Origin of the sequence: Flagellimonas aurea (assembly GCF_017313785.1) — a bacterium.
Lineage (GTDB): Bacteria > Bacteroidota > Bacteroidia > Flavobacteriales > Flavobacteriaceae > Flagellimonas > Flagellimonas aurea.
The window spans coordinates 1-57671 of record NZ_JAFLNL010000008.1 but is presented as its reverse complement, the minus strand read 5'-3'; the positions used below and the strand labels follow the sequence as shown (position 1 = coordinate 57671).

Here is a 57671-nt window from a genome sequence, read left to right as displayed (position 1 = left end):
AAGATAGCCCATTCCAGACTTTTGAAATGGTCAACGATAGTATGGCCCACGCCCCAGGCGGCAACGATATGAAAGGTGGTGATGTAATTGTACTGTATGCCTTAAAGGCACTTTCCGAAAACGGACTGTTGGAGAATGCACAGATCGTTGTGGCATTTACAGGGGATGAGGAAAGTACGGGCAAACCTTTGTCCATAAGTCGAAAAGATCTGATCGATGCAGCGAAACGCAGCGATATTGCTCTTGGTTTTGAAACCTCCACAGGTTTTAATTATGCTACAGTGGCCAGAAGAGGTGCTTCTGGTTGGGCGGTTGAGGTGGAGGGAAAACGAGCCCATTCCTCTGGTGTTTTTAGTGAAGGCACAGGTGCTGGCGCCATTTTTGAAATGTCTCGAATACTTCATCAATTTTATACTGATGTCAAGGGTGAAGACCTATTGACTTTTAACCCTGGTGTTTTGCTTGGAGGAACCTTTGTTAATTTTGATGAATTGACCAGCAAGGGAGATGCCTTTGGAAAAACCAATGTGGTCGCGCAAAAAGCCGTGGTAAAAGGAGGGCTTCGATTTATTTCCGAAGAGCAAAAGGAGCGTGCCAGGGAAAAAATGAGGGAAATCGTTGCCAATAACCTACCGAAAACCTCGGCCAGCATCAGTTTTACGGATAGTTATCCTGCCATGCAGCCCACGGAAGGCAATCTTGCCTTGCTCGAAACCCTGAACGAGGTGAGTTTAGATTTAAAACAAGGCGAAGTCTTGGCCTACGACCCAGGGAGAAGGGGAGCGGCCGATGTTTCGTTTGTTGCCGAATATGTGGATGGACTGGACGGACTGGGAACCATGGGCAACAATGCGCATACCCCTCAAGAAACCGTTAACCTGAACACTATTGAAGCCTTGACCAAACGTACAGCTATTCTCATCTACCGATTGATAAACACCAAATAATGGTTACACTTAGCACAAATAACACTTTCGTAAAGATTGATAAAGGAGAATTGGTGGGCTATGAAGTAAACGGACACCAATTTATCCACCAAAAGGGGAGCCCTGGATGGGGTAGTGCGGATACGGAAATGTTTCCCATCATCGGTCCCGTTAACGAGGCCGATTTTCGGGTAAAAACACCAAAAGGCGAAGCGATTCAAGATCAGCATGGGCTTTTACGCCAAATAGATTACGACTTGGAGCACCAAACAGGAACATCTGCTGTTTTTTTTAAGGAATATGCAGCGGGGACGGAGGTTTCCAATTCCAAATTTCCTGAAAAATCCACAGAGGAAGCCTTGTCTTGGCCGTATGATTTTAGGTTTGAGAAATCCTTTTTATTGATGGACGATGGCCTTGAAATTCATTTTAAAGTTTCGGGAGAAGAAGGGATGCCGTTTATGTTGGGGTACCATCCTGCATTTAAATTACATTCAAAATCGCCTGTAATTTTGGCAAAGGGCAAAGAGATTTCGTTGGATGAGGTATTGGCCGTTGGCAGCCGAGCGTTACAAGTAGCCAATTGTACTTCCATTACACTAAAAGATGAGAAGGAAATCACTATAGAAACCGAAGGTTTTGGCAATTTTATGTGCTGGACGGAGGTGCGGAACATGGTGTGTATTGAACCGATTACTTTTTATCCCTATGCCGTGGAACAGTCCAATTTGCATCAAGGCTTTCAAAAGTTGAAGGGTTCGTCTGAATTTAAGGTGGTTCTTAGACCTAAAGCATAGCTTTTACGAAGCAAGCACTTGACTCTTGCTGTGCTTCAAAAAATATTGGGTAAGAATACTTTCTGTTTCCAAAGTATGTTTCTGCGGGGTGATAAAGGCCTCAATATCGTCAATGGAGGATATTTGAATGTCCGTATCTATAAAACCAAAACCTTTGTAGATGCCGTCCGCAATTAAAACCACGGCACTTTCGTTTTCGGCCCTGCCTTTTTCCTTGATGATTTTGACTTCGGAGGACAACATTTTCATGTGGGCTATGGCCTCGTCCACTTTTTGGTTATAATCCTCGGGAGACTCATCGCCCCTGCAAATTCCTTCGCAGGTATTGATTTCATGATGGGAGCAGGCGGAGGTTGTTTGCTGTAGATGGCAATACTTGGGGCATAGCGAAAATTTTTTGCATACTTCTTCCAGATATGCTCGGCATTCGGTTTGATTATGGAACACTTTTAAAGGACTTGGAGCCCCTTTACTCGTGTTATAGGCCAAATGTGTAATGCCATTTCGGTCCTCGTAGGCAAAAATGGCGTATTGCTTGCCTGGTCTTTTTTGCGCACGGTTGTAGGGCGGGAACAACCTTTTTATTTCTGCGGATTCCATCAATAGAGCTACCAGTTCGCTGCCTGCCAGTTTAAAATCGATATTGGCTGTCTCGCTGCACATTTGAATCTCCTTGCGGCTCTTGTCATAAAAATGCCCCAACACCCGTTTTTTTAGGTTGATGGCCTTGCCCACATAAATAATTTCTCCTTTTTGGTTCATAAAATAATAGATGCCAGGTTTTTGCGGAATCTTATCGAAAACAGCTTTGGGCAAATGTGGAGGAAGGGTGGCTTCTTGACTTCGGGCATTCAAAAACTTTTTAAAGACCTCTTCCGATTCAGGATTTTCCAAAAGCTTTTCGAACAGAAGAACCGTGGCATGGGCATCTCCGCGGGCACGGTGCCTGTCCACCAAAGGAATGTTCACGGCAGAACACAGTTTGCCCAAACTATAGGAACGCAGTCCAGGTATCAACTTTCTCGATAAACGTACGGTACAAAGTTTTTTACGGATGAAATCCACCCCGATTTGTCGGAACTCTTCTTTAATGACCCCATAATCAAAATTAACGGAGTGGGCCACAAAAATGCATCCCTCGGTAATGCGTAAAACGTTTTGGGCAATCTCCTTAAACGTTGGTGCATTTTGCACCATGTGATCATCGATTCCCGTAAGCCCTGTAATAAAATAGGGAATGGGACTTTCAGGGTTGACCAAGGACGTAAACTCGTCCACGATCTGTCCGCTATCATATTTAAAAATGGAAATCTCGGTAATCTTGTTGCCTTTGATTCCGTTTCCCGTGGTCTCTATGTCGATGATGGTGTACAAGTCTAAAAAAATTGCACCTAAAGTTAGGGTTTTATGAGCACTTGATCAGTCTATACAAACAACATACCTAGAATTGGTTTGGATAAAGTTGGTACGATTTTGAACTAATGCCGCCCTAGTTTTATGTAACAGAAATTTACTTACATAAATAAGTGAAATTACTTTCGGTTTTAACGAATTGATAGAATTAAGTCACGTTAAATAAAAATAACAGGGCTGATTGGTCAACATAATATCAAAACCGGATAATATTTCCAGAAATCTTCTGAGCCATAAGTTTACATTTACAAGTGTAAAATTAACGCTTATTAATCTTTAAATCAATATTAACGATGCTGAGCAATGGTTTTTACAGGAAAAAATAACTCAACTAATTAACATGTATTATGAAATTGGCTAACTTTTTATTTAAAGAATGTCTAGGGACCAATTGTCTTAAAAAGCAGCTTGTACTTTCCTTGTTTTGCGTTTTTGTGGCGCAAGCTGGGTTTTCTCAACAGACGGTTACAGGTAACATTACAGATGAGCAAGGGATACCCATTGCAGGAGCTGCGGTGTTGGAAAAGAATACCGCCAACGGTACGGCTACCGATTTTGATGGAAATTATGAGATTACCACCTCGCAATCCGATGCGGTGTTGGTATTTTCTTATTTAGGTTTTGTAAGTCAGGAAATTCCCGTACAAGGAAAATCCACAATTAATGTGGTACTCAAGGAGGATCTTCAACAGCTCTCGGAAGTAGTTGTAATTGGTTACGGTACGCAAAAACGTGCCGATGTAACCAGTTCTGTGGCAACTGTAAAGTCTGAAGACTTTGTACAGGGAAATGTAAAGGATGCGGCGCAACTTATTCAAGGTAAGGTGGCCGGTCTGTCCGTTTCGGCACCTTCGGGCGACCCCACGGAAGGAACGCAAATCAACTTAAGGGGTTTCTCCTCTTTAACGGGTGGGTCTAACCCATTGGTTTTGGTTGATGGAGTTCCCGGAAGTTTAAATACCGTGGCACCAGAGGACATTGAATCCATAGATGTATTAAAAGATGGTTCGGCGACAGCTATTTATGGTACACGTGGTACCAATGGTGTAATCATCATTACCACAAAAAAAGGTAGCGCCGATATGAAACCGACCATTGAGTATAACGGCTATGCTTCCTTATCTACAATTGCGGATAGGTTGGACTTTTTGGACGCTGGAGAATTGAGGCAAAAATTCAATGAAGGCTACACCTTTAATGGAGCCAATATTCAGGATTTTGGGTCTGATACCGATTGGGTCGACCAAATTACCCGCGATGCCTACAGTCAAGTTCATAATCTTATTTTTAGGGCAGGTAATTCAACTTCCAATATGACAGCATCCCTAAACTATAGGGATCTTGAAGGGATTTTTCTAAAATCTGATAACAAGAGACATACGGCAAGAGTAAGTGTGAACCATGCCATGTTCGACAACCGATTGAAAGCAAATGTTGGTGTAATATTGAGCGAACAGACCTTTAATGCCTTGGGCGATGGAGCAAGCTTTAACCCGTACATATACAGACAGGCCCTGATAAGAAATCCGACAGAGCCTGTTTACAACGAAGATGGTACCTGGTACGAGAGAGATGTGTATTTCTACGACAACCCTGTTGCCTATATACAGGAAACCATTGGTCAGAACAGGTACAGGAATACAAGGTTCGATTTTTCCTTAAGCTACGACTTTGGGGACCATGTTACGATCAAAGGACTGTATACGCGTAAAGGAAATTCAAATATCAGAGGTTTTTACGAGACAAAGAACCATGTTTCCACTACTAAAAACGGCCAAGAAGGCTTTGCATCAAGGGGAACCGATGATTATGTAGGTAACTATGGCCAGTTTACTGTGGATTACGACAATAGCTTCGGAAAACACAAAGTAACAGGTTTGGTAGGTTACAATTATGAAGATAATACAAGTGAAGGCTTTTGGGCCACAAACCGCCGTTTTCCAACAGACGGTTTTACTTATAACAATATAGGTAGTGGTCAGGGACTGCAATTGGGTGAAGCCGGTATGTACAGCGAAAAGTATTCTGATAAGTTGATCGCCTTTTTCTCAAGGGTCACCTATAACTACGATGACCGTTACCTATTGATGGCAAGTATGCGCCGTGAAGGATCTTCCAGATTTGGAGAAGATAACAAATGGGGTAATTTTCCTGGTATTTCATTAGGTTGGCGCGTAGATCAGGAATCTTTCGCGGATAACTGGGATTGGTTGTCCAATCTTAAGTTAAGAACAGGTTTTGGTATCACAGGAATCAATGCAGGAGCTAATTACCAAGCTTTGAGTGGACTAAAGTATGGAGATTATTTCTTGAACAATGGCCAATGGGTAAGAGAACTGGTACCGTCACGTAACGCAAATCCAAACCTGCGTTGGGAGAAAAAGGAAGAGTTTAATCTTGGGTTGGATTTTGGAGTGTTAGATGGCCGTATCAATGGTTCCGTAGATTATTATAACAGAACCACAAAAGATGCACTGCTGAATTATAGCGTACCGACACCTCCCTATTTTTATGGAGAGATAGCTGCGAACGTAGCTCAGATTAAAAATACAGGTCTGGAATTTCTATTGAACGTTACCCCTTTTCAAACCGACAATTTTGAATGGACCGCTAATCTTACCTATTCCACGAATACAAACGAAGTAGTGTCATTGTCCAACGGCGAGTTCCAATTGACCAATGATTTCTTTGATGAGGGATATACGGGCGAGCCTATTCAAATCGAAACTCATAGAATTCAAGAGGGACAACCAATTGGTAATTTCTTTGGACTAAAAAGTGTGGATATTACCGAAGACGGTATTTGGGTCATAGAACGTCCTGATGGCACACTTGTTCCTGCAACCGAGGCCACGACCGACGATAGACAAGTACTGGGCAACGGTTTGCCAAAAACCTACTATAGCTGGAACAACACGGTTAAGTATAAAAACTGGGACTTGATGGTAAATTTAAGAGGAGCATTGGATTATCAAATATTGAACTTTTCCAGAATGTTCTACGAAAATCCAACCATCAGTTACAATACATTGGACTCCGCTTATGATATGGTATATGGAAAAGCTGTCCTGCAAGATGTACAACGATTTGTGAGCTACTATGTAGAAGACGGGGATTTCTTAAAGATAGACAACGTTACCTTGGGATACACACTGCCCAAGGATGCCATCAAGTTTGCCCAAAGCTTCCGTATTTATGCATCAGGACTGAACTTGGCGACTATTACGGGATATAAGGGGATAGACCCAGAAGTAAATAGAAACCGTACTCCTAACGATGGAATTGTTCCAGGAAATGATAACAGGGATAAATATCCCTCTATCAGAACATTTACATTGGGAATCAACTTCACATTCTAAAAAAAATATCATGAAAAATATATTGAACAAAGTGAATTCACTTAGACCAAAAATTTTGACGCTCCTGGCAAGTTTATTGCTCTTGCCAATAGCCTGTACTGACTTGGAGGAAGAAGTGTTCTCGGAAGTGACAGAATCCTCTTTTGTGCCTTCGGAATCCGATATCATTTCCGTTATGGCATCCGCTTACACGCCAATGCGATTTGTAATGGGTTGGCAAGGATATTTTGATTTGCAGGAAGAGCCCGGCGATATGTTCGTGACTCCAACACGACCCAATGGTTGGGATGATGGGGGTACATACAAAAGAATGCACTTTCATGAATGGACAGAGACCCAATGGCAACCAAGAAACACATGGATAACCTGTTTCAATGGAATCAATAGTGCCAATAGGGTAATTCTACAAGTGGAATCTGGAGAACTACCGGTGAGCGAAGAGCAGGCATCTGCCATTATTTCAGAAATGAGAGCCTTAAGGGCATTGTACTATTCTATGTTGGTGGATACCCATGGCAACGTTCCCATTATAGCAAGTTATAGTGATGAACTTCCGGTACAGAGTTCACGTTCAGAAGTGTACAACTTTATTGTTTCTGAGCTGACAGAGGTTATACCCAACCTTACCGAGGTCGTAGATCAATCGACCTATGGTCGTATGACAAAGTGGGCAGCTTATCATGTTCTGGCACGTGTGTATTTAAATGCCGAGGTATATACGGGAACCGCCCAGTGGGACAATGTTATCGATGCATGTGATGAAATTATATCCAGCGGGGCTTTTGAGCTGTCGTCAAATTATTCCGATATCTTTAGTACAGAGAACCAAGGAAACCCAGAAATGGTGTTCGCCATACCTTACGATCAAATATTTGCTGGCGACTGGAATGCTCACATGAAAATGCTGTTGCCAGACCATAGATTGGTTTTTGATATGCAGGCACAACCTTGGGGAGGGTCTAGCTGTAATCCCCAATTTATAGATAGTTATGATGCCAATGATAAACGTTTGGCGGATACCTGGTTGATGGGAGACCAATTGAACGCTTCCGACGGTAGTGTGGTAATGACCCTAAGAAAGGAAATGCCAAGTATTTATGATTGCGAATTTACAGACGGTTTTAGATGTGGTAAATACGAAATAGAATCCGGAGCCACAGCAGGACTCAGCGTTGACTTCCCTTTTCTGAGGTATACAGATGTACTTATGATGAAGGCCGAAGCTCTCCTAAGAACCAATCGTGCCGATGAAGCAGCTACCATAGTAACGCAGGTTCGTTTACGTTCTTTTGAAGACCCTGCCGAGGCCACCGTTACAGGAACTGAACTTGAAGGGGATACCACTGTGGAGTATGGAACGTTGGCCGAAGATGGTACCATAGATGAACCAGGAGACCAATCTGCTGTACCATACGGCCGCTTTTTGGACGAATTGGGATGGGAATTTGCTGCAGAAGCACGTAGAAGAACCGATATGATTCGATTTGGCGTGTACCAGACAAAAAATTGGTATAACCATACCCCTCAAGGAGACTACACAATCCTATTTCCCATAGGCTTGGAAGAACTTAACACCAACACAAACCTGCGCCAGAATCCTGGCTACTAAGGAAAAGGTGTAAACGATAAAACAAATTGTTGTAATTGTTTTGAGTTTGTTATTTAGTGCATAAGCGGATGGGATTTCCCATCCGTTTTTTTTTATATCGATATGGATTTTAAAATTGTGCCCGGAACTGGGTGGGAGAACATCCTTTCAATTCCTTGAATTTTCTGTTAAAGTTGGCAATGTTGTTAAATCCGCATTGATCGGAGATCAATGAAATAGCCAGTTCTGGACTTCCTAGAATAAGCTTACAGGCATTTTCTATTCGAATCTCAATAAGAAACTGAAAAAAAGTCTTGTTTGTCCGTTTTTTAAAATACCGGCAAAAAGCATTTTTGCTCATATTGGCCACATCGGCTATTTCATCTAAACTGATAGGCTCGTGGTAGCGGTCCATGGCATATTTAAAAACATCGTTCATACGCTTGCCCTCATCATCGGAAAAAGACTTGCGGTAAACAAATGAGGAGAGGGGTGTTGTTTGGGATTGTGTTATACGGTTTATAATGACCAACAGAGTGGCTATTTGCTCTATTTTATTTTGGGTCTTTAGTTTGTTGAACTCTCCAATAATGATGTCTTTATTGGATATGACCCGCATTCCAAGTTCCGATTTTTTGAAGAATTCCTTTGTGGATGCAAGGTCCGTAATGCGGAAAAACTCTTTTCCAAAAGAATTGATGTCAAAAAAAAGAGTGTACATAATCGATTTTGGAGAAAAGGAGACATCGCTCTTAAAAGCATGCGGAACATAACCTCCTATGACCAAGATGTCACCTTCCTTGTAATCACTAATGGAGTCGCCTACGATCAAGGATCCTGCACCTTTGGCAATATAACTTATCTGTATTTCTGCATGTTGGTGAAGTTGGTCATAAAAAACCCGCTCCCGGTCTACTTGATAGACCAAGGCCTCATCTTTGGGTTTCGGAATTTTAAACGGAAGAACTTTCACTACTTTTTTATGCGAATATCATCATAATATTGACCTGAACCAATATTTGGGTTAATATAGTATCAGTATTCGTTAATAATGAAGCTTATCCTTGAAATTCAGTCATCTATTTTTGTAATCAAAATATATAGCATTATGATACATTGGGAAGGGGTTATGCCCGCTGTAACCACAAAATTCACAAGCGAGGACGAATTGGACCTTGCCATGTTTGAGAAAAATATTAACGCACAACTGGATGCCGGTGTACAAGGAATAATACTTGGAGGTACTTTGGGTGAGGCAAGTACACTTACCAAAGAGGAAAAAGAGACCTTGATAAAAACCTCATTAAAGATAGTTCAGGGTAAAGTTCCAGTTATTATCAACATCGCGGAGCAAAGCACCAAAGAAGCCATGGAAGTGGCCCGGCACGCAGAAAAAGTAGGGGCACAAGGGCTAATGCTTTTGCCTCCAATGCGCTACAAGGCAACCGACCACGAAACCGTTGTGTACTTTAAAGCCATCGCAAACAGTACATCTTTACCCATAATGATTTACAATAATCCGGTAGATTATAAAATTGAGGTAACTTTGGATATGATGGAAGAGTTGTCAGAATGTGATAACATCCAAGCCGTCAAGGAATCAACACGGGACATCACCAATGTAATACGTTTAAAAAATCGTTTTGGCGATAGGTTCAAGGTATTCACAGGTGTTGATACTTTGGGACTTGAAAGTCTGGTAATAGGAGCCGATGGATGGGTGGCAGGTTTGGTTTGCGCCTACCCAGCGGAAACCGTGGCCATTTATGAATTGGTCAAGGCGGGTAGAATAAACGAGGCCCTGTCAATATATAAATGGTTTATGCCATTGCTGGAACTGGATATAAGCCCCCAATTGGTACAGAACATAAAATTGGCCGAAGTGGCCACAGGAATTGGAACAGAGAATGTTAGGGCCCCAAGATTGCCCTTGCAAGGAAAAGAAAGGGAGCGGGTGCTCAAGGTTATTGAGGAAGCCATGAAAAACAGACCAAAGCTTCCAGAATATAAAAACCTAAAAAGTGTAGTATGATTACAGGCAAAAACTGTATCGCAGGAGAATTTAGTGCAAATGGAGGGGTTGAGTTCAAGACCATCAACCCTAAACTGAACAAGGAAAACCCCACAACTTTTGTAGAAGTAACAAAGGAAGAAATTGAAAAGGCCGTAGATGCCTCATGGGAAGCCTTTAAAGTATATAGAAATGTGCCCGGTAAGCAAAGGGCAGATTTTCTTAACGCCATTGCCGATGAGATTTTGGCATTGGACCAAGAGTTGATTGATGCCTATACCATGGAATCAGGACTTCCCGAAGGTAGGGCGATTGGAGAGCGTGGGAGAACCATGAACCAATTACGCACCTTTGCAAAACTGGTGGAAACTGAGGATTGGAGAGGGAATACATTTGATGCGGCCGAGCCGGATAGAAAACCTTTGCCCAAGGAGGACTTGAGAAAAACAATGATTCCTTTGGGTCCCGTGGCTGTATTTGGAGCAAGTAACTTCCCATTGGCCTATTCAACGGCCGGTGGGGATACGGCAAGTGCACTGGCAGCCGGTTGCCCAGTTATCGTTAAATCCCATCCAATGCACGCAGGTACATCCGAATTGGTGGCTTCTGCCATTGTAAAGGCAGTAGAGAAAACAGGCATGCCCAAAGGAGTGTTTTCCAGCATTAACGGAAGGGTTCAGGCAGGAGTGGATTTGGTAAACCATCCCAAGGTCAAAGCAGTGGGCTTCACAGGTAGTATTACAGGTGGAAGGGCATTGTTCGATATCGCTGCAAAAAGAGAAGAGCCAATCCCTGTATTTGCAGAAATGGGAAGTATCAATCCGGTAATCATAACTCCGGACGCCATATCCCAAAGAGGAGGAGAGATTGCAAAGACTTACGCAGGATCTATCACGTTGGGAACTGGCCAATTTTGTACCAATCCAGGCCTGCTATTGACCATAAAGAATGATAATACAGAAGATTTTATAGCCGAGTTGGCGAAAGAAACGATTGCGTTGGACCCGCAATGCATGCTGCACCCGAACATTAAGAGCGGCTACGAGAAAAAAGAAGCTGATGTAACATCCCAATCTGGGGTTGAAGTAGTAGGTAAAGTAGATGCTGATTTGGAACCAAATTATGCAGCTTCAGCGATTGCAACGATTTCAGGCAGTGAATTTTTGGCCAATCCAAAATTGCACCAAGAAGTTTTTGGCCCATTTTCGTTAGTGGTACAATGTAAGGATGATGCCGAACTCCTTCAAATAATCGAAGGATTGGAAGGGCAGTTGACAGGTACACTTATCGCAGAGGATAATGATACCATCAATTTGATAGAGGTAGTGGATGCTTTGCAGAATAGAGTGGGTAGAATCATATATAACGGTGTTCCCACAGGTGTGGAAGTGTGTCCGTCCATGCAGCACGGAGGACCCTACCCGGCATCTACGGATTCTAGGTTTACCGCAGTTGGTGTGCATGCCATTAATAGATGGGTCAGACCGGTTAGCTATCAATCCTTTCCGCAGTCGTTGTTGCCAGAACACCTCAAGGGATAGAAAATAAAAATAAGATGGTTTTTAAAGAGCGCTAGTGGCAAGAAAAACTTTTTTTTGTGTTGATGCACATACCTGTGGCAACCCCGTACGCGTAGTGGCAGGTGGAGGCCCCAACTTGATCGGGGCGAATATGAGTGAAAAAAGACAGCATTTTCTCAAGGATTTTGATTGGATCAGAAAAGGATTGATGTTCGAGCCCCGTGGACACGATATGATGAGCGGGAGCATTTTGCTTCCGCCGCATAATCCGGATAATGATTTTGCAATACTTTTTATTGAAACCTCAGGCTGTTTGCCCATGTGCGGACATGGAACCATCGGTACCATTACCGTAGCAATAGAGGAGGGATTGATTGTTCCCAAAGTACCGGGAAAAATTAAAATGGAAGCTCCAGCAGGCCTGGTAGAGATTGAGTATCGCCAAACGGGCAAAAAAGTGGATTGGGTAAAACTGGTCAATGTAAAATCATACTTGGCCGCTGAAAATTTGACTGTAGAATGCCCGGAACTGGGACAAATCACATTTGATGTGGCTTATGGTGGAAACTACTACGCAATCGTGGATCCCCAAGAAAACTTTATGGGTGTACATAATTTTACCGCTGGCCAAATCATACATTATTCCCAAGTGGTGCGGAAGCGTATCAATGAAAAGTATCCTGACATGTTTGTGCATCCCGAGGATCCTACTATCAGGGATGTGAGCCATATGCTTTGGACTGGAGACCCTTTGGACCCAACATCTTCGGGAAGAAATGCAGTTTTTTACGGGGATAAGGCCATAGATCGCTCCCCATGCGGTACGGGAACCTCGGCTCGTATGGCACAATTATATACCAAAGGAAAGTTGGGAGCGAACGAGAACTTTATTCATGAAAGTTTTATTGGGAGCAAGTTTATCGGAAGGATAGAGCAGGAGACCACCTTGGCGGGTAAAAAAGCCATTGTGCCAAGTATACAGGGGTGGGCACAGGTAACAGGCTATAATAATATCATTATAGATGACGATGACCCATACGCCCATGGGTTCCAAGTACTGTAAATCAATTTTTCAAGATGAAGAAAGTAATTGTTGTAGGGGGAGGAATCTCCGGGCTTTGTAGTGCATATTATTTGGTGAAAGACGGGCATAAGGTCACCATTTTGGACCAAACCAATATGGATAGTGGAACATCGTATATCAATGCAGGATATATTACACCAAGTCATTTTGTTCCGTTGGCCGCTCCGGGGATAATCACCCAAGGCCTTAAATGGATGCTCAATAGTTCCAGCCCATTTTATATGAAGCCCAGATGGGATATGGATTTCTTCAAATGGGCACTATTATTTAAAAAGTCTGCAGCAGTTTCCAATCTTGAAAGAGCATTGCCCGTGCTCAAAGAACTCAATTTGAAAAGTAGGGCACTTTATGAAGAATTATTGGCCTCCCATGAATTTGATTTTCATTATGAAAGAAAAGGGGTCTTAATGGCATATTGTAGCGAAAAATCTGAAAAGGAGGAGCATCAGGTGGCCGAAAAAGCCATAAAGGAAGGTTTGGAGGTTTCCATACTATCACAAGAAGATTTACGAAAAGTACAACCTGTACTATCCGACCAAGTAAAGGGAGCCGTTCATTACAAGTGTGATGCCCATATGACGCCCAATCATTTTATGGAGGAACTAAAAACTTGGCTACAGGAACATGGAGTAGATTTTAAGTTGGGGCAAAAGGTTGAAAACGTTACCATAAAGGGGAAGCAAATAGTCTCCTTGAGGACTCGGGATAGCAATTATGAGGCTGATGAGTTCGTATTGGCCAGTGGGAGCTGGACATCAAAACTAGCGAAAACAATGGGACTTAAAATTCCTATCCAAGGCGGCAAGGGCTACAGTATGGATGTTAGGAGGCCAACGGGAATAACCTTGCCCACTATTTTGGTGGATGCTAGAATGGCTATTACCCCGATGGATGGCTTTACCCGGTTTGCGGGTACGATGGAGTTTTCCGGCAATAACGAAACCATCAAAAAAGAACGTGTAGCGGCTTTGGCCAATGCCGTTAAGGCACACTATAAAGATTTTACCATACTTCCAGAAGAACAAGATTGCGCTACCTCTGGACTGAGGCCGGTATCACCGGATGGATTGCCGTTTATTGGCAAAACCGCAAAATATAATAACCTGACTATAGCTTCAGGTCATGCTATGATGGGGTGGAGCCTGGGGCCAATAACAGGAAAGCTGGTGTCTCAAGAAGTGAATGGCTCAAGACCACTGATGGACGTCGCCCCGCTCTCACCGGAAAGGTTTCGCTAAAATCGCGTTACTCTTTATGTTTTCCAGATAAGAAGGACGGCCTTAGTCAAATAATCCCTTTTTTATAAGCTAGCGAGGGCGTTAAGGGTAATATAGTATAAGTATCTGGTAATTTGAATCGATATACAACCAGAGATTATCAATAGTTTTAGACTTATTTAAACTATGGAATCTTTTGTCAAAAAAATAAGTGTATTTTTTATACTTGTAAATTTCGGTACATCATTTGCCCAAGGAACTTTAGCGGAATATCAAAAGGCGATTTCGCTGGATTCTTTGTTTAGGGACAAGGTCACAAACTCGCCTAAAAATTTTCATTGGCAAAAAAATAACCTTCTCTGGTATGTGAACAATACTCCAGATGGAAAAGAATACCTCTGGGTAAATCCCTCGGAAAAAACACAAGAAAAATGTTTTGACCATGCTGTACTGGCCAAATTGCTGTCCGAAAAGTTTGAGAAAGATATAGATGCCAATCATGTAGACATCAGCGAACTGGAATTTGATTTCGATATGGCAGAGTTGAAATTTACTTTTGATGAAAAGATAGTTTCCTTTAATCCCAATCAGCAGGAATTAACAATTGTAGAGTCAAAAACTGAAGACCCAAAAAGAGATTGGGGCTATTGGGGCAGCAGGTTCGATGAGACCAATAATCCGCCAGTTATGTCTCCCGATTCCACCATGTTGGCGTTTATCAAAAATCACAACCTATATATCAAAAACACCTCGACAGATGAAGAAACCCGGTTGAGTTATGATGGCGCTCCGGGTTTTTTCTATTCCACGTACATAAAATGGTCACCTGATGGGAAAAAAATCATGGCATACAAGGTGCGTCCAGGAGATGAACGTAAAATATACTTTGTGGAATCCAGTCCAGAGGATCAGTTCCAGCCTAAATTACAATCAAGGGATTATTTAAAGCCAGGGGATGAGCTTCCATTTAAAAGTCCACAATTATTTTTAATCGGCGAAAAAAAACATATCCAAGTTCCTACCGATGAGTTTGGCCATCAATTCGGGCTCAACAACATAGAATGGAGAGAAGATAGCAGTGCCTTTACCTTTGAATATAATCAACGAGGTCATCAGGCCTATAAAGTAATAGCGGTTGATGCAATTACTGGAGCGGTAAAAGTGCTGGTAAATGAGGTTAGCAAAACCTTCATTGACTATAACGGCAAAAAGTACAGGTACGATATTGATGATGGAAAGGAAATTATATGGACATCGGAAAGGGATGGATGGAACCATATCTATTTGTACGATGGAGAAACGGGAAAAGTAAAGAGGCAACTTACCAAAGGAGAATGGGTAGTTCGAAATGTCATTCATGTGGATGAAGAGAATAGAGAGGTGTACTTTACGGCCAGTGGGATGGATAAAGGACAGGACCCCTATTTCCTTCATTATTTCAAAGTAGGTTTTGATGGCAGGAATCTGACCCGATTCACCAAAGAAAACGGGAACCATCAGCTTACTTTCTCAGAAGACTATGAATATTATGTAGATCAGTACTCCAGGGTGGATGCCCCACCAGTAACGCTTTTAAAATCTTCAAAAAATGCCAAGACCTTAATGCAATTGCAAAAGGCCGACCATTCCGCATTATTGCAGGAGGGGTGGATAGCCCCCGAGGTTTTTACGTCCAAAGGCAGGGACGGCGTTACCGATATCTGGGGAGTCATCATAAGGCCGACTTCCTTTGACCCGAACAAAACATATCCTGTAATCGAATATATTTATGCAGGGCCTCACAGTTCATTTGTTCCCAAGGATTTTAGGTCATACTACTGGTCCATGTCATCTTTGGCGGAACTGGGATTCATTGTGGTACAGATAGACGGTATGGGGACTTCCAACCGCTCAAAGGCTTTTCACGATGTGTGCTGGAAAAACCTCAAAGATGGAGGCTTTCCGGATAGAAAAATTTGGATACGCGAAGCTGCCAAAAAATATCCGTATATGGATGCTGAAAACGTTGGGATTTTTGGGACCTCGGCAGGAGGCCAAAATGCAGCTGCAGCATTGGTCTTCAATTCTGATTTTTATGATGTGGCAGTATCTTCCTGCGGGTGCCACGACAATAGAATGGATAAGATTTGGTGGAACGAGCAGTTTATGGGCTATCCCATAGGGCCACATTATGCTGAGTGCTCCAATGTTGAAAATGCAGGTCAAATGGGTGGTGATTTAATGTTGATACTAGGAGAAGTGGATGATAACGTAGACCCCGCCAGCACCATGCAATTTGCCAATGCATTGATCAAGGCCAATAAAGATTTTGAACTTGTCACCATACCCGGCATGGGACATTCCTCTGGCGGGGAATTTGGTGAGAGGAAGCGCAAGGACTTTTTTGTAAAACATTTGATGGATGTCGACCCGCCCTCATGGGAGGAAATCTACAATTAGAAAAACAACGTTGAACCATAGGTCAATAAAATTATAGGAGTAAACGAGTTATTATGAATGTAAGTAAGTTTTTTGTCGGTGCAGTATTTTTTCTATTCACTGCCCAAATGAGTTTGGTGCACGCACAGAGTGGTAACCAGATTTTGGATGGAATTGGGGAGACCGGAATGATTGCCAGATATATTTTTGATGGAGATGTCAAAGATTGGTCTAGGAATAATTTGCACGCAAGGGCTTACGGCGAAGTGGATTTTAAAGATGATGAGCAATTTAAAAAAGTACTTTCACTCCCAGGTGACGGTAAATCCTATATCTCCATTCCGGGTGAATCTGTGCAAAACGAGGAATCCATCAGTATTGCAACCTGGGTGAATTTTCAGTCGAAGGAACCGGGACAGCTTCTTTTTGATTTTGGAAAAGACAATAGGACGCATTTTTTTGTTGCCCCATTCGGAACCAAAGAACAAGAAGGGTTCCAAGCTCAGGTCATATTGGATGGCAAATCAGAATATGAGGTGCTTTCCACAGATGTGGAGATTGAAACGGACCAATGGTTTCATGTAGCTTTGGTCTTTGACATTCCATCAAAGTCCATGAGTGTTTTTATCAATGGACAGGAAGCTGGAAAGACTGAAAATGTGGAAATAGAATTGGAGGATTTGTTCACCCATGAGAATTTACTCTATTTAGGAAAGTCGATTGTATCGGGAAATCCTTACCTCAAAGCAAAGATCCACGATTTTAGGTTGTATAGAATACCCCTGAGCGAAAAGCAGGTTTCAGGGATTCGATATATTGCTCTCAAAGGTGGGGATGCTGTGGTAAGACGAGAAAAACCCGAAGACAACCTGCCAAAATTTTCTTCCGATATTCCTCAATTATACAATGAGTTCCTGACCGGAGTGTCCGATGTTGAGGTAGAAACGGAACTGGGCTTCTTGCCCAGATTGCCACGCCATGTCAAAGGAACATATCGTGATGGAATCAATGGACCTGAGGTCAGGGTTCTATGGCCTTCTCCGACAGATAACAGCGAGGTAACCAAAGCAGGGAGTTATGAAGTCACGGGCAAAGTTCCAGGCACAGATTTTAAGCCCAAGGCAAAAATTACCGTAAAGGCAAAACAGGGTGTGAAAACGCCCGATATGACACTGGAAGTATTTGGATTAGATCAAGTAAGATTGGATTCGGATACTCATGGTCAACAGACAAAGTTTATAGAAAACAGGGATAAGTTTATCAATACATTGGCAGAGACCAACCCGGACTCCTTTTTGTACATGTTCCGGAATGCCTTTGGACAAGACCAGCCCGAAGGTGCCAAACCATTGGGTGTTTGGGATAGCCAAGAAACAAAGTTAAGAGGTCATGCCACGGGCCATTATTTAACGGCCATAGCCCAGGCGTATGCAAGTACTGGTTACGATGAGGAACTGCAGGCCAATTTTGCCAATAAAATGGATTATATGGTAGAAGTACTATATAAACTATCCCAAATGTCAGGAAAGCCTACTAAGGTTGGTGGAGAGCATGAATCGGACCCTACTAAGGTGCCATATGGACCCGGAAAATCCACCTATGACTCGGATTTGAGCGAAAACGGTATTCGAACCGATTATTGGAATTGGGGAGAAGGATTTATAAGTGCCTATCCGCCGGACCAGTTCATTATGCTGGAAAACGGTGCATCCTACGGTACGCAGCCAACTCAAGTTTGGGCTCCATATTACACCCTGCATAAAATATTGGCAGGTTTAATGGATATCTACGAGGTCAGTGGAAACAAGAAAGCTTTGGAAGTGGCCAAGGGAATGGGAGATTGGGTGTATGCCCGTTTGAGCCTATTGCCCACCGATACATTGATCAGTATGTGGAACAGCTATATTGCCGGAGAATTCGGTGGGATGAACGAGGCCATGGCCCGATTGGATAGGATTACCGATGAACCGAGATACCTCAAAGTTGCACAACTGTTTGACAACATCAAAATGTTTTTTGGAGATGCGGAGCATTCCCACGGATTGGCCAAAAATGTCGATTCCTTCCGAGGATTGCATGCCAACCAGCATATACCACAGATCATGGGGGCGCTTGAAATCTATCGCGATTCCGAATCCCCGGAATACTACCGCGTAGCCGAAAATTTCTGGTACAAGGCAAAGCATGATTATATGTATAGTATTGGGGGCATGGCCGGAGCAAGGAATCCCACGAATGCGGAATGTTTCATCGGCCAGCCTGCTACGTTGTACGAAAATGGTTTTTCTTCAGGAGGACAAAATGAAACCTGTGCTACATACAATATGTTGAAGCTGACTAAAAACTTATTCTTGTTCGACCAGCGGACGGAGCTCATGGATTATTACGAGCGTGGCCTGTACAACCATATCTTGGCATCGGTAGCTGAGGACAGCCCGGCAAACACCTACCATGTGCCATTGCGGCCAGGTTCCGTCAAAAGATTTGGTAATGCTGATATGACGGGATTCACTTGTTGTAATGGTACGGCCTTGGAAAGTAGCACTAAGCTTCAAAACTCCATTTATTTTAAGAACAAGGACAATAGCGCACTATATGTAAACCTTTTTGTGCCTTCAACACTGCAGTGGACGGAGAAGAACATTACCATAGAGCAAAAAACGGATTTTCCTAAAGCGGATAACACCCAGTTAATAATTAAAGGCAAAGGAAAGTTTGATTTGAACATACGTGTTCCACAGTGGGCAACCAAGGGATTTTATGTAAAAGTTAATGGTAAAGAGCAGAAGATAAAAGCAGACCCCGGTTCCTACACTACCCTGAGCCGAAAATGGAGCAATGGTGATGTTGTGGACATCAGGATGCCCTTCCAATTTCATTTAGACCCAGTAATGGACCAACAAAACATTGCAAGCCTTTTTTATGGTCCGGTACTTTTGGTTGCCCAAGAACCCGAACCACGAAACGATTGGCGAAAAGTAACCTTGGATGCCAATAATATAGGCAGTACTATCAAAGGAAACCCAAAAACACTGGAGTATACCATTGATGGAGTTGTTTTTAAACCATTCTATGAAACATACGGACGCCATTCGGTTTACTTGGATGTTACATTGGAATAGTGAGGAAATCACCAAAATTTAGAAAAACCAATCATTACCTTTAGGAGTAAAAGGAAGAAACTAAATACGTAAAAAATGGATTTAAAAAGAATAGGAATCATAGCAGTAGCGTTGGTCGGTTCGTACACCTTTGCGCAGAACAGTAAAATGGCCGATATCGTTACCGAATTTGAAGCGGATAACTGGGCGTTGAGCCGGACTTATATCGTTCAAGAGTCCGAAGAGTACTATCAGCGGTTTTCCACGTTTTATAATGACTGGAACAAAAAGTTGTCTGCTGTTGATTTCAACGCTCTATCACAACAAGGAAAAGTAGATTACGTACTGTTGAAGAACTTGGTGAATAAAGGAGAGTATTTTTTAAATCAGGAATATGATGCATTTAAGGAAGTTTCCGAAGTAAGCTCTTTTGCAAAAGATATTTTTCCGTTCATAAAAAATCGTAGAAGAGGCAAAAAGCCCGAATCAAAAGAGTTGGCACAAATATTTCAAGATGCCTCGCAATCCGTTGATTCTGAAATGGAGTCATGGAAAGCAAAGCCATTTAAGGATTGGCAAACTGCCGATAAAGCTTCCCAACTTATCGTTTCGTTCCAGAAGGGATTGGAAGAGGCTTATAATTTTTACTATGGATATGACCCAGATTTTACTTGGTGGGTGGAAAAACCTTATATCAAACTAAATGAAAAGCTGACTGCTTACGCCGAGTTCTTAAAAGAAAATTATTCGGAAGGAAGCGTAAAGGATGATGGAAGCGGAATCATTGGAAAACCCATTGGAGAAGAAGCACTAAAGGAGAGCCTTGCCTTGGAATTTATTCCCTACACACCCGATGAACTAATTAAAACAGCGGAAGCACAATTTGAATGGTGCAAAAATGAAATGATTAAAGCGTCGCGGGAATTGGGATATGGCGATGATTGGAAAAAGGCGTTGGAGCATGTAAAGAACACCTACGTTCCCGCGGGAGAGCAGCCACAGGCCATTATCGATCTGTATTCCCACTCTGTGGATTTTATAGAGGAAAGGGATTTGATCACATTGCCGGAACTTGCCAAGGAAACCTGGGGCATGAAAATGATGAGCCCAGAGAGACAAAAGGTCAGTCCGTTCTTTTTAGGGGGAAGGGATATCATCATCTCGTACCCGACCATGGAAATGGATCACGATGACAAATTGATGAGCATGCGGGGGAACAATCCCAATTTTTCATTTCCCACCGTCCAGCACGAATTGCTTCCAGGCCATAATCTACAGTATTTTATGACCAGCCGTAACAAAAGTTACAGAAGGCCTTTTTCCACACCTTTTTGGACCGAAGGGTGGGCTCTCTACTGGGAAATTATTCTTTGGAACAAAGATTTTCCCCAGACCCCAGAGCAAAAACTGGGCATGTTGTTTTGGAGAATCCATAGATGTGCACGGATTATTTTCTCTCTCAAGTTCCATTTAGGAGAAATGACCCCACAAGAGTGCATAGACCTTTTGGTTGATGAAGTTGGCCATGAATATGCCAATGCGGAAGCAGAGGTGAGACGTTCGTTTACCACCAATTATCCCCCATTGTACCAACTGGCATACATGATGGGAGGTCTTCAGTTCTACGCTCTCAGGAATGAGATGTTGGACAAAGGATGGACGGAAAAGCAATTCCACGATCAGGTGATGAAAGAAGGTAGAATGCCGGTTGAGGTATTGCGCGCTCTGTTGCAGGATCTTCCCTTGAACAAAAATTATAAAACAAAGTGGAAATTTTCCACGGCCTTCAAATAGGTAAACACAACATATTTCTTTAAGCAAGGGAGTTTTGGTCCAATCCTGCTCCCATAACCAAACTATCACTAGAATGAAGCAGATAAAGTATTGGCTGGTCTCGGCATTTTGCATGGCCTCTTTTTCAACTATAATGGCGCAGAATACCTATTGGAGCAGAGTGGAAAAAAGAGAATCGACTTTGGGTGTAGCCGATGTCTATCAAAAATTTGAAACCCCTGACTTTAAGTTAAAATTGGTAAGGGCATCACAAACTGTTGCAGCATTGAGCCCTAATAGCGACCCTTATTTTGACTTTACTCCGGGCGACCGCTTGGAAATAAGGGACAAGGACAGCCTTTATCATTTGGGAGACATTAACCTACGTATAAAAGAGGCAAACGGAATCTGGAAAAGCTATTCCACGGCCACTAGTAGAGCAAAAGTAAAACCTTTGGAAACCGGTGGAAATGTTTTGGCAGCCGCCGACTTGGCCAATACCTTGCCAACCGACATACCAGTTACCATCAAAAGGTACTACGAATTGGACAATGACCAATTGGTCATGCGTTTTGAAATTACCAATAAACAAGACAAACCATTGGAAATAGGAGCATTGGGAGTTCCAATGGTGTTTAATAACATTCTTGAAGGCAAGTCCTTGGTGGAAACCCATGCCCAAAACGTCTTTTTTGATCCCTATATCGGTAAAGATGCGGGGTATCTAGAAGTAAAAAGGTTGAGTGGGAGAGGTCCGGCCCTATTGGTGATGCCCGAGGAAAATATGTCTTTTGAAGCTTATCGACCATTATTGGACGATCCAACTCCTAAAAGCATCGTCTTTGAAGGGTTCCACGAGTGGATGGCATACAGCAAAGCGTATTCCGAAAACGAATGGAAAGGAGTGGAACAATGGAACGAACCAACTTCGCTTGTTCTTCAACCAAACGAAACCAAAAGCTTTGCCTTAAAATTTGTACTTACCGAAGGAATCAAGAATATACAAGAGACACTTGTCAAGGAAGAACACCCTGTTGCGGTCGGCGTTCCAGGTTACGTACTTCCGCAAGATGTTGAAGGTCAATTGTTCATCGATTACAACAAAGGAGTTGCATCCATAACGGTTGAACCCAGCGGAGCATTGGAAATTAAAGAAAATGGCACTACTGCCTTGGGAAAGAAAAAATATCATGTCCAAGGAAAAAAGTGGGGCAGGGCCAGACTTACCATTACTTATACTGATGGTACGGAACAGACCATCAACTATAAAATCATTAAACCGGAGACAGAGGTTATTGAAGATTTTGGACATTTTCTAACTACGGAACAATGGTTCGACGACCCCAATGACCCATTCGGACGAAATCCATCACCAATAAGCTATGATTACGAGAAAAAGGAAAAGGTAGTTCAAGATGGTAGGGTTTGGATCAGCGGATTGAGCGATGAAGGTGGGGCAGGTAGTTGGTTGGCAGCCGTTATGAAGCAATTGGTTCAACCCGACAAGGAGGAAATCCAGAAGTTGCAAGGTTTTGTGGATGAAACACTGTGGGGAGGAATCCAGTATAATGAAGGTCCTAAAAAGTACGGAGTCAAAAAGAGTTTGTTCTATTACGAACCCGACTCTTTACCCAAAGGCACGTATAGCGATAAAATCAATTACGATACTTGGGCGGCATGGGACCACAAGCATGCGAACGACCCCGGAAGGTCCTACAACTATCCTCACGTGGCGGCTGCATATTGGGTAATGTACCGTTTGTCCCGTTACTACAAAGGTTTGGTGGATAACAGGTCTTGGGATTGGTATTTGCAAAATGCCTATCACACCAGCGTAGCCATGGTGGAGCAAGCACCGTATTATGCTCAGTTCGGACAAATGGAGGGCTCGGTGTTCCTATTTATTTTGGAAGATTTGAAACACGAAGGGTTAACGGAAATGGCCTCGGATTTGGAAGAACGAATGAAAAAGCGGGCGGACCATTGGCGAGCATTGGATTACCCTTTTGGCAGCGAAATGCCATGGGATTCCACCGGACAAGAGGAAGTGTATATGTGGTCGAGTTTTTTTGGGTATGATCAAAAAGCCTCTGTTACGCTTAGTGCCATTTTGGCCTACATGCCAACAATGCCTCATTGGGGCTACAACGGTAATGCCAGAAGATATTGGGACTTTTTGTACGGTGGAAAAGCCGGGGAAACTTCGCGTGTGGAACGCCAAATCCATCATTATGGTTCCTCATTGAACGCCATTCCCGTTTTGAATCATTACCGAAAAAAACCAGAAGATCTGTACCTGTTGAAAGTGGGTTATGGGGGATTGTTGGGAGGGATTTCAAATATTACACAAGACGGATTTGGACCGGCCGCGTTCCATTCATATCCTTCAACTTTAAAAATCGACGGTATTTCAGGTGATTATGGGTCCGGGTTTTATGGCTATGCTGTAAACACATCATCCTACCTTACCAAGGATGAGGATATGGGATGGTTGGCATTTGGGGGAAATCTATCCGAAAAAGATACTTTTATAGCATTGGAACCGACCACGGCAGCAAGGTCTAGAGTATTCATAGCGCCCAAAAAGCTTTGGCTTACCTTGGATGCAGGTTCGTTTAAAAAAGTGATCTACAACAGCAAAACTGGGGATGTAACCCTGACTTTGGATAGCAAAAGCACTCATGTTCCTTATGCTTATTTGCGTGTAGAAGGCATGGATGTCGAGCTGCCGTATAAAAAGGTCAGAGGGGCGTATCAAATTGAATTGGGGAAGAAAGAAACAGAAGTCAAACTATAACCTAAAAAGTTGCTTTGCTGCCAAGTGTGAAAAATTGGGTAGTATACATATTGTTTTTTGTCATGGTTTTGGGTAATGTCTTTGGTCAAAAGAAAGATGCCCAATTGCCCGTTGGGAAGGTGGATCCTATTCTTCCGGGTTATTTTGCGGACCCTACAATCAAAAAGTTTGGAGATATATACTACATCTACGCTACCACGGACAATGAAATGTTGGCCTCAGGAGTGCCCACGGTTTGGTACAGCAAAGATTTTGAACATTGGTACAATTATACCATGGAGGTTCCTTCCTTAGAATCCATTAACCTGAGAAATTTTTGGGCACCGGACATTATTGAAGGTAGTGATGGCAGGTATTACCTGTATTTTGGTAATTGCCAAGCAGGCTGCAATATTTATGGATATGTATCCAGTTCCCCAGTAGGTCCTTGGGAAAAATTGAACAAGGATGATACTCCTGTTATTGCCCATAATTATCCAAGGGAAGGTTTTCCGTCGCTTGATGCTCAGTTTTTTACCGATGATGATGGGAGAATTTATGCCTATTGGGGAACTTGGGTCCATTACAACGGAGGCTATGCCGTAGGGGAGTTGGATAGTGAAAGTATGTCAAAAATCAAAAACCCCAAGAACATACCCTTGGAACAGACCCCTGAACCTTTTGAAGCAGCTTATATGATGAAGAAAGGGGGCAAATACATTTTGATGTACTCTGGAGGCTCCTGTCATGACGAAACCTATAATGTGAGATACTCCTATTCGGATAGTCCCTATGGACCATTTACACCGGGTGCAAAAAAACCTATACTCAGCTCCAATGATAATGTAACTGTACACGGCCCAGGGCATCATTCTGTTTTGGAGGAGGATGGGAATTACTACATTGTTTACCACAAACATGATTATCCAATGACAAGAGGCGGTTTGTCCCGCCAAGTAAGTGTGGATGAACTTATTTTTGAAAATGACTCCACCATACAACAAGTAATGCCTGGTAGTAAAAGGCCGGGAAAATCGATAAAATCGAATGTTCCGACCAATTTAGCATTGAATGCCAAGGTGTCCGCATCTTCATTTTATCAATTGGAGTCACATAAATACGATTATGCGTACCGACCATCATTTGCCACCGATGGTTATAATGCTACCATGTGGAAGGCCAGTGATAATTCTTTTCCACAAGACTTGACCATTGATTTAGGAAAGCCGACCCGTATAAAAAGGATAATGACACAATTTGAGTTCGCTGGATACTATTACCAATACAAATTGGAATATTCATTTGATGGAAAGAACTGGGAGGTTTTTGCGGACCGGTCTAAAAACAGAATAGCAGGCAGTCCAATGATCGATGATGCCGATGTGATTGCCCAATATATCAAACTTACAGTCCTGGATACCGAAAAAACGGGTTTATTGGCAGCAGTTTGGAACATTAAAGTATTTGGCTCCTTGTTCGATGTGCCTTTGGATATTGAGAGTAGACCTTCAAAACAAGGCCCTGGGGCAAAAGGTTCCCATCAAAAAATTGTAAGTATCAATGCTCAAGAAGTCCTTGCCAAAAACAGCCGGGATAACTTGGCCAACAAAGGAAGTATTGGTGGAATTTTTGAGAAAAAGGGAGAAGTGTCAATATATCAAGAAGACGGTGTTGCTGCATTTGATTTTAAAAAAGGAGCACTGGTACTTGACCAACCAGTTCCAAAAAGTTTGCAATGGAATGGAGCATTTACGGTGGCCACATGGGTAAAAAACCCAGAAATATCAACGGAGGGCGAGTGCCTATTGTCGTGGTGCGACCGTTTTAAGTTCAATTTGGCAAACTCCTATAATGCGCTGCATTACAACAGAGGCAATTATGGGGCCGTTGCACATTTGGATAGTCATTTTGACATGAAGTACAATAACCTTCCAACTGCTAACGAATGGCACCATATCGTACTGACTTTTGATGGCGTAGTTGAAAAAATGTATGTTAACGGGAAACTGGACAATTCCCAGATAATGGTATTGGCCTCACAAACCGAAAATGCCAAATTACGGATAGGAGCTTCGGATATAGGCGAGAACTTTTCAGGTTATATGGCGTCTTTACAGATGTACGATTATGCTCTGAACGAGAGGGATGTCCAAAAGCTAATGCAAAAAACAAAACCTTCTGAAAGTAAAAACGAATAGCTTTGGATAATCAGATTTTAAAAATAAATCCGTCTTCCTCCACTTTTTTCTCATACTTGTCCTTATCAAAAACATAAAGGTAAGCGCCCTTTCGGGACACACTCATATCTTTTTCGTCCAATTTTATAAGGACATCCAAAGAGTTTATCTTGTTGATGAAGTTTCGTTTGTCCAATTTCTTGTCCAAAATGGATTCATACAAATTTTGGAGCTGTCGCATGGTGAACTTCTCTGGCAGTAGTTCAAAGCCGATAGGTTTGCTCAACGCACGTCTTTTTAATCGAGCTTTGGCCTTTTGAACCATTTCGTTGTGGTCAAAAATCAAGTTTGGAGCCTCCTTTATATCAAACCAATGAGCGGCATCTATTTGGATTCCATCAAAATGATGACTATCCACATCGATTAGGGCAAAATAGGCAACAGAAATAGTTCGCTGCCCTGGATCCCTATCAATCTTACTGTATGTATGTATTTGTTCGAGGTAAATGTCGTTCAAACCAGTTAAGGTTTCCAAAACTCTCACAGCCGCCTCGTCAAGGTTTTCATTTTTTTTGAGGAACCCCCCGATCAAAGACCATTTGCCCTTTTCCGGTTCAAAATTTCTTTTGATCAATAAAATTTTCAGGTTCTCTTTGTCAAACCCAAAGATGATACAATCGACTGCTAGTAAAACCTGATCTTCTTTTTGATAATAATTGAGATGCATGTTCAGGTTTTCTGGCGCCTCCAAGTTTTCTTCAAACATTTCTTTACGTATAAATTCCCATTGCTAAAATATAAACATTTCTCAATACTGATCTTTTGGGAACTTTTTTCGATTGAAACATTATTTTTTTTGCTTTAACCAAAAAACTTTCGTTATTTTATAAATGTAAAAAAAACACTTATAAGGAGTGACTTTTGTTGGGGTCTATCCTCTATTAGGATATCCTCGTCAGGATTGTATTGATTCTGGCGTTTACAATTAGAACTGTATCAAATCTCATGCACATGAAAATTTTTAAGTATGCCGCAATTGCAACCGTCCTTTTATGCACAAAGGCGAGCATTGCGCAAGAAAAAGTCAAAGTGAACGTGGCCGAAGAAGCCGACGCACCCATTGTCAGTAAACATATTTACGGCCATTTTGCAGAGCATCTTGGACGTTGTATTTATGAAGGACTCTACGTTGGGGAAGAAAATAAGATCATTCCCAATACCGAAGGTGTCCGAAACGACATTATCGAGGCCCTAAAGGAGCTGGACATACCCAACCTAAGATGGCCTGGCGGCTGTTTTGCTGATACTTACCATTGGAAGGACGGAGTAGGTCCACAAGAAGATCGGCCTACGATTGTAAACCGTTGGTGGGGCGGGATCACAGAGGATAACAGCTTTGGTACCCATAACTTTTTAAATCTTTGCGAAGTGCTCGAAGCAGAGCCCTATCTCTCGGCCAATGTGGGTAGTGGAACCGTGCAGGAGTTGATCGATTGGGTACAGTATACCAATCATGACGGAATTAGTCCAATGGCCGACTGGCGACGTGAAAATGGAAGGGAAGAACCTTGGAAGGTCAAATATTGGGGCGTGGGCAACGAAACATGGGGTTGTGGCGGAAACATGACCGCGGAGTATTACGCAGATATTTACCGTCAATATGCCACTTTTATGCCCGGTTGGTCCGGAGAGACCGAAGTGTATAGGATTGCATCCGGAGCGTCGGAAGACGATTATCATTGGACCGAAACCTTGATGAAAAATGTACCTCACGAATTGATGGAGGCCGTTGCGCTGCACGATTATGCTGTGTTCGATTGGAACGATAAAGGCCCGTCGGTCAATTTTGATGAAGAGATATATTTTAAAACAATGGAACAGGCGCTGAACATGGAAGAATATGTGACCAAGCATATCGAAATCATGGATAAGTACGACCCTGATGGCAAGGTAGACCTTTTTGTCGACGAATGGGGAGGGTGGTACGATGCCGAACCAGAAGTAGCAAACGGGGTGCTTTTCCAACAGAATACCATCCGTGATGTTATGATTGCGGGCACGGTGCTCAATACATTCAATAATCATGCACGAAGGGTCAAAATGGCCAACTTGGCGCAAATGGTCAATGTGCTACAGGCAGTGATACTCACCGATGAAGAGAAAATGATCAAAACGCCTACCTACCATGTCATGCACATGTACAAAGTGCACCATGATGCAAAACTGTTGCCATCCAAAGTCGAAGATAATATGGAGTATAGAGGACTTCCCGTAGTATCCGTATCTGCCTCAAAGGATGACGCAGGGAAAGTTCATATTTCTTTGGTCAACATTGACCCAGAAAAGGATGTTGAGGTAGAGGTGGACATTTCCACATTGGACATCAAAAAGATTGAAGGAAATATTTTAACATCGGAAAAGCTTCAAGATCATAATTCCTTTGACAATCCCGAAAAGGTAACACCGAAAGAATTTAAAGATGCCAAATTGAAAAAAGGGAAAATTTCTATCACCATCCCCGCACATTCACTTATAGTCTTGCAGGGAAGTTAAGAGAATATGAAAAAACTTTTATTTACATTAGCAGGTCTTCTTTTGTTGACCATATCCTGCAAGGAAGATTCCAAAAATCAGGCAAGCGATGAAAACATGGCTGGTGAATCACCGGACTATCCCATTGAGTCTGTGAACATACAGAATGTAAAGCTTAACGATGAGTTTTGGTTGCCGATCATACAGCGAGTTCAGGAAAAAACGATAGAATATGCTTTGGCCAAATGCCAGGAAGAAGGTCGTTTTGACAATTTTTTGATTGCAGGGGGAGAAATGGAAGGCGAGGTAAAAGGTGCCATGCCGTTTGATGATACCGATGTCTACAAAATAATTGAGGGAGCTTCCAACTCACTCATCAGTGCTCCCAATCCCAAATTGGAAAAATTGGTCGATTCGTTGGTCTCCATTATAAAGGTAGGGCAGGAAGCGGATGGTTATTTGACCACATGGCGAACCATTGACCCCGCCAAACCGCCCGCCAATTGGGTAAATGTTGACAAAGGGGAACGTTGGGAGTCCCTGGCTGCGAGCCACGAGCTGTATAACGCAGGACATTTGTATGAAGCCGCAGCTGTGCATTACGAAGCAACCGGAAAGCGAAACTTTTTGGACATCGCCATCAAAAATGCCGATTTAATGGTAAAGACCTTTGGCGATGGAGAAGGAAAAATCACTGCTGTCCCCGGACATCAGATTATAGAAACGGGGCTCATCAAACTGTATCAGATTACAGGAAAAGAGGATTATCTAAAACTTTCCAAATACTTTTTGGATAATAGGGGCAATCCAGAAAACCATGAGCTTTTTGGTCCTTATTCCCAAGATCACCTGCCCGTTGTGGCACAGGACGAAGTGGTAGGGCATGCCGTAAGAGCGGTTTATATGTACGCTGCCATGACGGATATTGCCGCTATTCAAAAAGATACCGCCTACTTGGATGCAGTAAATGCACTTTGGGAAAACATGGTCAACAAAAAAATGTACATCACGGGAGGTATTGGGGCCAAACATGATGGCGAGGCATTTGGTGAAAATTATGAGCTGCCCAACCTAACGGCCTACAACGAAACATGTGCATCTATCGGTGATGTATACTGGAACCATAGGTTGCACAACCTCACGGGGGATGTAAAATACTTCGATGTTATTGAAAGAACATTGTACAACGGGTTGATTTCTGGGTTGTCTTTGGATGGACAACAGTTCTTTTATCCCAACGCTCTCGAGTCCGACGGCGTGTACAAATTCAACCAAGGAGCATGCACCCGAAAGGATTGGTTCGATTGCTCTTGCTGTCCTACCAATGTGATCCGTTTTATTCCCGCCATGCCAGGACTTATCTATTCCAAAAAGGGCAATACCCTGTATACGAATCTATACGCGAGCAATGAGGCAAAGGTGGAGTTGAAGAATCAAGACATAATGGTCACTCAAGAAACATCGTACCCATGGGACGGGAAAGTTAAATTCACTGTAAATCCAGAGATGGAAGGAGAATTTACCATAAAGTTCAGGATACCTGGCTGGTCCAGGAATACCGTTTTGCCTGGAGATTTGTATCAATATGTTTCCAAAGATGAAGCAAGCAATAAGCTCAGTTTAAACGGGGAGGAGATTGATTTGGTCGCCGATAATGGCTACTTCACGCTGACCAGAACATGGAAATCTGGGGATCAGGTGGAACTGGATTTCCCAATGTCCGTAAGAAAAGTGAAGGCCAATCCAGAAGTCGAAGAGGACCTGGGGAAAATGTCCCTTGAGTATGGTCCTATCGTTTATGCGGTAGAGGAAATTGACAATAAAAGCACTTTTGATGATATCCGACTCACTGCCAATGAAGAATTCAAGGTGGAGATGCAGCCCGAATTATTGGGAGGCGTCAAAACCATATCAAACGAAAGATTAACCGCCATACCCTATTACGCATGGTCCAATCGAGGCATCGGTAAAATGAAGGTGTGGTTGCCTGCAGAGGAAAATTAATAAATGTACAAACTGAACAACATAAAAATGCAGACAAGAACATCGTTTTTGGCATTCCTTGCGGTTACGGGTTTTTACAGCTGTAAGAACCAAGAGGAAACCAAAGTTGATGACATAGAAGCTGAAACGGACAGAGAATTGGTGGTGAATCTGGAAGATACGGGCATAAAAATTCAGCCTACCATGTACGGAATCTTTTTTGAGGACATCAATTTTGCTGCAGATGGAGGATTGTACGCCGAAATGATAAAGAACCGTTCATTTGAGTTCACTTTGCCCAAAACAGGTTGGATGGAACCCAATAGTGACAGACATTCCTATAACAATGAGTCGGGATTTCTTTCCGTCATCAAATATGCCGAAGAAGAGGCCAACCACAATTTTGCCCGTGTAGAGGTCAAGAATGACGAAGGCTATGTTTTGATCAATGAAGGCTTCCGAGGCATGGGGGTTAAAGAAGGAGCTCAATATGATTTCTCGATAGAAGCCGCTAAACGTTCTGGTAATATCCAAAAAATTAAACTTCAAGTGATTGATTCCCTTGATAATGTTTTGGGAGAGACTTCAATTAGTCCGGATAGCGATTCTTGGAAAACTTACGAGTCTACTCTTACCGCAAGTGCATCAGAAATGAAAGCCAAGGTCAAAATTACTTTCGAAGGAGAAGGTGAAATTGATTTGGATATGATTTCCCTTTTCCCCCAAGATACTTGGAAAGGAAGAAAAAAAGGACTTCGCAAAGACTTAGTTCAATTGTTGGATGATCTAAATCCTGGATTCCTTCGTTTTCCTGGTGGATGCATTGTAGAAGGCAGAACCTTGGCCAGAAGATACCAATGGAAAAAAACTGTTGGCGATATAGCGGATAGGGAAATTTTGGTAAACCGTTGGAATACCGAGTTTGCCCACCGACCAACACCAGATTACTATCAAAGTTTTGGATTGGGATTCTTTGAATATTTTCAATTGTCCGAGGATATGGGAGCAGAGCCCCTTCCCATTTTGGGATGTGGTATCGCTTGCCAGTTTAACACAGGGGAATTGGTGCCCATGGACGAATTGGACCCTTATGTGCAAGATGCCTTGGATTTGATTGAATTTGCGAATGGAGATGCCGATACCGCTTGGGGTCGGGTACGTGTCGATATGGGTCACCCAGAGCCTTTCAATATGAAATATATCGGAATAGGAAATGAACAATGGGGACCTGCTTACATCGAAAGGTATAAAGTGTTCGAGGAAGCCATCAAGTCCAAATATCCGGAAATCATCATAGTTTCAGGTAGCGGACCTTTCCCAGAAGGTGATTATTTTGAATACGGTTGGGAGCAGCTTAAGCAAATGAACGCCGAAATTGTTGACGAGCACTACTACAAGCCACCAAAATGGTTCCGCGAAAATGCGGACCGTTATGACGGTTATGATAGAAATGGACCTAAAGTGTTCGCAGGGGAGTACGCGGCCCAAACCGTAGCCATAGCGAGCCCCGATAACAAGAACAACTGGAATGCAGCATTATCCGAAGCAGCATTTATGACGGGTTTGGAAAGAAATGCCGAAGTGGTTCATTTAACATCGTATGCCCCTTTGATGGCCCATGCAGATGGTTGGCAATGGACACCGGATATGATCTGGTTCAATAATTTGGAATCCTTCGGGACACCCAACTATCAAGTACAAAAAATGTATTCTACTAATCCCGGAACCGACCTTTTGAAGATTACGGAGAATGGAGAAAAAATTATTGGAAAAGGTGGACTTTATGCCACAGTAGCAAAAGATGCGAATACAAACGAATTGATTATAAAGGTGGTCAATACATCAGAAGTGGGACAAAACCTTTCCATCATAATGGAAGGTGGTACTACCCAAGAAAGTGTTGAGGTGCTGACCATGGCCATGGACGATTTGGAGGCTGAAAATTCGTTTAAAGACCCCTTTAAAATCAGTCCAAAAAAAGGTACGGCATCTGTTGAGGGCAATATGTTGAAAGCTTCCATACCTGCACAAGCCTTCAATATATATAAGGTAAAACTTTAGTTAAACACAGTGTTTTAGAACACGAAAAGAAAATAAAACGAAGATAGAGAAGGATTAATGAAAAAATATGTAATAGGACTCGATTATGGTTCCGACTCGGTTAGAGCGGTAATGATCGATTCCCAAAACGGAGCGGAACTGGCCTCCGAAGTATTCTGGTATCCTAGATGGAAAGCACAAAAATACTGTGACCCCGCCATCAACCAGTTTAGACAACACCCCTTAGATCATATCGAGGGATTGGAACATACCATAACCTCCGTGATGAAGCAAAGCGAGGTGTCCCCAGAAACCGTAAAAGGAATCTGTATCGATACCACAGGTTCTTCGCCAATGCCAGTGACCCAAGACGGTACAGCATTGGCTTGCACGGAAGGTTTTGAGGAAAATCCCAATGCCATGATGGTGCTTTGGAAAGACCATACTGCAGTAAAAGAAGCAAACGAGATCAATGAACTGGCCAGAAGCTGGGGCGGGGAAGATTATACCAAATATGAAGGAGGAATCTATTCTTCCGAGTGGTTCTGGGCCAAAATTCTTCATGTGGCCAGAGAGGATAAAAGCGTAATTAATGCTACCCATACATGGATGGAACATTGCGATTTCATCACCTATCTCTTGGCGGATGAAAAAGATTTGAAAAAATTCAAACGAAGTCGATGCGCAGCAGGACACAAAGCTATGTGGCACGAAAGCTGGGGCGGACTTCCCGATGCAGCTTTTTTATCAAAATTGGATCCGTATTTGGCATCACTCCGTGATAATCTGTATGAAGATACATTTACATCCAACGAAATTGCGGGCCATCTGAACAAAGAGTGGGCGGACAAATTAGGTCTTACTACAGATACCGTAATCGCTGTGGGCACTTTTGATGCCCATGCAGGTGCCGTTGGCGCCAAAGTAGACCACCACGCACTTGTCCGAGTCATGGGAACGTCCACTTGTGACATCATGGTCTCATCCAACGAAGCAGTTGGCGACAAAACGGTTAAAGGCATCTGTGGACAGGTCGATGGTTCCGTAATTCCTGGCATGGTCGGTCTGGAAGCAGGTCAATCCGCTTTTGGTGATGTATTGGCATGGTTCAAGGATGTATTGCAATGGCCGATAGATAACTTGGTTTTAAACTCCGAGGTATTGTCGGAGGAACAAAAAGCCGAGCTCAAGGCTGAGGTAGAATCAAAATTTATTCGGTCTTTGGCGGTACAGGCCGAGGCAATTGCTTTGTCCGAAGTCGTCCCAGTTGCATTGGACTGGGTAAATGGCAGGAGAACTCCAGATGCCAATCAAGAATTGAAAAGTGCCATTTCTGGAATATCGCTGGGTACGAAGGCTCCCCATATTTTCAAATCCTTGGTCAATGCCATTTGCTTTGGTGCCAAAATGATAGTGGATCGTTTTGAAGAAGAAGGTGTCAAAATCGAGACCGTCATAGGTATTGGTGGCGTGGCCAGAAAATCGCCTTTCATTATGCAGACTTTGGCCAATGTACTGAATATGCCCATTAAAATTGCAGAATCCGATCAGGCGCCTGCCTTGGGTGCAGCAATTTATGCAGCCGTTGCTGCTGGAATCTACGAAAATGTAATCGAGGCCAGTAAGGTAATGGGAAGTGACTATGAAGCAGAATATTTTCCACAAGCGTCCCAAGTGAAGGTATATGCCCAGTTGTTGGAAGCGTATAAACAGCTTGGAAATTTTGTGGAAGAACAAACGAACAAAAACACATAAGATGAGCTCTAAATACAAATCGCTTAAAGAAGAATGCTACGAAGCGAACATGGAACTCAATGCCTTGGGTTTGGTCATCTACACCTTTGGTAACGTGAGTGCTTTGGACAGGGAAAACGCTGTTTTTGCGATAAAACCCAGTGGTGTGCCCTATGAGACCTTGAAGCCTGAGGATATCGTCATCATGGATTACGATAACAATGTGGTCGAGGGCAGTTTAAGACCGTCATCCGATACCAAAACACATAGTTATCTCTATAAAAATTGGGAGAATATCGGAGGAGTGGCGCATACGCATGCCATGTATTCCGTTTCGTGGGCACAGGCACAAAGGGACATCCCGATTTTCGGCACCACACATGCCGACCATCTTACGCAAGATATTCCCTGTGCGCCGCCAATGGCCGACGAACTTATCGAAGGCAATTACGAGCATAATACGGGTATTCAGATTTTGGACTGCTTCAAGGAAAGAAATTTGGATTACAACGAGGTCGAGATGGTACTGATTGGAAACCATGGTCCGTTTGCTTGGGGCAAAAATGCGTCCAAAGCCGTTTACAATACCAAAGTACTGGAAACTGTGGCCCAAATGGCCTACTTGACCTTGCAGATCAATCCACAGGCACCAAGATTAAAAGACTCCCTAATAAAAAAACACTACGAACGTAAGCATGGCAAGAATGCCTATTACGGTCAATAAATAAACTACAGTAAATGAAAATATCTCAAAAGGAAATCTGGTTTGTAACAGGAAGCCAACATTTGTACGGACCGGAGACTTTAAAACAAGTGGCCAGCAATTCCAAAGCAATAGTAGATGGATTGAATGCAACTGGAAAATTGCCGGTTAACTTGGTTTTTAAACCCATTGTAACCACACCGGACGAAATAACAGCAGTTTGTCGCGAAGCCAGCAACGAACCATCCTGTATTGGAGTGGTAACGTGGATGCATACCTTTTCACCAGCAAAAATGTGGATTGCAGGACTCTCCATTTTGAGCAAACCGTTGTGCCATTTGCATACACAGTTCAATGCTGAAATCCCTTGGGGCAGCATTGATATGGATTTTATGAACTTGAACCAATCGGCACATGGCGACCGTGAATTTGGTTTTATGATGTCACGGATGCGTAAAAACCGAAAAGTAGTTGTGGGGCATTGGAAAGATGACCGAGTGCAAAGCAAACTTTCCGTGTGGGCACGCGTTGCCCTTGGTGTGGATGAACTTAAGCACATCAAAGTGGCCCGTTTAGGAGATAACATGCGCGAGGTTGCCGTTACCGAAGGGGATAAAGTTGCTGCCCAATTGCGTTTTGGCGTAGCGGTCAACGGCTACGATTCATCAGAGATCACCGATATTATCGACGGATTGGAACAGAACGCGGTGAATCAATTGATGGAGGAGTACGAAGCGAGTTACCGATTATCAGAATCTCTCCAAAAAAATGGGGCAAAACGTCAATCTTTGATAGAAGCGGCCAAAATTGAACTGGCACTTAGAACCTTTTTGGACGAAGGCGGGTTCAAGGCCTTTACCGATACTTTTGAGAATCTGGGCATCCTAAAACAGCTGCCAGGTCTTGCCGTTCAGCGTTTAATGGCCGATGGTTATGGTTTTGGAGCAGAGGGCGATTGGAAAACCGCAGCCTTGACGCGAGCCATGAAAGTGATGGCCGAAGGCTTAGAGGGTGGAACATCCTTTATGGAGGATTATACCTATCATTTTACACCTCAAAAAGATTATGTTTTGGGGTCGCACATGTTGGAAATATGTCCTTCCATTGCCAGTGCAAAGCCATCCTGTGAAGTACATCCGTTGGGTATTGGAGGCAAGGAAGACCCCGTTAGGTTGGTTTTTGACTCTCCCGCGGGTGATGCATTGAATGCTTCATTGATAGATATGGGCAACAGGTTCCGTTTGATCGTGAACGAAGTGGAAGCAGTAGCTCCTATGGCCGATTTGCCAAAATTACCAGTGGCACGGGTGCTTTGGGACCCTAAGCCCAACTTGGATATTGCCGCAACCGCTTGGATTCATGCGGGAGGAGCGCACCATACGGTATATACCCAAGCATTGACTACAGAATATATGGAAGATTTTGCCGATATTTTCGGAATAGAACTTTTAGTCATAGATTCGGATACGAAACTAAGGGCATTTAAAGATCAACTCCATGCTAACGAAGCCTATTATCACCTTTTTCAGCATGGGATGTAATTAACTAACAAAAACTATAATTATGAGGATAGCCAAACCTTCAATAATGTATGCTGTTCTGCTTTTGGTCTATAGCACAATGGGCTGTAAGCAAAACAAAAAAGAAAACCAATCAGAAATGGAGACCGTAACAACCGAAAGTGAGCAAAACCCAATCGAAGAAACTACGTTTGGAGAAATGCCAGATGGTACCAAAGTGAAGAAATTCACCTTAAAAAATAATGTCGGAATGGAAGTAGATGTTATCACTTATGGTGGTATCATCACCCGTTGGACGGCCCCCGATAAGCAAGGGGAATTTGAGGATATCGTCCTAGGTTTTGACAACTTGGACCAATACTTGGATGGCAACCCTTATTTTGGTGCTCTCATAGGGAGATACGGTAATCGAATTGCCGGAGGTCAATTTTCTTTGGATGGCGAGACGTATAAGTTGGCCACTAACGATGGGGACAACCATCTTCACGGTGGAGAAAAAGGTTTTGATAAAGTGGTATGGAACGCCGAGCCCAAAACTACCGACGAAGGAGCAACCTTGGAGCTTACCTATACCAGTAAAGATGGCGAAGAAGGCTATCCTGGAAAATTGGATGTAAAAGTTACCTATACCCTTACGGATGACAACGCCCTTGACATTCAATATGAGGCCGTTACCGATAAGCCAACTGTGGTAAACTTAACGCAGCACAGTTATTTTAATCTTTCAGGACAACTTTCCAAACCAGTTTTGGACCATAAGATTTATTTGAATGCCGATACTTATCTGCCCGTCGATGGAGGTTTGATTCCAACAGGAGAATTAAGGGAAGTAGCGGGAACGCCTTTCGATTTCACGGAGCCCAAACTGATCGGTAAGGAGATAGAAGCCGAAAACGAGCAATTGGGACTTGGTCTAGGTTACGATCACTGTTGGGTGCTTAATGAGGGTAAGGACAACTTTCGTTTGGCCGCCTCGGCATATCACGAAAAAACGGGACGTTTTATGGAAGTATACACCAAAGAGCCCGCGATTCAGTTTTACAGCGGAAACTTTTTGGATGGAACCTTGCCTGCAAAAGGAGGAGGTACCTATGTCAAGCGCTCAGGCTTCTGTTTGGAAACACAACACTATCCAGATAGTCCCAACCAGTCGGATTTTCCATCGGTTAGGCTGAATCCTGGTGAAAAATATACTTCGAGGACCATGTATAAATTATCAACCAAATAAAATAACTGCATGCAGACATTGGATACTTTTGATTGGGTAGCCATATCCATATACTTTTTGATTCTTCTGGGAATTGCACTATGGGTAATTCGGAAAAAGGAGAACAATACCGAAGACTATTTTTTAGCTGGTAGAAATGTAGGATGGTTCGTTGTCGGAGCATCGATTTTTGCCTCGAACATAGGGTCGGAACACGTTGTGGGATTGGCAGGAGCTGGTGCTGGGGACCGTTTGCCCATGCTGATTTACGAGATACAGGCTTGGGTAGTTTTGATTCTGGGATGGGTATTTCTGCCCTTTTATGCAAGAGCTGGAGTTTTCACTATGCCCGAGTTCCTGGAAAAACGTTTTGATGCCAGGTCAAGATGGATACTTTCCGTATTCTCCATCGTGGCCTACGTGCTCACCAAAATTTCCGTGACCATTTATGCGGGCGGAATTGTGGTTTCCGCACTCTTGGGCATCGATTTTTGGACAGGTGCGATTGCAACAGTCATACTGACTGGAATCTACACAGTGCTGGGAGGTATGAGAGCGGTCGTTTATACCGAGACCCTGCAAGCCGTTATTTTGGTGATCGGGGCCGCTGCACTTACCATTATTGGTCTTGATCATGTCGGAGGATGGGAAAGTATGAAGGAAACCGTAACTCCCGAATATTTAAATATGTGGAGAGCAGCCTCGGATCCAGATTTTCCATGGCCGCCACTTTTGATTGCCAGTACCATTACGGGTATCTGGTATTGGTGTACCGACCAATATATCGTACAACGGGCATTGACCGCAAAGAATATTAAAGAGGGTAGGAGAGGGACTATTTTTGGAGCCCTGTTAAAACTTTTGCCCGTATTCTTGTTTTTGATTCCGGGCGTTATCGCCTTAACGCTTAAAATGCGTGGAGAATTACAATGGGACAGTCCCGATGAAGCTTTCCCCGTTTTAATGAGCAACTTATTGCCATCGGGGCTCCGCGGGCTTGTGGCGGCTGGTCTTTTGGCTGCTTTAATGAGTTCTTTGGCCTCCGTGTTCAATTCTTGTTCCACCTTATTTACGGTGGATATCTATAAAAAATTGAGACCCAACACACCTGAAAAGAAGTTGGTGAGGACAGGTCAGATAGCAACCGTGATCGTGGTGATCATCGGTATCATCTGGATTCCCATCATGGCCAATATTTCCGGCGTGCTCTACGAATATTTGCAGAGCGTACAATCCTATATAGCTCCGCCTATTACCGCAGTATTCCTGTTAGGGATTTTTCATAAACGAATCAATGCCCAAGGTGCATTTGTAACCATGGTAGTTGGGTTTATTGTGGGAGCTTTGAGAATTGTACTCGAGTTGGTCAAAGATTCCTTGAACCCGGATAGCTTTTGGTTCCTCTTGGGTGATATGAACTTTTTATCCTTTGCCTCTTGGTTCTTCCTTTTCTGTATCATTTTGATAGTGGTCGTGAGCTACGCTACAGCACCGCCTTCTGAGGAGAAACTTAAAAACCTCACCTATGCTACCATTTCGGAGGAAGAGAAAAAGCATAACAAGAACAGTTATAACTGGAAGGATATTCTTATTTCCTTGATCATCATTGCCATAGTGATCTATGTGATGATTTGGTTCAACGGAAAATAAAAACTTGATATTGAAATTCTTGAATAAAAGGGGGGCTGTAAAAGCGCCCCTTTTTAAATTTGAAGGTTTCCGGCCAATTGCTTCAAAATAATTTCTGAAACCTTGGCCTGATATTTTGCATTGCTGTTTCTTACCCTGGCATTGATATAGTTTAATTGGGCCGTGCGGAACTCAATAGTGGGGATGATTCCGATTCTATACTTTTCTACCGTAATATCAAGGTTTTCCTTGGCGATGGATTCGTTCTTTTCCTCCAGTTCCATCAAACTTATATTGGTAAGATAGGTTTGATAGGTGCTGTTTACCATGGAAGTCAAGCTCTGCTCTTGTTCGGCAATGGCTATTTCGGCATTCTCCAATGCAATTTTTCCAATTTTCTCGTTCCTGTTCTGGTTGAAGCCATCAAACAAGTTCAATGACGCACCAAAACCATAGTTGAAGCCATTGGACTGTGAACGCGTGCTAAAGCCAAGCTCCGAGGTGGAATTTCCGATGTTGTAACCAGTGGTTACATATACAGACGGATAACGCGAAGCCTTAATTTGTTTAAGTTGTAATTCACTTATTCGTTTACTTATTTTTTCGGCCTGCAACTGAGGGTTCTCTTCAACCACCTGATTTTCCAATTCTTCAAGGTTTAGTTGTTGGTCAACAAAAATTTCTGGAATTACCTTAAAATCGATTTTTAAATCGCGGGCCAATTGTTCGTTCAGTAGGATTTTTGTGTTTTTGTGCAGCTCTTGCTGACGTTGCATTTGGGTTTTATCGGTATTCAAATCCACTTGGGCGTTCAGTACCTCTAATTTTGATGCTTTACCTATGGTAAAACGGTTTTGGGCCAATTCCACCCGTTGTTCGGATATCAATAAGGTACTGTCCAAAGCGGAAAGTTGCTGTTGCTGTTGCACCAAATCATAATACGTGGTCATTACATCGCCCACTTTTCCTAAAATCGCTTGTTTCAGCTCAGCTTCGCCCAGCTTTTCGGTTTCCTTTAGCTGTTCGTAGTTGGCAAACATTCGCAATCCGTCGAAAATGGTCCATTCCAGGGCAACCCCGTAACTGAGGTTACTGTTCTTGGCATTATCCCGCTCAACTTCAGTTCCATCAACACGTGTTTGTGATAAATTTTGAACACTGTTGTTGTCCACAATACTGGCAGTGACCTGTGGCAACATACCTGCCTGTCCTGGACTCACCGCTGTTTCATCCATTCTTAGGTTGTTCTTGGCGGTCTTTATTTGGTAGTTGTTTTCTAACGCAATCTTTACGGCTTCTTCAACGGTAAGTACTTCTTGAGCGTTAGAAGCAAGTGTTGTGGCCAATACTAATAAGAAAAGTAGGTAATTTTTAAAATCCATAAGTTATGTTAGCTCGAGGGTTTTAAATTCTGGTCTTTGCACTTTTTTTCTTGACCACATAACGTATAATGCAGGAATAATGAACAAGGTAAGTGCAAGAGAGAACATGGTTCCCCCAATGATCACCACGCCCATACCGGTTCTACTTTGTGATGCCGCACCAAGCGACATTGCAATCGGCAAAGCACCAAGGGCAACGGTCAAACTTGTCATTAAAATAGGTCTTAGCCTGGAGACCGAAGCTTGCATGATAGCATCATATTTGGAGATATGTTCGTTTTCCTCCTGTAACTGATTGGCAAATTCCACGATAAGGATTCCGTTCTTGGTCACCAGACCAATCAACATAATAGTTCCGATCTGACTGAAAATATTCCATGTTTCGCCGAATAACCATAAGGAGAACATAGCCCCGGCCACCGCCATCGGTACAGTTAAAATAATTATGAAAGGATCTATAAAGCTTTCAAACTGAGCCGCCAAGATCAAAAAGATCAAAACAAATGCCAAACCAAATGCAAATGCCGTGTTGGAACTACTTTCCACAAAATCCCTAGACTCACCGCCAAGGTCAGTGGTAAAGGTGTCGTCAAGAACCCGGTCTTTTATGCGTTCCATGGCTTCGATTCCATCTCCCATGCTCATACCCGGTGCAAGACTCGCCGAAACCGTAGCGGACATATATCTGTTATTGTGATATAATTGGGGTGGGCTACTGTGTTCTTCGGTATTGACCAAATTATCCAATTGTATCATTTGCCCATCGTTGTTTTTGACAAATATAGAGGTGAGGTCCATAGGTTCGTTCCTATCCTGCTTATCGAACTGGCCAATCACCTGATATTGTTTCCCGTTCATTAGGAAGTACCCAAATCGTTGTCCACTTAAAGATAGCTGCAAGGTCTGTGCAACATCCAATACGGATACCCCAAGACTCTCTGCTTTTTCTCTATCGATGGTTACATAAAGTTCGGGCTTGTTGAATTTCAGGTTTACATCGACAAAAGAAAAAGTAGCGTCCTTTTCGGCCTCTGCCATAAATTCTGGTACTTTTTCCTCCAGTTTTTCAAAGTTTTTTGCCTGTATGATGAATTGGAGCGGCGCACCTCCACGTTTATTAACCGAGATGGTGGGTCGTTGGAAAACACTTGATCTACCGCCAACATAAGATTTTGCCCACTTACTGAACTCATCTGCAATCTCGGCCTGTGAACGATCACGCTCGCCCGGTTCGGACAATATGATACTGGCCCTTCCACTATTCACTGAAGAAGCACCAAAGCCGGGAGAGGTCATAATCAAACCGACCTGAGCTTCGGGTATGGAATCCAATACCAATTGGGTAATGCCATCCATGTATTTTTCCATATACTCATAAGAAGAACCTTCTGGGGCATTGACTACCAAACGGACGTAGCTTCTATCATCATAAGGTGCTGTTTCTTTTTGTAATAAGTTGTAAAACAGTACGATTACGCCGATACAGGCAATCAATAAAGGAAAGCTCAACCATTTCCTTGCCATAAATCCTTTCAACGCCCTTTCATAGGATTCGTTCATCTGAATAAAGAATTTTTCGGTGGTCTTGTAGAATTTGGATTGTCCTTGTTTGCCTGGTTTTATCAGGTAGGCATTCAACATAGGTGTCAATGTCAACGAGACAAATGCGGACACCAGAACGGCTGCGCTGAGGACTACCCCAAACTCCCTAAAAAGCCTTCCAACAAATCCTTCCAAAAATATTACCGGAAGAAATACTGCCGCTAGGGTAACGGAGATGGATATGACTGCAAAAAATATCTCTTTTGAACCTTTTACGGCGGCCTCGATGGGCGTCATACCTTCCTCTACTTTCTTGTATATATTTTCTGTCACCACTATACCATCGTCCACCACTAGGCCTGTTGCAAGAACAATGGCCAATAAAGTGAGCACGTTGATCGAGAATCCGAACATCCACATAATAAAGAAGGTGGCAATCAATGAAACCGGGATGTCTATCAATGGCCTTATTGCCATGGACCAGTTCCTAAAGAAAAGATAGATTACAAGGATTACCAATATGATGGATATCAAAAGCGTTTCTGCTACTTCGGTCACAGCTCTTCTTACGAATACGGTGTCATCAACAACAATGTCCAACGATATATCGTCCGGCAGGTCTTTTTGCAACTGCTCATATTCTTCATAAAAAGCATCGGCAATTTCTAAATAATTGGTGCCGGGTTGTGGGATTATGGCGGTGGCGACCATAGGCTGACCTAAGTTTGTCATTTTGGTCTCCATATTCTCTCCTTCCAGCGAAGCTTTTCCGATATCGCTCAAATGCACCAGTCTTGCTCCATCCGACTTGATTACGATATTGTTGAAACCATCTTCCGTATTTAGATTTCCAATGGTCTTTACCGTCAGTTCTGTATTATCACCTGTCAATTTACCTGATGGGAGTTCTACGTTTTGGGCCAGAAGCGCAGCCCTTACATCGGCCACGGTTAGTCCGTAAGCAGCAAGTTTTACAGGGTCTATCCATAATCGCATGGCGTACCTTCGCTGTCCCCAGATTTGAATGCTACTCACTCCTGGAATGGTCTCCAATCGCTGCGCAATAACATTCTCGGCAAAATCGGAGAGCTCTAGGATGTTCTTGTTATCACTTTGGATGGTCATGGAGAGAATCCTTTCGGCATTGGAATCCGCCTTGGATACAACCGGGGGCGCATCCAGATCGTCGGGTAAGCTCCTGACCGCTTGCGAAACTTTGTCCCGAACGTCGTTGGCCGCTTCCTCTAAATTTTTATCAAGATTGAACTCTATACTAATGGAACTGGAACCTTGTACACTTGAAGAGGTGATATTTCGAATTCCATCAATGGAGTTGATGGCCTTTTCCAAGGGTTCCGTAATCTGTGATTCTATAATGTCCGCGTTTGCACCGGAATAATTGGTTCTGACCGAAACTATTGCCGGGTCGATGGAGGGGTACTCCCTGATTCCTAAAAAGGTATAGCCAATAGCTCCGAAGAGTACAATGGCTATATTCATAACTATCGCAAGTACAGGCCTTTTTATGCTTAAGGTTGATAAATTCATAGCTCAGCGTTTACGATTTATTCTAGGTTTACTTTAATGGGCATTCCATTTTGAAGCGCCATAACCCCATAGGTAATAATGGTATCTCCCGGTCGTAGTCCAGAAATTACCCGTACAGATGATCCCGTTCTTGAACCTATTTCCACGTCTATTTCTTTGGCCTTGCCATTTTCTACGATATAGATCCTTTTTCCGTTCTGTACAGGAATCAAAGATTCGGTTGGTACAAGAATGGCATCCTCCGCAGTTTCCAGCGGCAGGTTTACATTGGTGTAGGCACCGGGATATAACTTATGGTTCTGGTTGTCCGTGATTGCCCGTACTCTTAGCGTTCTTGTGGCAATATCCACTTCTGGATCTATGGCGTAAATAGTTGCATTATGGTTTTCTTTGGAATCTGACGTGGTAAAGGTCATTTCGGTGCCGACCTGAATTTGGGATGCGTATTTTTCTGGAACGGAGAAGGTGATTTTTAACTTATCGGTATTTACCAATTTGGCAACTACGGTGGTAGGGGTCACATAGGTTCCTTTTGAAATGGACCGCAACCCTATGGTGCCAGAAAATGGCGCCCTAACATTGGTTTTGGACAATTGTGCGGATATAAGTTCGGACTCTGCGTTCGCTGATTGATAATCGGCGCTGGCAATGTCATATTCCTCTTGGCTAATGGCCTGCTTTTCCAATAAGAGTTTTGCCCGTCTTTCGTTTTCAGAGGCCAGTTTTTTTGCGGTAAGTGCCTTGGATAACTGGGCCTGTAGTTCAATGTCGTTTACCTTGAAGAGAATCTGACCTTCGGACACCTCGGAACCTTCTTTGAAATTGATGCTTTCCACGATTCCAGAAACCTCGCTTCTTATATCTATCTGTTCATTGGCTTCCAAAGTACCTGAGATGGAAATGTTGTCCTCGAATTTTGAAGGCTTCAATATAGTTCCGGAAACCGTAGAGATGTTTGGTCCGGAACTTCCGGATTTTCCGATTTCGGCGTTGGACTTTATTCTATAGGCAATAAGAACACCTACTCCAACAACTAATAAGCTGTAGACTATGTATTTTACTTTCATTTTGGTTTGGTGGCGGTTACGCTGTTTTTATATAAAAACAGACGGTTATCAAAGATAAACCTAGTCTAATATTCAATGAAAGGCCTCAATGTTATTTTAACATAGTAATCCTCTCAACAGCCATATATTAGGGGTTAACGACATATAACTCCTTATAAAATGAAAAATTCAATTTGAGGTTTGTTAAAATTTAACGACAATCATCGATTGACCATTGTCATTTTTTGTCATATTTCTTCGATTTATCTTTGATAAAAGCGAAATACCCATGAAAACTATACTGGTTCCTACAGATTTTTCAAAGAATGCCCTGCATGCATTGCAATATGCCCAAGAACTGTTTAAATGTGAGCGAGCCTGTTTTTTTGCGATGCATGCTTTTGGCGAAGAGGTATATGGGGCATATAAAACGGTGGCAAAGGAAAATATTGATGAATTAAAAGAAGAACGAAAGGCCCAAACCCAGAAAAAACTAGATCAAATGGTCAACTCCGTAATTGGTGAGCCATCAAATCCATTGCACAATTTTGAAACGGTGGCCAGTTTTGATTCACTTGTAGATGCGGTCAACGATTTTGTTGATGAAATGAACATTGATTTGGTGATCATGGGAACCAAGGGAGAGACCAGTGATCACAATACTACATTTGGGAGCTATACCATCGAGGTATTTAAGTACGTGAAATGCCCAGTGATGGCAATACCCGAAGATTTTGAATACAGACAGCCCAATGCCATTCTATTTCCTACCGATTATTTGTTGCCCTACAAACGTCGGGAGCTTAAACTTTTGGGCGATTTGGCCGGCAAGTTTAAATCCAAGGTACATTGTTTGTACATAACGGATTTTGATCAACTGAGCCCTCGCCAAGAGGATAATAGATTGTTTTTGGAGGGAACTTTGACCAGGGCCTATTTGTATTTTGAGACCGCACCTGTTAAAAACAAGGTTGAAGTGATCTTGGAAGAAATTGAAAAGAGGGAAGCAGGAATGCTGGTGATGATAAATTCCCGTCATTCTTTCTTTGAGGATATGCTATACCGTTCCACGGTGGACCTGTTGGGGCTCAAGATTAAAATACCATTCATGGTAATGCAAAATATAAAACGATAGGCAAGTGAAGAAGAAACGAATTATATTGCCCACGGACTTTTCCGAAAATGCGTGGAATGCTACGGTATACGCCTTGGAGTTATTCAAGCATGTTCCTTGTGATTTTTTTCTGCTAAACTCCTATCAAGTGGGAGCCTCTGGTCTTTCTACTAAAATGGTCGGTGCCAATGATACGCGATTGTACAATTTGATGAAAGAACAATCGGAACGTGACCTGCAAAGAGAGTTGGAAAGAATCAAAAGTGTTGATAAGAATCCTGAACATACTTTTACAACCAAATCAATCATGGATACGTTGGTCAATGCCATCGGAAAAACGGTTTATCGTGAAGAAATCGACTATATTATCATGGGAACCAAAGGTGCATCAGGACTAAAGGAAGTTTTTCTGGGAAGCAATACTTATACTATTATCAAAGAAATGGACTTTTGCCCGGTCATAGCGGTCCCGGAAGATTACCGATCAGAGGGAAAACTGGATTCCATTTTGCTTGCCACGGGCTACGAACATCTTTTCGAGAATTATGAGCTAAAACCACTATTGAGCATCGTGGAAAGTTTTAATGCGAAACTATGGATTGCATATGTTGGGGATTTAGAGGACTTTACCTCAAAGCAAAAGAACTCCAAAAGCAAATTGGAAACACGGTTAAAATCCATCAACTATGAATTTGTGGAAGTGGAGAAAGAAGTTTCGGTCAACAATACCATTCGAGGATTGGTCAATGAAGATCGTGATATTGATATGGTAGCGATGATCAATCAAGACCACTCATTTTTTGAGAGGCTGACTAGGGAACCGGTAATCAAAAAAGTAACCTTCAATTCCACAGTTCCTTTCTTGGTCATTCATCTTTTTGAATAGGCTATAAAAATGATTTGGCCAATTGAACGATTTCCCCTTTTTGCAAAACACCGGATTTTCTCCAGAGTTGTTTCCCGTTCTTGAAAAAAATCATTGTTGGTACGCCTTTTACCTGATATGTGTTTGCGAGACTTTGGTTCTTGTCCACATCTATCTTTACAATTTTCAACGAATTGCCCATTTCATCCTTCACCTGTTTTAAAATAGGGGCCAACATTTTACAGGGACCACACCATTCTGCGGAAAAATCGATGAGCGTCAATTGGTCGCTGTTGATCAAATTGGCAAAGTTTCCTTTCATGATTATATACAATTAGCTCTTGCAATTTATAAAAAGCGACTAAACCTCAAAGTGACCTAGGTCACATGGACAAGCTGGAGTTATGAAAAAAAGGAATCGCTTCGGGTCGGATACTTTTTCTATCTTTAGCCACTGCACAATAAATCAAACTAAACCTTACATGTACACAAAACTTACAGGATGTCTTCTTTTGATTTTAATACTATCATCTTGCAAAAACGAAAATAAAAAGGAGAACGCCGATACTTGGCGTACTAAAAAATCCGCAGAGGAGAACGCTACACATAATCAATTACTGGAAGTAGAAAAGAAAGAGGGTTGGAAGTTGCTCTTTGATGGTGAGACCTTGAATGGATGGCATTTGTACAATGACCCGAATGCCACTTCTGTTTGGGAAGTAGTGGATGGGGAATTGCATAGCAACGCAAATGATGAATCCTTGACAGCGGGCGATTTGGTCACTAATGATGCATATGAAAATTATGAGCTTATCTTGGAGTGGAAGATAGCAGGCAACGGGAACAGTGGTGTTTTTATCAACGTTCAGGAACTACCGGATGTGCCTACGGCTTGGCAAAGTGGACCGGAGTACCAGATTTTAGGTGCGGACCATATGGATTATGATGTGCCCGAGAAACGACCAGGTTGCTTGTATGTTTTTCAACCCCAAAAAAATAAGGTAGAGATAGAACAAGGGCAGTGGAACACGACACGAATAAAGCAAATGAACGGTAAAGTTGAATTTTACCTGAACGGAGTTTTAACGGCAGAAGAAGATTTTAGCTCGCCGGAATGGAAAAGCCAAATCGCCAATACGCACTTTGCCAAGTATCCGGAATTTGGAAAGACCACTGAGGGTAAAATAGCATTACAATATTGGTATTTTGAAACATGGTTCCGAAATATTAAGATAAGAGAGCTTTAAAAACAATTTTTTGAAATCAATTTAGCTATAGAAGCAGCCTCTCCAAAACTTCATCTTTCCCGTCCAATATAAAAGCCTGTAAGGCAAACACAAAAATGATAGTGGTTAGTATTGGGTTGGGCGAACTCATAAGAGCGCTAAGTTAGCCAAATTTAAAACTTACAACTTTTTAATATTCCAAGCTTTTGCGACGGAGCAACACCTTGGCATAGTCGCGGGCCATTTTGTCCCCGAACTCTTGATAGCCGCGTTGCGCCCACTCCAGTGCCATGTCCGTTTCCCCTTTGACCTCGTAGGCGACGGCCAGGTTATGGGCGGCCCTTCCTGCGGATTTACCTCTGTTGTTGGCAACATCGGTCCATATTCTAATGGCTTTGTCCCAGTTAGCCACTTCGCTGCTTCTCCAGCCGGCGGCAAATAGGTTTTTGTCCCTACCTTTTCCTTTTTTGTACATATCCCGTCTTACACGGTAATAGCTGGTAAAGAAACGGCTGGTGTAATCCATGCCGGCTGCATAGGCGGTTTCGGGCAGTGCGGATAAGGGTGCAGCACCACTTAACAGGTCAAAATCCATAAAATAGGTCTGTTGGTATTGATCCATAATGGTTTTGGAATGTGGATCATAGAGTCTCCAAAAGCTTCTTACATTTACCCTTGCTCGACGAGGAAACCGTGTATCGGTACGTCCGGTTTCCAAAACAGAGGTAACTTGATTGACCGCATTGGCAATTACAAAATCAGAATTGGAATCAAAGTTTTCCAGAACGAGCAGAACGTCGGCGTTGGCAGATTCACAGATGTCGGTTACTTCTTCCCAACCCAATATTTCTGGAGTTTTTCTGGTGCCGGTGCCGTATATCCTAACTTTAGGAGGTATCACAGCTCTTAAGTGATTACTGTTTCGTAGACCATCAAAAATTCCTTTGACGGCTTCATCTGAGGCTAGCTTGTCCGATCCTGCTATTTCTCCAGTGGCAATGGACTCCAAAGTTCTGTTTTTTTTGTTCTCTTCCTTGGTCAGTGAACGGTTGACGACGGCTACACTTTCGATTTCTTGCGGCAAAATAAGTTCAGGTTCTTGAGGGTAGTTCAAATTCACAAACCCAGAACTTGCACAGGAAACCATACTTAACATAACAAGGGAAAGCAAAATAAAGTTGAAGTTTTTCATGATTGTAAGATTTTGGTAAAGTGTGGAATACAACAAGTGTGCCATAGCTTTTTTTAGGAAGATTGTAGGCTTTAAAACGAGAAAATGGATGCTTTATTTTTATAGGGGTTTGAATGTTTTTTTACTTCCACAAACAACCATTTGCATTCTTGCCCATCCTAATAGCGAACAATAAAATTTAATTGAAGATGAAAAGAATGTTTTTTAATGCTTTGTCCATGGTGAGTATTTCAGCAATCCTCGTATCATGTAGTTCGGATGAAGGACCTGAATGTGCCCCGGATTTTACTGGTGATCTAACCACAACTGAAGAGATATTGGTCGGGGAATGGATTCTTACAGGCATTGAAGCCGCCAAAGAACTGGATTTGACCGATGATGATACGGACAATGCATCAACAGACCTTTTTGAACAATATGAAGAGTGTGCCAGGGACGCTGCCTATACTTTTGATTCGGACAGGACTTTTGCCTATGAAATAGGAAAATATGGGGAAGATTGCGACTATGTGGTTCCTTCTACAGGTACGTGGGAATTAACTTCACAAAACCTTAGCTTGGTATCTTCATGCACCATGCAAACCACTAATTTGGAGTTTAATGAAGATTTAACGGCATTTACGTTCTCGGAAATATACAATGTAACCGAGGTAACCGGTACAGTTGTGCAAACAAGGATTGACTTTACATACACCTTAATTCCATAAGAGTTAAAAATAAAGATCATACGGCAAGTGCGGAGCAAGTTTTGGGTCTTTTTGGGTATGAACATGAGGAATACCTTGATCAACTAAACTCACTTTGTTGGGTGAATTCCTTTTATGGGATAAAAAGATGGGCCGTAACCTGTCTGAAAATGTTATAACTACACTACTGTTTCAAATTGGGCTGTGCGCGTAAATAAAGAGATTAAAATTTGTCGTTAATCCGAAATTTGTAAATTGCAGGTGTAAAATGTTTGCATTTACAAAAAATGAAGCCAGAATATTTGCATAACCTCAAAATCGACCCCCTATCGGAGAATACCGTAGAGGATGATTTTAGTATAATATATGAGTTCTACAGGCCTAAACTTGTTGTGATTGTAAACAGTTATATCCCTTCTCAAGAAGATGCGGAAGAAATCATCCACGATGTCTTTATCAAATTATGGGAAAAGTGGGATACATTACAGATTACCTCCAATTTTACAGGTTATATTTACAGTATGACCCGAAATGCCTGTTTGGATTATCTTCGCGCCAAAAAAAATAAGCTCACCAAAGAAATGTCTGTTGAACAGCAAGAGTTTTGGTTGAACCATGGTGCATTGGCAGATGATATGGCTTCTTCGATTTTGGCAAACGAACTCCAATCTTTGGTGGATAAGGCCATAGAGCAACTCCCTGAAAAATGTAAGAAAGTTTTCAAAAAAAGTAGGATGGAGGGGTTGTGCCATAAAGAAATATCAGAAGAACTGGAAATTTCTCCAAAAACCGTAGAAAACCATATGAGCAGGGCCTTAAGACAACTTCGAGTGGCGCTGAGCGAGTATCTTCCTTCTTTGTTTTTATAAAATTTATTTTCCGACTAGGGGGTGCCCCCCACTTTTTACGTCATGCTATTGAATACTGTTCCTAATTTAAGATGAACAACAAGGATATAAATGCACTGGTAGAAGGTCGGCTATCGGATGAGAAAAAGGCTGAGGTTGTGAAGTGGTTGCTCAAAAACCCTAAGCAACAACAGCGTTACCATGTACTGAAAGCAAGGCATGTCGCCAAACTGCTAAAAGAGGGTGGGGGCAAAAACAAACTGGATACCAAAAGAAAATTTGCCGATTGGTATAAATATGTAGGATATGCAGCTTGCGTTTTGCTAATGGTTGCACTGGCATATACATTGGTTTCTCCAAATGAACAATTGGAAGCAAAATACTCACAGACAATTTTGGCCTCTACCTCTATAGGGGAGAACAAAACCATAACCTTGTCAGATGGTACAAAAGTTACACTGAATGCGAATACCACATTTTCCTATCCTGAAAAATTTTCGGAAGAATCAAGGGATGTCAGTCTTCAAGGAGAGGCATTTTTTGATGTGGCCCATAATCCAGAAAAACCCTTTAAGGTGGCTACCGGAAATGGCATGAATATTCAGGTATTGGGAACGGTTTTCAATGTTAAATCCTATCCGGAAGACCAAAATGTGGAAACTACTTTGGTATCTGGAAAGGTAAAAGTGGTTGAAGAACAAAATCAAAAGACCGTAGTGTTGGCCCCATCCCAAAGGGCTACTTATGTCAAGGATGCCGATAAACTTATTGTTGACAACGTACAGACCACAAAATTCACTGCTTGGCGAGAAGGCAAACTTATTTATGATGAAACGCCCATAAGACAGGTGATAAGCGATTTAAAAAGAAAATACAAGGTTGATATATCGGTGGAATCCCCTGGGATAATGGACTACAAATATACTGGGGAGTTCGACAATCTTGGTATTGAACAGATTTTGGACCTTTTTGAGGTGTCGTCACCTATACTCTATAAAATGCACAATAACCAAATAACACTATTTATGAAGCAATGACCTTAAAAAAGAGAGGAAGGTGTTCCCGCACCCTCCTCTCAGAAACTATTTAACCACATAAAAATGTAATTAAACATCGTAAACTCATCAAAATTATGGAAAAAAAGGAACTTTTTTTACCAAAGGTCCCAATTATCAGGATAATGAAAATCTATTTGATCTTAGTGGCGCTTACTTTGGCCAAATTATTTGCTTCGGAAGCAAATGCCCAAAGCATTTCGTTGGAGGCAAACAATGTAAGATTGAAGCGGATATTGAACGAAATCGAACGTAAGAGCGATTATAGTTTTTTCTACAACAACAGCATTGTGGATGTCTATTCCAAAAAATCGCTGAAAGTTGAAAACAAAACATTGGACGCCGTATTGAACGAACTCTTCTCCGAGTCCGATATAGCCTTCAGTTTTGTTAGGAACCAGATTATTCTTTTTCCAAAGAACAATCCAGAGATAAAGGATAAAATTGAAAGTCTCTTAAGCAAGCACAATATTGATAAAGTCCCCACAGCCTTGAGCCCGGACAGAATCAATGAGCTCATTAGAACAAATGTACAGTTTACCGTGAACGGAAAGGTCGTGGACAATGCCGGGACTCCAATTCCAGGCGTCTCCATATTGGTGCAAGGTACTTCCAAAGGAACTACAACCGATTTTGACGGAAACTACAGCATTATGGCGGACGCAGGTGATGTGCTTATGTTCAGCTATATAGGTTTTGTGACCCAGGAAATCGAGGTTACTGGAGAACAAACCATTGATGTAACCCTTAAAGAAAATGTAGCCGCACTCGATGAGGTAGTAGTTGTGGGTTATGGTACCCAAAAGAAATCTGACCTTACGGGAGCAGTTGGGGCAGTGGATAGCGAAACACTTTTAAAAGCGCCGGTGAGCAACGCCTTGCAAGGAATGAGAGGTAAGGTAGCAGGTGTTAACGTATTCTTGAACTCAGGTTCGCCAACAGGATCACCCAGGATTGTGATTCGTGGTGTTGGTACCATCAATTCTTCAACAGATCCGTTGTACGTTGTTGATGGCGTTGTAATGGACGATATCCAGTTTATCAATCCTAACGATATCGAGCGTATGGAGGTGCTGAAAGATGCATCTTCTGCTGCTATCTATGGTGCCAGGGGTGCTAATGGTGTTGTTTTGATTACCACCAAAAGAGGTTCAAAAGATGAAAAAATAAGTATAGGTTACGATGGTTTCTTGAGCGTGGGAAGCATCCGCAAAAAGATGGACTTGCTGAACGCAGAAGAGTGGTTAGAAGTAGTTCGTACAGGTATGGAGAACACTCCAAAGTACCGTCCTGACGACCCTGCTCCTGTTTTTACCACAAACGACCCAAATCTTTTTGATGCACAAGGTAATCCATTGTACGATACCGATTGGCAAGATGAAGCGACCAGAACGGCTTATTCCAACAACCACCAATTATCCATTCAACAAGGAAGCGAAAAATCATCTATCGGGGTGTTTTTGAATTATTCCCATATAGAAGGTATAATGCTGAACAACGAGTTGGATAGGATCAGCGGAAAAATCGCCTATGATGTGACTCCAAAAGATTGGTTGAAATTGGGTGTGAACCTTCTTGTAAACGACGTCAAGGATACCGAGTTCGAAGAGGGCGGTGGTGGCCAGACCCCAAGAAGAACCATGATTGAAATGCCTCCAATTTTCCCAGTAAAATTCCCTGATGGAACATGGAGCAATAGCCAAATGATCAGCGATGCCTACAATTTGGAGTCCATGTCCAACCCAGTCCATGTATTGGAAACACAGGAAAGATTCTGGGAAAGAAATCAGCTTTTTGGAAACTTCTACGTGAATTTTACCATTATGCCAGGTTTGGAGTTCAGGACACAGTTTGGTTTTGATAAGAACATCAGAAACAAGAAGGAATACTCCCCGCGTGACTTGGTGAATATCTCAGCACCAAATGGTTTTGCCCGTATTTTTAATGAGAAGAGCACTTATTGGCAACAAGAGAACTACCTAACATACAATAAGGAGTTCGGTGACCACAGAATCAACACCATGTTGGGTATTAGCTGGCAAGAGCGAACTTATGAGTCTTCCAACATTTTTGCCAGAGGCTTTAGTGACGACTTTTTCCGTTACAACAACATTGGCTCCGCCAGTAACCCAAGTGCGCCGGAATCCACAACTAACGAGTGGGCTTTGAACTCCTACTTTTTACGTGCCGGTTATACATTTAAAGACAAATATCTGTTGACTTTGACAGGAAGGGTCGATGGTTCATCAAGATTTGGTGAAGACAATAAATACGGTTTCTTCCCTTCAATCGGTGCCGGTTGGAACATCAGTGAAGAAGCTTTTATGCAGGATGTGACCGCAATCAACAGACTTAAGCTACGTGGTAGCTACGGTATCACCGGTAACACAGAGATCGCACCTTATAGTTCATTGGCAACAGTTTCTTCAGGAACAGTTTTGCTGAATGGTACAAGGGTAAGTTCCAGTTCCGTCAACCGTTTGTCCAATCCAGGGTTGGAATGGGAAAAAACCAGTCAATTCGATATAGGTTTAGATCTAGCAGCTTTTGATTACAGGTTGCGTTTGGAGTTTGATTACTACGATAAGTTGACCAAAGATCTTCTATTGGACAGACCAGTTCCTTATACAACAGGATTTACATCGGTAAGGGATAACATCGGTTCGGTTTCCAACAAAGGTATCGAGGCCATGATTACGGGAGAAATTATCCGTAAAGCCGATTTCGGTTGGGAAACTTCCTTCAACATGAACTACAACAAGAACAGGATTGAAAGCTTGGGTGAGAACGATGAGGATATAGAACCTGGACCATTTTGGGTTTCAGGAAGTCAAACCATACTTAGAGTAGGAGAGTCGTTGAGTTCTTTCTGGGGTTACGAGCGTTTGGGAACTTGGGGAACCGATGAGGCTGCGGAAGCTGCTGAAGTAGGAGCTGTTCCAGGTGAGGCCAAACGATCTGCAGAAAAGAAAATCCTTGGAAAAGGTTTGCCGGATATTACAGGAAGTTTCATCAACACCTTCCGATATAAAAACTTTGATTTCACCGCAGACATTCAATTTGTTGCAGGTGTAGAGATTATGCAGCAGTTCTATCACTCTACCGAAGACCGTTCAGGTATTGCCAACGGACTTGCTACAATCCTTTATGATGGTTGGACCGAGAGCAATCAGAATACTCAGGTTCAGGAAATCAGGAACCAAGCGTATGCAGGGCAGAACAGTCAGGTAGATAGCAGATGGGTGGTTGATGGTTCCTACATCAGAGGAAACCTATTCTCTTTGGGCTATAACTTCAATCAGCAGTTTTTGGATATCATGGGCTTGAACCGCCTTAGGGTATATGCCAGTTTGGAAAATGCTTTTGTGATTCATTCCAAAGACTTTCAGGGGTACGACCCAGAAGCTACTTCATGGGGCGGGAACCAATGGGGACAGAATATTTTCTTCTTCCAGTATCCCAAGCCAAGAACATTTACCATTGGATGTAGCCTGAAATTTTAATACATAAAAAAGATATCATGAAAATTAAATATATAGTTTTTCTAATCGGAATAATTGTATTGGGTTCCTGTTCTGACTTTTTAGAGGAGAAACCCTTGAGCGAACTGGATTCCAATCAGTTCTTCTCAGAACCAGACCAGGCCTACAGTGCGGTAAATTCACTGTACAGGACCGGTGCTCCCAGCATGACGGATGGTGGAGTGTATAGTGGAACCCCAATGATGCTGGGAGGATACATGTCCGGGTATTTCGTCAACGAATACGCAGGTCAGGAACTCCATGTAAGCAATTCACAAGAGCTTACCCTTAACGGGGATAACATTGGAGGTTACCTTCAAGATAGATGGAGGGAACTTTATTTGGGGATCTCTAGGGCGAATAATGCCATCAAGTATATTCCCGAAACACCAGGATTGAGCGATTCTGAAAGATCACAACTATTGGCCGAAGCCAAGTTCTTTAGAGCCTTTGCATACTATTTTTTAGTAAGATGGTTCGGTCCCGTACCATTGACCACAGAACCCTATGAATCTTTGGAAAATCTGTATTTGGAAAGAAGCCCTGTGGCCGATATCTATACGCTTATAGAACAAGATTTGACCGATGCTTTAAATGGTGGTTTGCCAACCGTAAGCATGGTGGACAACGGTAAGCGCGTAACTGCAGGAGCGGTTGCGACCCTATTGGCCGATGTCTACCTCACCATGAGCGGAAACCCATTGAATGCGGACCGATACAGTGATGCAGCCAGCTTGGCACAGGACATTATCAATGGAACATATGGTTCCTATGATTTGGTGCAGCACGATGAGCTGTCTCCAGGAGTTGTGGATTTGGAAAACTCCGCCTACAACAAGATCAGAAAATCAGATGCATCTGCCGTAGAACATATTTACATCAAAGAATATGACCCAGAGATAGGAACTTCCGTTTATCCAAGGTACTCGTACCCTGTAGCACTTGCTTCAGAAGTACTTTATGATATTACTAACGGAGGGTACCTACCTTCAGACGGATTTATGGATTTATATGATCCGGCAACTGACCTAAGAATTCAGGAAAAGCAATATTTTCATTCCACCTTTCAAGATTCAGGACAGACCTTTGCAACAGCACCTTACGTCTGGCATGATGATACCGCTATTTTTGAAACAGCAAACTCAGGAAAAGATTTTGCAGTATACGGTTATGCCGATGTATTGTTGATTGCGGCCGAGGCCATTGCTAGATCTAGCGGAGTTACCCCAGATGCCATTAACTATTTGGCCCAAGTGCGTGCCAGAGCTTACTGGGAATCCGACATTGCCACAGTTGAAGCGGATTTATCCGGTTTGGGAACAGAAGCCTTTGTACAGGAAGTTTGGAAAGAAAGACACAGGGAATTAGTTTTTGAATTTAAAACTTGGTTCGATATTGTTCGTACAGGACAGTTCCCAGTAGCGGATTCACCTGGTTCCATATCTTTTGTTAATGCCGTTGGGCATACCACAGAAAGAGGTAAACAGATTGAAGAAAAGCATATGTTATTGCCTTTGCCAGGGCCGGAACTTCAGCGTAACCCAAGTTTGGGTACCGATAACAACGGATATTAATACATAGTATTAAATTATGAGGCCCATCATATCCATTATGGATGGTGGGCCTCAATTTTTAATAAATAAGACACCTATGGGAATCCAGAACATGGAATATGCGTTCCATATAAGGTTTTAGTAGTGATTCCTTTTTAGATAGATTTATATTTTACTCATTTATAATTAAACCAAACCAACAGATGCAAATAATAGAGAATTCTACGGTGTACGATGCGATCATCGTAGGCTCGGGCGCCGGGGGCGGCATGTCGGCGAAGGTACTGTCGGAGGCCGGCCTAAAGGTTGCCGTAGTTGAGGCGGGCCCGTTCTTCGACCCTGCGAAGCCGGAGCACCAGACCCAGCTGAAGTGGTCGTACGAGAGCCCAAGGCGGGGCAAGAGCACACGGTTCCGTCCCTTCGGGGACTTCGATGCCGCCTACGGAGGCTGGGACATCGAGGGGGAGCCCTACACGCAGAAGGACGGCACGGACTTTTCGTGGTTCCGTTCGCGCATGCTGGGGGGCCGTACCAACCACTGGGGGCGCATATCGCTCCGTTTCGGCCCACAGGACTTCAAGCACA

38 protein-coding genes (1 of these 38 running past the window's edge) are annotated in these 57671 nt (G+C 42.7%); 30 read left to right on the top strand and 8 right to left on the bottom strand.

Annotated features, from left to right (window positions below; all coding sequences use genetic code 11):
* Positions 1-947 carry the 3' portion of a M20/M25/M40 family metallo-hydrolase gene (locus J0656_RS13880; protein WP_207034927.1) on the top strand. 352 nt of this gene lie to the left of the window's left edge, so only the last 947 of its 1299 coding nucleotides appear in the window; the start codon falls outside the window, past its left edge; its stop codon occupies positions 945-947.
* A complete protein-coding gene (locus J0656_RS13875) occupies positions 947-1723 on the top strand; it encodes an aldose epimerase family protein (protein WP_207034925.1) in 777 nt (258 codons plus the stop codon). Before J0656_RS13880 ends, J0656_RS13875 begins: the two co-directional genes overlap by 1 nt.
* A 3-nt stretch (positions 1724-1726) precedes the next feature.
* On the opposite strand, the gene J0656_RS13870 is transcribed toward J0656_RS13875, so the two are convergent.
* The gene (locus J0656_RS13870) at positions 1727-3097 is read right to left on the bottom strand and encodes an exonuclease domain-containing protein (RefSeq protein ID WP_207034923.1); all 1371 of its coding nucleotides are present in this window, start codon (positions 3095-3097) and stop codon (positions 1727-1729) included.
* Positions 3098-3483: 386 nt separating this feature from the next.
* Between J0656_RS13870 and J0656_RS13865 the strand changes: the two genes are divergently transcribed.
* Both J0656_RS13865 and J0656_RS13860 read left to right on the top strand, forming a co-directional pair.
* The gene (locus J0656_RS13865; protein ID WP_207034921.1) at positions 3484-6495 is read left to right on the top strand and encodes a SusC/RagA family TonB-linked outer membrane protein; all 3012 of its coding nucleotides are present in this window, start codon (positions 3484-3486) and stop codon (positions 6493-6495) included.
* 10 nt (positions 6496-6505) lie between these two features.
* Positions 6506-8104, top strand: a complete 1599-nt coding sequence (locus tag J0656_RS13860) for a RagB/SusD family nutrient uptake outer membrane protein (RefSeq protein ID WP_207034920.1) — start codon at positions 6506-6508, stop codon at positions 8102-8104.
* 109 nt (positions 8105-8213) lie between these two features.
* Here J0656_RS13860 and J0656_RS13855 read toward each other — a convergent pair whose 3' ends face one another.
* Positions 8214-9056, bottom strand: a complete 843-nt coding sequence (locus tag J0656_RS13855) for an AraC family transcriptional regulator (protein ID WP_207034918.1) — start codon at positions 9054-9056, stop codon at positions 8214-8216.
* A gap of 135 nt (positions 9057-9191) precedes the next feature.
* Between J0656_RS13855 and J0656_RS13850 the strand changes: the two genes are divergently transcribed.
* From J0656_RS13850 to J0656_RS13810, 9 genes are all read left to right on the top strand, one after another.
* A complete protein-coding gene (locus tag J0656_RS13850) occupies positions 9192-10115 on the top strand; it encodes a dihydrodipicolinate synthase family protein (RefSeq protein ID WP_207034916.1) in 924 nt (307 codons plus the stop codon).
* The gene (locus J0656_RS13845; RefSeq protein WP_207034913.1) at positions 10112-11635 is read left to right on the top strand and encodes an aldehyde dehydrogenase (NADP(+)); all 1524 of its coding nucleotides are present in this window, start codon (positions 10112-10114) and stop codon (positions 11633-11635) included. Before J0656_RS13850 ends, J0656_RS13845 begins: the two co-directional genes overlap by 4 nt.
* Positions 11636-11669: 34 nt before the next feature.
* On the top strand, positions 11670-12677 hold the full coding sequence (locus J0656_RS13840; RefSeq protein ID WP_207034911.1) for a 4-hydroxyproline epimerase: 1008 nt from the start codon (positions 11670-11672) through the stop codon (positions 12675-12677).
* A 14-nt stretch (positions 12678-12691) separates the two neighbouring features.
* Entirely contained in the window at positions 12692-13936 is a 1245-nt protein-coding gene (locus tag J0656_RS13835; RefSeq protein WP_207034908.1) for an NAD(P)/FAD-dependent oxidoreductase, read from the top strand.
* 165 nt (positions 13937-14101) lie between these two features.
* Positions 14102-16354, top strand: coding sequence for a S9 family peptidase (locus tag J0656_RS13830; protein ID WP_207034906.1), 2253 nt, complete (start codon positions 14102-14104; stop codon positions 16352-16354).
* A 53-nt stretch (positions 16355-16407) separates the two neighbouring features.
* A complete protein-coding gene (locus J0656_RS13825; protein ID WP_207034904.1) occupies positions 16408-19455 on the top strand; it encodes a beta-L-arabinofuranosidase domain-containing protein in 3048 nt (1015 codons plus the stop codon).
* A 75-nt stretch (positions 19456-19530) separates the two neighbouring features.
* Positions 19531-21228: a DUF885 family protein gene (locus J0656_RS13820; RefSeq protein ID WP_207034902.1), complete on the top strand. Its 1698-nt coding sequence runs from the start codon at positions 19531-19533 to the stop codon at positions 21226-21228.
* Positions 21229-21301: 73 nt separating this feature from the next.
* Complete coding sequence (locus J0656_RS13815) at positions 21302-24004, top strand: DUF5695 domain-containing protein (protein ID WP_207034900.1); 2703 nt, start codon at positions 21302-21304, stop codon at positions 24002-24004.
* 62 nt (positions 24005-24066) lie between these two features.
* Positions 24067-26181: a family 43 glycosylhydrolase gene (locus J0656_RS13810; RefSeq protein ID WP_207034898.1), complete on the top strand. Its 2115-nt coding sequence runs from the start codon at positions 24067-24069 to the stop codon at positions 26179-26181.
* Between the two features lie 10 nt (positions 26182-26191).
* On the opposite strand, the gene J0656_RS13805 is transcribed toward J0656_RS13810, so the two are convergent.
* Positions 26192-26926 carry an NUDIX hydrolase gene (locus J0656_RS13805; protein WP_375587766.1) on the bottom strand — a complete coding sequence of 245 codons (735 nt, stop codon included), beginning with the start codon at positions 26924-26926 and terminating at the stop codon, positions 26192-26194.
* A gap of 239 nt (positions 26927-27165) precedes the next feature.
* On the opposite strand from J0656_RS13805, the gene J0656_RS13800 reads away from it, so the two are divergent.
* The 8 genes from J0656_RS13800 to J0656_RS13765 are packed head-to-tail and all read left to right on the top strand — an operon-like array spanning position 27166 to position 39529.
* Positions 27166-28713: an alpha-N-arabinofuranosidase gene (locus J0656_RS13800; RefSeq protein ID WP_417947268.1), complete on the top strand. Its 1548-nt coding sequence runs from the start codon at positions 27166-27168 to the stop codon at positions 28711-28713.
* Positions 28714-28719: 6 nt separating this feature from the next.
* The gene (locus tag J0656_RS13795; protein WP_207034894.1) at positions 28720-30696 is read left to right on the top strand and encodes a glycoside hydrolase family 127 protein; all 1977 of its coding nucleotides are present in this window, start codon (positions 28720-28722) and stop codon (positions 30694-30696) included.
* A gap of 27 nt (positions 30697-30723) precedes the next feature.
* Positions 30724-32736, top strand: coding sequence for an alpha-L-arabinofuranosidase family protein (locus tag J0656_RS13790; protein WP_207034892.1), 2013 nt, complete (start codon positions 30724-30726; stop codon positions 32734-32736).
* Between the two features lie 57 nt (positions 32737-32793).
* Positions 32794-34470, top strand: a complete 1677-nt coding sequence (locus tag J0656_RS13785; RefSeq protein ID WP_207034889.1) for a ribulokinase — start codon at positions 32794-32796, stop codon at positions 34468-34470.
* A 1-nt stretch (position 34471) separates the two neighbouring features.
* Complete coding sequence (locus J0656_RS13780) at positions 34472-35173, top strand: L-ribulose-5-phosphate 4-epimerase (protein ID WP_207034887.1); 702 nt, start codon at positions 34472-34474, stop codon at positions 35171-35173.
* 14 nt (positions 35174-35187) lie between these two features.
* The gene (gene araA, locus J0656_RS13775) at positions 35188-36693 is read left to right on the top strand and encodes an L-arabinose isomerase (protein WP_207034885.1); all 1506 of its coding nucleotides are present in this window, start codon (positions 35188-35190) and stop codon (positions 36691-36693) included.
* Between the two features lie 22 nt (positions 36694-36715).
* Positions 36716-37900: an aldose epimerase family protein gene (locus tag J0656_RS13770; RefSeq protein ID WP_207034884.1), complete on the top strand. Its 1185-nt coding sequence runs from the start codon at positions 36716-36718 to the stop codon at positions 37898-37900.
* A gap of 9 nt (positions 37901-37909) precedes the next feature.
* Positions 37910-39529, top strand: a complete 1620-nt coding sequence (locus tag J0656_RS13765) for a sodium:solute symporter (RefSeq protein ID WP_207034881.1) — start codon at positions 37910-37912, stop codon at positions 39527-39529.
* A 53-nt stretch (positions 39530-39582) separates the two neighbouring features.
* On the opposite strand, the gene J0656_RS13760 is transcribed toward J0656_RS13765, so the two are convergent.
* Genes J0656_RS13760 through J0656_RS13750 form a run of 3 tightly spaced genes read right to left on the bottom strand, consistent with a single transcriptional unit; the run spans position 39583 to position 45047 of the window.
* Positions 39583-40890, bottom strand: a complete 1308-nt coding sequence (locus tag J0656_RS13760) for a TolC family protein (RefSeq protein WP_207034879.1) — start codon at positions 40888-40890, stop codon at positions 39583-39585.
* 3 nt (positions 40891-40893) lie between these two features.
* Positions 40894-43980, bottom strand: coding sequence for an efflux RND transporter permease subunit (locus J0656_RS13755; RefSeq protein WP_207034877.1), 3087 nt, complete (start codon positions 43978-43980; stop codon positions 40894-40896).
* Positions 43981-43997: 17 nt separating this feature from the next.
* A complete protein-coding gene (locus tag J0656_RS13750) occupies positions 43998-45047 on the bottom strand; it encodes an efflux RND transporter periplasmic adaptor subunit (protein ID WP_207034875.1) in 1050 nt (349 codons plus the stop codon).
* Positions 45048-45315: 268 nt separating this feature from the next.
* Between J0656_RS13750 and J0656_RS13745 the strand changes: the two genes are divergently transcribed.
* Together J0656_RS13745 and J0656_RS13740 are read left to right on the top strand one after the other, a co-directional pair.
* Positions 45316-46161: a universal stress protein gene (locus tag J0656_RS13745; RefSeq protein ID WP_207034872.1), complete on the top strand. Its 846-nt coding sequence runs from the start codon at positions 45316-45318 to the stop codon at positions 46159-46161.
* Positions 46162-46165: 4 nt separating this feature from the next.
* A complete protein-coding gene (locus tag J0656_RS13740; protein WP_207034870.1) occupies positions 46166-47026 on the top strand; it encodes a universal stress protein in 861 nt (286 codons plus the stop codon).
* A gap of 1 nt (position 47027) precedes the next feature.
* Here the strand turns inward: J0656_RS13740 and trxA are convergent, their stop codons facing one another.
* On the bottom strand, positions 47028-47327 hold the full coding sequence (trxA, locus tag J0656_RS13735) for a thioredoxin (protein ID WP_207034868.1): 300 nt from the start codon (positions 47325-47327) through the stop codon (positions 47028-47030).
* A 160-nt stretch (positions 47328-47487) separates the two neighbouring features.
* Here trxA and J0656_RS13730 point away from each other — a divergent pair, with 160 nt between their 5' ends.
* Entirely contained in the window at positions 47488-48252 is a 765-nt protein-coding gene (locus tag J0656_RS13730) for a 3-keto-disaccharide hydrolase (protein WP_207034866.1), read from the top strand.
* Between the two features lie 169 nt (positions 48253-48421).
* Here the strand turns inward: J0656_RS13730 and J0656_RS13725 are convergent, their stop codons facing one another.
* Complete coding sequence (locus tag J0656_RS13725) at positions 48422-49423, bottom strand: DUF6340 family protein (RefSeq protein WP_207034864.1); 1002 nt, start codon at positions 49421-49423, stop codon at positions 48422-48424.
* Between the two features lie 188 nt (positions 49424-49611).
* Here J0656_RS13725 and J0656_RS13720 point away from each other — a divergent pair, with 188 nt between their 5' ends.
* From J0656_RS13720 to J0656_RS13695, 6 genes are all read left to right on the top strand, one after another.
* Positions 49612-50130: a DUF5004 domain-containing protein gene (locus J0656_RS13720; RefSeq protein WP_207034862.1), complete on the top strand. Its 519-nt coding sequence runs from the start codon at positions 49612-49614 to the stop codon at positions 50128-50130.
* Positions 50131-50396: 266 nt separating this feature from the next.
* Positions 50397-50978, top strand: coding sequence for an RNA polymerase sigma-70 factor (locus J0656_RS13715; protein ID WP_207034860.1), 582 nt, complete (start codon positions 50397-50399; stop codon positions 50976-50978).
* Between the two features lie 71 nt (positions 50979-51049).
* The gene (locus tag J0656_RS13710; RefSeq protein WP_207034857.1) at positions 51050-51994 is read left to right on the top strand and encodes a FecR family protein; all 945 of its coding nucleotides are present in this window, start codon (positions 51050-51052) and stop codon (positions 51992-51994) included.
* 143 nt (positions 51995-52137) lie between these two features.
* Positions 52138-55515 carry a TonB-dependent receptor gene (locus J0656_RS13705; protein WP_225605194.1) on the top strand — a complete coding sequence of 1126 codons (3378 nt, stop codon included), beginning with the start codon at positions 52138-52140 and terminating at the stop codon, positions 55513-55515.
* 17 nt (positions 55516-55532) lie between these two features.
* A complete protein-coding gene (locus tag J0656_RS13700; RefSeq protein ID WP_207034852.1) occupies positions 55533-57107 on the top strand; it encodes a RagB/SusD family nutrient uptake outer membrane protein in 1575 nt (524 codons plus the stop codon).
* A gap of 182 nt (positions 57108-57289) precedes the next feature.
* Positions 57290-57671 (top strand): FAD-binding protein (locus tag J0656_RS13695; RefSeq protein WP_207034850.1); only part of this gene is annotated, 382 nt, incomplete at its 3' end.

Excerpts from the sequence above, each read along its gene's own strand:
- J0656_RS13705 (WP_225605194.1), top strand. The coding sequence starts at position 52,138 with ATGAAAATCTATTTGATCTTAGTGGCGCTTACTTTGGCCAAATTATTT.
- J0656_RS13765 (WP_207034881.1), top strand. The coding sequence starts at position 37,910 with ATGCAGACATTGGATACTTTTGATTGGGTAGCCATATCCATATACTTT.
- J0656_RS13750 (WP_207034875.1), bottom strand. The coding sequence starts at position 45,047 with ATGAAAGTAAAATACATAGTCTACAGCTTATTAGTTGTTGGAGTAGGT.
- J0656_RS13830 (WP_207034906.1), top strand. The coding sequence starts at position 14,102 with ATGGAATCTTTTGTCAAAAAAATAAGTGTATTTTTTATACTTGTAAAT.
- J0656_RS13790 (WP_207034892.1), top strand. The coding sequence starts at position 30,724 with ATGCAGACAAGAACATCGTTTTTGGCATTCCTTGCGGTTACGGGTTTT.
- J0656_RS13720 (WP_207034862.1), top strand. The coding sequence starts at position 49,612 with ATGAAAAGAATGTTTTTTAATGCTTTGTCCATGGTGAGTATTTCAGCA.
- J0656_RS13770 (WP_207034884.1), top strand. The coding sequence starts at position 36,716 with ATGAGGATAGCCAAACCTTCAATAATGTATGCTGTTCTGCTTTTGGTC.
- J0656_RS13800 (WP_417947268.1), top strand. The coding sequence starts at position 27,166 with ATGCACATGAAAATTTTTAAGTATGCCGCAATTGCAACCGTCCTTTTA.
- J0656_RS13810 (WP_207034898.1), top strand. The coding sequence starts at position 24,067 with ATGGTTTTGGGTAATGTCTTTGGTCAAAAGAAAGATGCCCAATTGCCC.
- J0656_RS13760 (WP_207034879.1), bottom strand. The coding sequence starts at position 40,890 with ATGGATTTTAAAAATTACCTACTTTTCTTATTAGTATTGGCCACAACA.
- J0656_RS13805 (WP_375587766.1), bottom strand. The coding sequence starts at position 26,926 with ATGTTTGAAGAAAACTTGGAGGCGCCAGAAAACCTGAACATGCATCTC.
- J0656_RS13710 (WP_207034857.1), top strand. The coding sequence starts at position 51,050 with ATGAACAACAAGGATATAAATGCACTGGTAGAAGGTCGGCTATCGGAT.
- J0656_RS13820 (WP_207034902.1), top strand. The coding sequence starts at position 19,531 with ATGGATTTAAAAAGAATAGGAATCATAGCAGTAGCGTTGGTCGGTTCG.
- J0656_RS13745 (WP_207034872.1), top strand. The coding sequence starts at position 45,316 with ATGAAAACTATACTGGTTCCTACAGATTTTTCAAAGAATGCCCTGCAT.
- J0656_RS13865 (WP_207034921.1), top strand. The coding sequence starts at position 3,484 with ATGAAATTGGCTAACTTTTTATTTAAAGAATGTCTAGGGACCAATTGT.
- J0656_RS13845 (WP_207034913.1), top strand. The coding sequence starts at position 10,112 with ATGATTACAGGCAAAAACTGTATCGCAGGAGAATTTAGTGCAAATGGA.
- J0656_RS13850 (WP_207034916.1), top strand. The coding sequence starts at position 9,192 with ATGATACATTGGGAAGGGGTTATGCCCGCTGTAACCACAAAATTCACA.
- J0656_RS13730 (WP_207034866.1), top strand. The coding sequence starts at position 47,488 with ATGTACACAAAACTTACAGGATGTCTTCTTTTGATTTTAATACTATCA.
- J0656_RS13825 (WP_207034904.1), top strand. The coding sequence starts at position 16,408 with ATGAATGTAAGTAAGTTTTTTGTCGGTGCAGTATTTTTTCTATTCACT.
- J0656_RS13700 (WP_207034852.1), top strand. The coding sequence starts at position 55,533 with ATGAAAATTAAATATATAGTTTTTCTAATCGGAATAATTGTATTGGGT.
- J0656_RS13780 (WP_207034887.1), top strand. The coding sequence starts at position 34,472 with ATGAGCTCTAAATACAAATCGCTTAAAGAAGAATGCTACGAAGCGAAC.
- J0656_RS13815 (WP_207034900.1), top strand. The coding sequence starts at position 21,302 with ATGAAGCAGATAAAGTATTGGCTGGTCTCGGCATTTTGCATGGCCTCT.
- trxA (WP_207034868.1), bottom strand. The coding sequence starts at position 47,327 with ATGAAAGGAAACTTTGCCAATTTGATCAACAGCGACCAATTGACGCTC.
- J0656_RS13755 (WP_207034877.1), bottom strand. The coding sequence starts at position 43,980 with ATGAATTTATCAACCTTAAGCATAAAAAGGCCTGTACTTGCGATAGTT.
- J0656_RS13875 (WP_207034925.1), top strand. The coding sequence starts at position 947 with ATGGTTACACTTAGCACAAATAACACTTTCGTAAAGATTGATAAAGGA.
- J0656_RS13860 (WP_207034920.1), top strand. The coding sequence starts at position 6,506 with ATGAAAAATATATTGAACAAAGTGAATTCACTTAGACCAAAAATTTTG.
- J0656_RS13715 (WP_207034860.1), top strand. The coding sequence starts at position 50,397 with ATGAAGCCAGAATATTTGCATAACCTCAAAATCGACCCCCTATCGGAG.
- J0656_RS13795 (WP_207034894.1), top strand. The coding sequence starts at position 28,720 with ATGAAAAAACTTTTATTTACATTAGCAGGTCTTCTTTTGTTGACCATA.
- J0656_RS13725 (WP_207034864.1), bottom strand. The coding sequence starts at position 49,423 with ATGAAAAACTTCAACTTTATTTTGCTTTCCCTTGTTATGTTAAGTATG.
- J0656_RS13785 (WP_207034889.1), top strand. The coding sequence starts at position 32,794 with ATGAAAAAATATGTAATAGGACTCGATTATGGTTCCGACTCGGTTAGA.
- araA (WP_207034885.1), top strand. The coding sequence starts at position 35,188 with ATGAAAATATCTCAAAAGGAAATCTGGTTTGTAACAGGAAGCCAACAT.
- J0656_RS13835 (WP_207034908.1), top strand. The coding sequence starts at position 12,692 with ATGAAGAAAGTAATTGTTGTAGGGGGAGGAATCTCCGGGCTTTGTAGT.